General features: G+C 72.2%; 40 protein-coding genes and 1 tRNA gene (1 of these 41 running past the window's edge). 18 read left to right on the plus strand and 23 right to left on the minus strand.

What is annotated here, in order from left to right; translation table 11 throughout:
- Positions 1-1,416, plus strand: a complete 1,416-nt coding sequence (dnaA, locus tag WMF42_RS00005; protein ID WP_061612066.1) for a chromosomal replication initiator protein DnaA — start codon at positions 1-3, stop codon at positions 1,414-1,416.
- Positions 1,417-1,545: 129 nt separating this feature from the next.
- Here dnaA and WMF42_RS00010 read toward each other — a convergent pair whose 3' ends face one another.
- From WMF42_RS00010 to grpE, 3 genes are all read right to left on the minus strand, one after another.
- Entirely contained in the window at positions 1,546-5,466 is a 3,921-nt protein-coding gene (locus WMF42_RS00010) for a serine/threonine-protein kinase (protein WP_437689590.1), read from the minus strand.
- 120 nt (positions 5,467-5,586) lie between these two features.
- Complete coding sequence (dnaK, locus tag WMF42_RS00015; RefSeq protein WP_061612068.1) at positions 5,587-7,449, minus strand: molecular chaperone DnaK; 1,863 nt, start codon at positions 7,447-7,449, stop codon at positions 5,587-5,589.
- Positions 7,450-7,633: 184 nt separating this feature from the next.
- On the minus strand, positions 7,634-8,221 hold the full coding sequence (grpE, locus tag WMF42_RS00020) for a nucleotide exchange factor GrpE (protein WP_061612069.1): 588 nt from the start codon (positions 8,219-8,221) through the stop codon (positions 7,634-7,636).
- Positions 8,222-8,518: 297 nt separating this feature from the next.
- Between grpE and WMF42_RS00025 the strand changes: the two genes are divergently transcribed.
- Positions 8,519-9,781, plus strand: coding sequence for an aspartate aminotransferase family protein (locus WMF42_RS00025; protein WP_437689600.1), 1,263 nt, complete (start codon positions 8,519-8,521; stop codon positions 9,779-9,781).
- A 1-nt stretch (position 9,782) separates the two neighbouring features.
- On the plus strand, positions 9,783-12,224 hold the full coding sequence (locus tag WMF42_RS00030; RefSeq protein WP_437689609.1) for an HAD family hydrolase: 2,442 nt from the start codon (positions 9,783-9,785) through the stop codon (positions 12,222-12,224).
- A 44-nt stretch (positions 12,225-12,268) separates the two neighbouring features.
- On the opposite strand, the gene WMF42_RS00035 is transcribed toward WMF42_RS00030, so the two are convergent.
- From WMF42_RS00035 to WMF42_RS00045, 3 genes are all read right to left on the minus strand, one after another.
- Positions 12,269-12,790 carry a Fur family transcriptional regulator gene (locus WMF42_RS00035; protein ID WP_081426072.1) on the minus strand — a complete coding sequence of 174 codons (522 nt, stop codon included), beginning with the start codon at positions 12,788-12,790 and terminating at the stop codon, positions 12,269-12,271.
- Between the two features lie 112 nt (positions 12,791-12,902).
- Positions 12,903-13,973, minus strand: coding sequence for a hypothetical protein (locus WMF42_RS00040; RefSeq protein WP_233560969.1), 1,071 nt, complete (start codon positions 13,971-13,973; stop codon positions 12,903-12,905).
- 70 nt (positions 13,974-14,043) lie between these two features.
- Positions 14,044-14,835 (minus strand): extensin family protein, encoded by a 792-nt coding sequence (locus tag WMF42_RS00045; RefSeq protein WP_437689611.1) that lies wholly within the window; start codon positions 14,833-14,835, stop codon positions 14,044-14,046.
- A 317-nt stretch (positions 14,836-15,152) separates the two neighbouring features.
- Between WMF42_RS00045 and hrcA the strand changes: the two genes are divergently transcribed.
- Positions 15,153-16,196 carry a heat-inducible transcriptional repressor HrcA gene (gene hrcA / locus WMF42_RS00050; protein WP_061605471.1) on the plus strand — a complete coding sequence of 348 codons (1,044 nt, stop codon included), beginning with the start codon at positions 15,153-15,155 and terminating at the stop codon, positions 16,194-16,196.
- On the opposite strand, the gene WMF42_RS00055 is transcribed toward hrcA, so the two are convergent.
- Positions 16,189-17,250, minus strand: a complete 1,062-nt coding sequence (locus WMF42_RS00055; RefSeq protein WP_437689613.1) for a pseudouridine synthase — start codon at positions 17,248-17,250, stop codon at positions 16,189-16,191. The genes hrcA and WMF42_RS00055 overlap by 8 nt on opposite strands.
- Before the next feature lie 187 nt (positions 17,251-17,437).
- Between WMF42_RS00055 and WMF42_RS00060 the strand changes: the two genes are divergently transcribed.
- Both WMF42_RS00060 and WMF42_RS00065 read left to right on the plus strand, forming a co-directional pair.
- On the plus strand, positions 17,438-18,325 hold the full coding sequence (locus WMF42_RS00060) for a response regulator transcription factor (RefSeq protein WP_437689615.1): 888 nt from the start codon (positions 17,438-17,440) through the stop codon (positions 18,323-18,325).
- Between the two features lie 300 nt (positions 18,326-18,625).
- The gene (locus WMF42_RS00065) at positions 18,626-21,502 is read left to right on the plus strand and encodes an ArnT family glycosyltransferase (protein ID WP_437689617.1); all 2,877 of its coding nucleotides are present in this window, start codon (positions 18,626-18,628) and stop codon (positions 21,500-21,502) included.
- Between the two features lie 331 nt (positions 21,503-21,833).
- On the opposite strand, the gene cobA is transcribed toward WMF42_RS00065, so the two are convergent.
- Positions 21,834-23,447, minus strand: coding sequence for a uroporphyrinogen-III C-methyltransferase (cobA, locus tag WMF42_RS00070; protein WP_437689619.1), 1,614 nt, complete (start codon positions 23,445-23,447; stop codon positions 21,834-21,836).
- Positions 23,448-23,632: 185 nt separating this feature from the next.
- Here cobA and WMF42_RS00075 point away from each other — a divergent pair, with 185 nt between their 5' ends.
- The 3 genes from WMF42_RS00075 (at position 23,633) to WMF42_RS00085 (ending at position 25,758) form a co-directional block, all read left to right on the plus strand.
- Positions 23,633-23,995 (plus strand): DUF4339 domain-containing protein, encoded by a 363-nt coding sequence (locus WMF42_RS00075; protein WP_061609137.1) that lies wholly within the window; start codon positions 23,633-23,635, stop codon positions 23,993-23,995.
- Positions 23,996-24,183: 188 nt separating this feature from the next.
- Positions 24,184-25,185 (plus strand): porphobilinogen synthase, encoded by a 1,002-nt coding sequence (gene hemB, locus WMF42_RS00080; protein WP_437694450.1) that lies wholly within the window; start codon positions 24,184-24,186, stop codon positions 25,183-25,185.
- Positions 25,186-25,248: 63 nt separating this feature from the next.
- Positions 25,249-25,758 (plus strand): hypothetical protein, encoded by a 510-nt coding sequence (locus tag WMF42_RS00085; RefSeq protein ID WP_437689621.1) that lies wholly within the window; start codon positions 25,249-25,251, stop codon positions 25,756-25,758.
- 99 nt (positions 25,759-25,857) lie between these two features.
- Here WMF42_RS00085 and WMF42_RS00090 read toward each other — a convergent pair whose 3' ends face one another.
- Genes WMF42_RS00090 through WMF42_RS00100 form a run of 3 tightly spaced genes read right to left on the minus strand, consistent with a single transcriptional unit; the run spans position 25,858 to position 31,036 of the window.
- Complete coding sequence (locus WMF42_RS00090) at positions 25,858-27,813, minus strand: ABC transporter ATP-binding protein (RefSeq protein WP_437689623.1); 1,956 nt, start codon at positions 27,811-27,813, stop codon at positions 25,858-25,860.
- Positions 27,810-29,603 (minus strand): ABC transporter ATP-binding protein, encoded by a 1,794-nt coding sequence (locus WMF42_RS00095; protein WP_437689625.1) that lies wholly within the window; start codon positions 29,601-29,603, stop codon positions 27,810-27,812. Before WMF42_RS00095 ends, WMF42_RS00090 begins: the two co-directional genes overlap by 4 nt.
- Before the next feature lie 26 nt (positions 29,604-29,629).
- On the minus strand, positions 29,630-31,036 hold the full coding sequence (locus tag WMF42_RS00100; RefSeq protein WP_061609133.1) for a KOW motif-containing protein: 1,407 nt from the start codon (positions 31,034-31,036) through the stop codon (positions 29,630-29,632).
- 393 nt (positions 31,037-31,429) lie between these two features.
- Between WMF42_RS00100 and WMF42_RS00105 the strand changes: the two genes are divergently transcribed.
- Entirely contained in the window at positions 31,430-32,038 is a 609-nt protein-coding gene (locus WMF42_RS00105) for a zinc-ribbon domain containing protein (RefSeq protein ID WP_437689627.1), read from the plus strand.
- Positions 32,039-32,159: 121 nt separating this feature from the next.
- Here WMF42_RS00105 and WMF42_RS00110 read toward each other — a convergent pair whose 3' ends face one another.
- The 3 genes from WMF42_RS00110 to WMF42_RS00120 all read right to left on the minus strand — a co-directional run bounded on the left by WMF42_RS00110 (position 32,160) and on the right by WMF42_RS00120 (position 36,307).
- Positions 32,160-34,052 (minus strand): serine/threonine-protein kinase, encoded by a 1,893-nt coding sequence (locus WMF42_RS00110; RefSeq protein WP_061609131.1) that lies wholly within the window; start codon positions 34,050-34,052, stop codon positions 32,160-32,162.
- A 184-nt stretch (positions 34,053-34,236) separates the two neighbouring features.
- The gene (locus tag WMF42_RS00115) at positions 34,237-35,097 is read right to left on the minus strand and encodes an HAD hydrolase family protein (RefSeq protein WP_437689629.1); all 861 of its coding nucleotides are present in this window, start codon (positions 35,095-35,097) and stop codon (positions 34,237-34,239) included.
- Between the two features lie 10 nt (positions 35,098-35,107).
- Complete coding sequence (locus WMF42_RS00120; RefSeq protein ID WP_199693744.1) at positions 35,108-36,307, minus strand: class I SAM-dependent rRNA methyltransferase; 1,200 nt, start codon at positions 36,305-36,307, stop codon at positions 35,108-35,110.
- Between the two features lie 235 nt (positions 36,308-36,542).
- Between WMF42_RS00120 and WMF42_RS00125 the strand changes: the two genes are divergently transcribed.
- On the plus strand, positions 36,543-37,463 hold the full coding sequence (locus tag WMF42_RS00125) for a hypothetical protein (protein WP_437689632.1): 921 nt from the start codon (positions 36,543-36,545) through the stop codon (positions 37,461-37,463).
- A gap of 114 nt (positions 37,464-37,577) precedes the next feature.
- Complete coding sequence (gene lnt, locus WMF42_RS00130) at positions 37,578-39,350, plus strand: apolipoprotein N-acyltransferase (protein WP_437689633.1); 1,773 nt, start codon at positions 37,578-37,580, stop codon at positions 39,348-39,350.
- Here lnt and WMF42_RS00135 read toward each other — a convergent pair.
- The 5 genes from WMF42_RS00135 to WMF42_RS00155 all read right to left on the minus strand — a co-directional run bounded on the left by WMF42_RS00135 (position 39,337) and on the right by WMF42_RS00155 (position 44,553).
- Positions 39,337-39,645 carry an HU family DNA-binding protein gene (locus WMF42_RS00135; protein ID WP_061609126.1) on the minus strand — a complete coding sequence of 103 codons (309 nt, stop codon included), beginning with the start codon at positions 39,643-39,645 and terminating at the stop codon, positions 39,337-39,339. The two genes, lnt and WMF42_RS00135, sit on opposite strands and share 14 nt — an antisense overlap.
- A 64-nt stretch (positions 39,646-39,709) precedes the next feature.
- Complete coding sequence (gene ybeY / locus WMF42_RS00140; protein ID WP_061609125.1) at positions 39,710-40,318, minus strand: rRNA maturation RNase YbeY; 609 nt, start codon at positions 40,316-40,318, stop codon at positions 39,710-39,712.
- Between the two features lie 7 nt (positions 40,319-40,325).
- Complete coding sequence (fsa, locus tag WMF42_RS00145; RefSeq protein ID WP_061609124.1) at positions 40,326-40,976, minus strand: fructose-6-phosphate aldolase; 651 nt, start codon at positions 40,974-40,976, stop codon at positions 40,326-40,328.
- A gap of 134 nt (positions 40,977-41,110) precedes the next feature.
- Positions 41,111-44,146, minus strand: coding sequence for a preprotein translocase subunit SecA (gene secA / locus WMF42_RS00150; RefSeq protein WP_061609123.1), 3,036 nt, complete (start codon positions 44,144-44,146; stop codon positions 41,111-41,113).
- Between the two features lie 322 nt (positions 44,147-44,468).
- A tRNA-Leu gene (locus WMF42_RS00155) sits at positions 44,469-44,553 on the minus strand.
- Positions 44,554-45,100: 547 nt separating this feature from the next.
- Between WMF42_RS00155 and WMF42_RS00160 the strand changes: the two genes are divergently transcribed.
- Positions 45,101-45,757 (plus strand): response regulator, encoded by a 657-nt coding sequence (locus tag WMF42_RS00160; protein ID WP_437689636.1) that lies wholly within the window; start codon positions 45,101-45,103, stop codon positions 45,755-45,757.
- Here WMF42_RS00160 and WMF42_RS00165 read toward each other — a convergent pair.
- Entirely contained in the window at positions 45,711-46,460 is a 750-nt protein-coding gene (locus WMF42_RS00165; RefSeq protein ID WP_061609121.1) for a Crp/Fnr family transcriptional regulator, read from the minus strand. The genes WMF42_RS00160 and WMF42_RS00165 overlap by 47 nt on opposite strands.
- Positions 46,461-46,807: 347 nt before the next feature.
- On the opposite strand from WMF42_RS00165, the gene rpoN reads away from it, so the two are divergent.
- The 3 genes from rpoN to WMF42_RS00180 all read left to right on the plus strand — a co-directional run bounded on the left by rpoN (position 46,808) and on the right by WMF42_RS00180 (position 50,450).
- A complete protein-coding gene (gene rpoN / locus WMF42_RS00170; RefSeq protein ID WP_061609120.1) occupies positions 46,808-48,328 on the plus strand; it encodes an RNA polymerase factor sigma-54 in 1,521 nt (506 codons plus the stop codon).
- Between the two features lie 34 nt (positions 48,329-48,362).
- Positions 48,363-49,346, plus strand: a complete 984-nt coding sequence (locus WMF42_RS00175) for a hypothetical protein (RefSeq protein WP_437689639.1) — start codon at positions 48,363-48,365, stop codon at positions 49,344-49,346.
- Between the two features lie 111 nt (positions 49,347-49,457).
- Positions 49,458-50,450: a hypothetical protein gene (locus tag WMF42_RS00180; protein ID WP_434044883.1), complete on the plus strand. Its 993-nt coding sequence runs from the start codon at positions 49,458-49,460 to the stop codon at positions 50,448-50,450.
- Positions 50,451-50,496: 46 nt separating this feature from the next.
- On the opposite strand, the gene WMF42_RS00185 is transcribed toward WMF42_RS00180, so the two are convergent.
- Positions 50,497-51,759 carry a bifunctional nucleoside/nucleotide kinase/histidine phosphatase family protein gene (locus tag WMF42_RS00185; protein ID WP_061609117.1) on the minus strand — a complete coding sequence of 421 codons (1,263 nt, stop codon included), beginning with the start codon at positions 51,757-51,759 and terminating at the stop codon, positions 50,497-50,499.
- 9 nt (positions 51,760-51,768) lie between these two features.
- Positions 51,769-52,581, minus strand: coding sequence for a peptidoglycan editing factor PgeF (gene pgeF, locus WMF42_RS00190; RefSeq protein WP_061609116.1), 813 nt, complete (start codon positions 52,579-52,581; stop codon positions 51,769-51,771).
- A gap of 87 nt (positions 52,582-52,668) precedes the next feature.
- On the opposite strand from pgeF, the gene WMF42_RS00195 reads away from it, so the two are divergent.
- The gene (locus WMF42_RS00195; protein ID WP_061609115.1) at positions 52,669-53,865 is read left to right on the plus strand and encodes a serine/threonine protein kinase; all 1,197 of its coding nucleotides are present in this window, start codon (positions 52,669-52,671) and stop codon (positions 53,863-53,865) included.
- Between the two features lie 328 nt (positions 53,866-54,193).
- Positions 54,194-56,839 (plus strand): PBP1A family penicillin-binding protein, encoded by a 2,646-nt coding sequence (locus tag WMF42_RS00200; RefSeq protein WP_437689642.1) that lies wholly within the window; start codon positions 54,194-54,196, stop codon positions 56,837-56,839.
- A 19-nt stretch (positions 56,840-56,858) separates the two neighbouring features.
- On the opposite strand, the gene WMF42_RS00205 is transcribed toward WMF42_RS00200, so the two are convergent.
- On the minus strand, positions 56,859-57,671 hold the 3' portion of the coding sequence (locus WMF42_RS00205; RefSeq protein WP_437689644.1) for an alkaline phosphatase PhoX. Its footprint extends 516 nt past the window's final position; only the last 813 of its 1,329 coding nucleotides appear in the window; its start codon lies off the right edge, out of view — the gene reads right to left on this strand; it ends in the stop codon at positions 56,859-56,861.

The raw sequence follows: 57,671 nt of genomic DNA on the forward strand, positions 1-57,671 counted from the left end.
ATGACGATTCCGAAACACGAGCCGCGCGAAATTTTCGATCGGGCGATCGAGCATACGCGGACGCTTTCTCCCGCAACTTTTGATCAGTGGTTTGGCGGAGTTCAGTTCGATGATCTGACCGACGGCGTGCTCACGCTGCGCGTCCAGAACGAGTTCGTCCTCGAGTGGGTGAGGGACAACTTCCTGCCGGCGCTGACGGACAAGATCCGCGAGCTCACGGGCTGGTCGGTGCAGGTTGCCTGGACGGTCGATCAGCACCTTGACTCGCCGGTCGCCCGGCGCGTGGAGCTCACCCCCGTGCGCCCGCGGGCGCTCGTTGTGCGCCCGACGAGCGCGGCGCCGGCGCCCGCGCCCCGCCCCGAGCCGCAGCTGCGGCGCGTCTCGTCGCTGCCCGACGACCTCAACCCGAAGCACACCTTCGCGAGCTTCGTCGTGGGCCCCTCGAACCAGCTCGCGCACGCGGCCGCGATCGCGGCCGCGGGCGGCGGCGGGCGCCGGTACAACCCGCTCTTCATCTGCGGCGGCACGGGGCTCGGCAAGACCCACCTCATGCACGCGATCGCGCACCGCGTCTTCGAGGGCAGGCCGGACGCGCGGATCATCTACGTCTCGGCCGAGAAGTTCACGAACGACTTCATCACGGCCATCCAGCACCACCGGATGGACGAGTTCCGCGCGCGCTACAGGTCGAACTGCGACGTGCTGCTCGTCGACGACATCCAGTTCCTGGCCGGGCGCGAGCAGACGCAGGAGGAGTTCTTCCACACGTTCAACGCGCTCCACACGCTCGACCGGCAGATCGTGGTGACGAGCGACAAGTACCCCCAGAACCTCGAGCGCATGGAAGAGCGCCTCGTCTCGCGGTTCTCGTGGGGGCTCGTCGCCGACATCCAGGTGCCGGAGCTGGAGACGCGCGTCGCGATCGTCCGGAACAAGGCGGCGCTCGAGGGCATCGCGCTCACGGACGACGTGGCGCTCTACCTCGCGCAGATGGTCCGCTCGAACGTCCGCGAGCTCGAGGGGACGCTGATCCGGCTGGCGGCCAAGAGCTCGCTCACGGGCCGCCCGGTGGACCTGCCGTTCGCGCGCGCCGAGATCACGGCCACCTCGCCGCCGCGGGCGCAGATGATGAGCGTCGAGGACATCCAGCGCGCTGTGTGCCACCACTTCCACCTGCGCTCGATCGACCTCACCTCGAAGGACCGCCACAAGAGCGTGGCCTTCGCGCGCCACGTGGCGATGTACCTCTGCAAGCAGCGGCTGAAGTGCAGCTTCCCGGAGATCGGTCGCGCCTTCGGCAACCGCGATCACACGACCGTGATGAGCGCGGTCCGCAAGATCGAGGCGCAGCGGGACTCCGATCCGCAGGTCCGCGCCCACCTCGAGGCGCTCGAGAAGAAGCTCGCCGACGAGTGAAATCGGCGCGCGCCGCGCGCCGTACCTCCTGCCACGCCTACCGCCGCTCCCCGGCCATCGCGAGGGCGGCCCCTCCGGGGCCCCGCCCGGCGCGCGCCTCGCGTCCGCACGCCGAGCGGCGCCGGGGCGTCAGAGCTCCGAGAGCGCGGCGCGCGCGTCGTCGGCGATGAGCTTGTTGCCGTACGCGGAGGCGAGCTCGAGCACCTCCGAGAGCTCGCAGCGCGCCTCCTCCACGAGGCCCCGATGCTTCAGGAGGGCGCCGAGCAGGTACCGGCCCTCCAGGGCGTCCGTCCGGTACGAGCGCGCGTCGGCGTAGCGCGCGAGCTCGCGCAGCAGATCGACGGCGCCGGCGGCGCCGTTCAGGCCGTCGAGGTAGGCGAGGTGCGCGCGGTTGATCGAGACGAGGCGCTCGTGGCCGCTCTCCTCGGCGAGCTCCCTCGACTTGGTGAGCGCCGCGTAGGCGCGCGGCAGATCGCCGAGCCGCCGGCTCGCGTCGCCGAGGTTGTGCAGCGCGGCGGCGGTTTCGAAGCGCATGCCCGCGGACCGGGCGAGGTCGACGGCGCGGGCGGAGGTCTTCACCGCCGCCTCGAAGTCGCGGAGGAAGACGTGCACGAGGACGCGCTGCTTCTCGCGCTCGCTCGCCGCCGCGAGATCGCCCGGCGCGACGAGCGCCTCGGCCCGATCGAGCGCGCGCAGCGCCGCCTCGATGTCGCCCATCGCCGCGCGCGTATGGGAAATCGCGAGCAGGAGCCTGGCGTCGTCGATCTCGCCCATCGCCTCGAGCTGCTCGACGGCGCCGACCGCGCGGGCGTAGTCGCCCGTCCTGACGCCGATCTCCGTCTCGCACGCGAGCGCCTTGCGGCGGAGGTCTTCGCGGTCGCCGGCGAGGGCGTACGCCTCCTCGAGCTTCGCGTAGGCGTCCGCGAAGAGGTCGACCGCGCCGAGGGCGCGCGCCACGTCGACGCGCGCGCGGAGCTTCTGCTCCAGGGTGCCGTCCTCGTCGATGCGCCGCTGCGCGCGGGCCACGACGTCGCCGAGATCGGGCGCGGAGCGCACGCGCACAACGACGTCCGCGAGCGCGCCGAGCCACGCCGAGAGCTCCGCCGGCGCGCGGCGGGCGTGGTCGCCGAGATCGAGCGCCTGGAAGATGAGCCGGAGCGCCGGGTCGAGCTGGCTCGCGCGGATCTTGTGGAGCGCCGCCCGCGCGTAGAACGTGGCCGCGCGGTCACGGTCGCCGGCCTGGTAGAAGTGCTGCCCGATGCGCTCGGCGTGCTCGGCGCTGTCCTCGCCGACGGCGGCGACGTACGCCGCCGCGGCCGCGGCGTGCAGCTCCCGGCGGAGCTCCGGCGGGATCGCGTCGAGGACGATCTCGCCGTGCATGGGCGACGCGAAGCTCGCCTGCGCGGGGCCCTTGAGCCGCAAGAGATCGCGGGTCGCGAGCCCGGAGATCGCCCGGTTCACGACCGAGAGCTTCTGCTGGAGGAGCGCCGCGAGGACCTCGGTCGGCACCGGATCGCCGAGGATCGCCGCGGCCTGGAGCACGGCGCGGTCGCTCGGGTCGAGCCGCCGCACGCGGGTGGCGATGAGGGTGCGCAGCGAGCGAGGCACCGCCGACGCGCCGTCGAGCCGCGCCTTCACGACGCCGCCCGAGACGCTGAGCGCGCCGGAGTCGCTCAGCTCCTTGATGAGCTCCTCGAGGAAGAGCGGGTGGCCGCCGGCGCGCTCGCGGCAGAAGGCGAGCAGCTCGGGCGGCAGGAGCGTCGCGCCGATGCGCGCCGACATGAGGCGCGCGCCGTCGCTGTCCGAGAGCTCCCCGACCTGGATCCGGTAAAAGTGAGGGTGCGCCTCGAGCAGCGGCGGCGGGTCGCTGCGCGTCGCCAGGATCAGCACGGCGCGGAGCCCGCCGGCGCGGCCGGCGGTGGCGAGGAGGGTCTCGGCGGTGAGCTGGTCCATCGCCTGCGCGTCGTCCCAGGCGAAGCAGTGGAGCCGGTCCTCGCAGAGGCTCTGCACCATGCGCGGGAAGGCGGCGCGCAGGATCGCGCTCGTCCCCTGCGGCGCGCGCTGGTCGGCGAGCGACGCGCCGAGCTGGCCGAGCACGGCCGCGGACTCGTCCTCGCGCAGGCCGAGCGCCCGGAGCCGCGGCAGCACCGCGCGGATGCGCTCCTCGTCGTCGCCCTCCTGGATGCCGCAGAGCACCTGCAGCATCGCGGTGAGGCCGCTCCACGGGACGTCGGCGCCGTTGTGCGGGCACGACGCGACGTAGACGCCGACGTTGTAGTCGCCCTTCGAGAGCCGCCGCTCCATCTCGGCGAGCAGCCGCGTCTTGCCGATGCCGCGCTCGCCCTGGATCACCGCGATCTGCGCGCGCTTCCTCGTGGCGGCGGCGAGGATGTCGCCGAGCTGCTTGAGCTCGTCGCGGCGGCCGACGAAGCGGCCGTAGGCGCCGTCCGGCGGGTGCGCGGAGGTGACCACGCGCCCCCCCTCGGGCGCCGTCCGGCCCGCGCCGGGCAGCTCCTCGGTCGTGAACGCGTTGCGGAGGACGCGCCCGGTGAGGTGTGACACCGCGACCTGGGACTCGGTCGCGCGGGCGAGCGCCTGCGCGGAGGCGATGAGCGAGGTGAGCCGCTCGTCGCGGATCGGGGCGCCGGCGCTGTCGACCAGGATGCGGGACAGGTGGATGCCGGCGGAGACCGCCGCGCCCCCGCCGCGCGAGCGCAGGATCACGAGCGCGGCGCGCACCGCGGCCTCGGTGTCGCGGCCGTCGGCGTCGCCGAGCCCGAAGACGGCGACGAGCTGGGACGCCTCCTCCTCCAGGAGCAGCGCGCCGTAGCGCGCCAGCACCTCGCGGGCCCGCGCGATGCGCCGCGCCGCGTCCTCTCCGGAGCGCGTGAAGATGAGCACGAGCGCCGTGACCTCGCGCCGCTCGCCGAGCCCGCGCGTGGCAGGGCTGCTGTCGGCCTTCTCGAGGAGCTGGAGGAGCCCGGACGCGTTGCGGGCGCGCGTGCTCGTCGTGTGCGGCACCTCGACGGGCGTACGCTCGTTGGCGCCGATCGGCTCCTCCTCGAGCACGGCGCTCGCCTCGAGCTCGGCGCCCCCCTTCTCCTCGTGGAACGGCGCGAGGAACTCGGCGAGATCGTTCGCCCCGGACCGCTCGCCCGTCGCGTAGAAGAAGCCGAGCAGCGCCTCGTGCAGCCGCCCGGCGTCGGGGAAACGGTCCTCGGCGTTCCTCGCGAGCATGGTGCTCACGATGTCGACGAGCGGCCTCGGCACGTCGGGGCGCGCGAGCGCGAGCGGCGGGTACTCGCTCGCCTGCAGCCGCCGCATGACCTCGAACGCTGTCGGCGCCGCGAACGGGTTCGAGCCGGCGAGCATCTCGTAGAGCACCGTCCCGAGCGAGAAGAGGTCGCTCCTGCCGTCGATCGCGCCCGCGCGCGACTGCTCGGGGCTCATGTAGGCGAGCTTCCCGCGGATGCGCCCGGCGCGCTTCTCGCCGACCTCCTCCTCGGTCATCGACTGCGTCGCCTTCGCGATCCCGAAGTCGGTGACCTTCACCTCGCCCTCCCAGGAGAGCAGGATGTTCTGGGGCGAGATGTCGCGGTGGACGATGCCGAGGGGGCGCGACTGCTCGTCGCGCCGCCGGTGGGCGTGGTCGAGCGCCTTCGCGATCTCGGCCGTCATGAAGACGGCCATGCCGAGCGGGATCGGCCGCTTCGATCGGCGGCAGCGGGCGAGCAGCGTCGCCAGGTCGAGCCCGGGGACGTACTCCATCGCGATGAAGTAGCTGGTCGGGTCGCCGTTCGGGTGGTCGACGCGGCCGAGGTCGAACACCTGGACGATGTTCGCGTGCGAGAGGCGCACGGCGAGCTTGGCCTCGTGCACGAACATGTCCACGAAGCGCCCCTGCTCCGCCAGCTTGGGGAGGATGCGCTTGATGACGAGGACCTTCTCGAACCCCTCGACGCCGAAGCTCTTGGCCTTGAAGACCTCGGCCATGCCGCCTTCGCCGAGGCGCTCGAGCAGGCGGTAGCGTCCGAAGGTCTCGTTCAGCATCGCCCCGCCCGCGCCCCGCGCAGCCCTGCGCCTAGAGCGCGCGCGGCGCTCCGGCGGGGACGGCCGGCGGCCATCGCGCGAGCCGGCGCTCGCCCTCCGGCCGCGCCGGCCGGCCGCGCGTCACGTCTCAACGGCCTTGTTCGCGCCGGCGTCATCGTCCCCTCCATACATCGACTCCGCGATCCGGAACGCCGCCCCCTCCAGGCGAGCGTACGCGGCCCGGAGCGCGTCGAGGTCGCCGCCGCCGTCGAGCAGCTTCCGCAGCGCGGCGCAGTCGGCGTGGACCTCGCCGAGGAGCTCGGCGTCGAGCAGATCCCCGTAGCCCTCGAGGGCCTGCTCGGTCGTGTAGACGAGGGTCTCCGCCTGGTTGCGGAGCTCGGCGAGCTCGCGGCGGAGCGCGTCGGTCTCCTTGAACCGCTCGCCCTCCGAGACGAGCCGATCGACCTCGTCGGGGGTGAGGCCGCTCGTCGGGGTCACCCGGACCTCCTGCACCCGACCCGTCCCGAGATCGCGCGCCTCGACGCGGACGATCCCGTTCTCGTCGATGCGGAAGGTGACCTGGATCTTGGGCAGCCCGCGGGGCGCGGGCGGGATGCCGGTGAGCTCGAAGCGGGCGAGGCTCCGGCAGTCGGCGGCCATCTCGCGCTCGCCCTGGAGCACGTGCACGGGGACGAAGCTCTGGTTGTCGACGCTCGTCGTGAAGATCTCGCTCCGCTCGGTCGGGATCGTGGTGTTCCGCGGGATGAGCTTGAACATCACGCCGCCGCCGGTCTCGACGCCGAGCGACAGCGGCGTCACGTCGAGGAGCAGCACCTCGTCCACGTGCCCCGAGAGCGCGGCGCCCTGCAGCGCCGCCCCGACGGCGACGACCTCGTCCGGATTCACGCCCTTGTTCGGCTCCCGGCCGAAGAACTCGCGCACCGCGGCCTGCACGGCGGGCATCCGCGTCATGCCCCCGACGAGGACGACCGTGTTGACGGCGGAGACGGGCAGCTTGGCGTCCGCGAGCGTCGCGCGGCAGACGTCGACGGTGCGCTGGATGAGGCTCTCGCAGAGTATCTCGAGCTCGTTGCGTCGCATCGTCCGCTCGAGGTGGAGCGGCCCGCCGCCCGGGCCGACGGCGATGAAGGGGATGTTGATCTCGGTCTCGAGCGACGACGAGAGCTCGTGCTTCGCCTTCTCCGCCGCCTCCTTGAGCCGCTGCAGCGCCATGCGATCCCGGCGCAGATCGATGCGGTTTTTGCCCTCGAACTCGTCGGCGAGCAGCTCGATGAGCCGCTGGTCGAAATCCTCCCCGCCGAGGTGGGTGTCGCCGCCGGTCGCCTTGACGCTGAAGACCCCGCCCGCGATCTCGAGGATCGAGATGTCGAACGTCCCGCCGCCGAGATCATAGACCGCGATCGTCTCGGCCTTGACCTTGTCGAGCCCGTAGGCGAGCGCCGCGGCGGTCGGCTCGTTGATGATGCGGCGCACGTCGAGCCCGGCGATCCGCCCTGCGTCCTTCGTGGCCTGTCGCTGCGCGTCGTCGAAGTAGGCGGGGACCGTGACCACCGCCTCCGTCACCGGCTCGCCGAGGAACCGCTCGGCGACCTGCTTCATCTGGGCGAGGATCATCGCGGAGATCTCGGGGGGCGAGTAGCTGCGCCCCTTGACCTCGACCCACGCGTCGCTGTTCGGCGCCTCGACGATCTTGTAGGGGGCGAGCGAGATCTGCTTGCTGACCTCGGGCGCGCTGAACTTGCGGCCCATCAGGCGCTTCACCGCGTAGATGGTGTTCTGCGGGTTCGTGACCGCCTGGCGCCGCGCGACCTGCCCGACCAGGCGCTCGCCGCTCGCGGGGAAGCCGACCACCGACGGTGTCGTGCGCGCGCCCTCGGCGTTGGGGATCACCCGCACGTCGTTCGCCGAGCCGACCCCTGCCCCTTCGACGACGGCCACGCACGAGTTCGTCGTCCCCAGATCGATGCCGATCACCTTCCCCATATGCGGCGAAAGATACTACAGGCCTCGATGCTCGCTGGGTGGGGAGACGACCTTGGCGCCCGCGATATTTGGGGAGATCGTGCGGTGAGGTGGCGGGGCACAGCAGATCACGGAGAGGAGCACCGCCATGATGCGCGCGGCGCGGGAGGTGTGCGCCGATGGAGCCGACGCGCGGCGACGCGCCTCAGTGCGCTTCGGTCGTCGACGACGCGCCGGGCGAGCCCTTCGAGACGACGACCATCGCCGCGCGGATCAGGTAATCGCCCAGAATGTACCCCGGCTGGACCTCCGCGATGACGACGCCGGCCGGGTGCTCGGTCGACTCGAGCTGCTGGATGGCCTCGTGCACGCTGGGGTCGAAGGGCTTGCCGACCGCGGCGATGCGCTTGATGCCCATGCGATCGAGCGTGTCCACGAACTGCTTCGCCACGATCCGCACGCCGTCGGCGACCGACTTCACGTCGGGCGCGTTCTCCGCGTGGCTGGCGGCGCGCTCGAGGTTGTCGAAGACCGGGAGCAGATCCTTCAGGATCGACTCGCGGCCGCGGCGCTGCGCCTCTTCGACCTCGCGCCGGGAGCGCTTGCGGAAGTTGTCGAAGTCGGCGGCGGTGCGCAGGAGCTGCTCGCGCATCCGCGCGGCCTCGGCCTGCACCTCGCCGAGCTTGTCTTCGGGCGTGGGGGCTCGCTGCTCTGCGGGCTCTGCGCGCTCCGCCTGCGCCTCCGCCTGCTCCTCGGTGTTCTGGCTCGACCCAATCTGTTCCGAATCGCTCATAGGACGGCGGCACTATAACCAGCCGCGATCCGCTGGCAATCGCCAGGCCCAGGGATTGCCAAGGGACTGCCAAGAGACCGCCAGCGGCCTGGCGGCGACCGGCAGCGAGCGCCGGCGCGCTCGGGCGGCGGCGCCTCCCCGGATCGGCCGGCGACGCCCGCGGGCGCCGGCGCGCGGGCGGCCTGGACGCGCTCCGGACGCGCGTTTCACGCAGTTTTTGCCCGGGTCTCCGCGATCCGTGGCCTGCGTGCATCGACCGTTTGCTCCGACCCCCTACCCGGCGTTAGATCGGGCCCCATGAGCATCGCCACCAGCCCCGCCGGGGAATCGCCTCCGGCGAACGCCTCGACGCCAGCCACCTCGCCGCTCCTCGCGGCGCAGAAGCACCTGCTCGGCAACTACCGCCAGCCTCCGTTCGTCCTCGATCGCGGCAGGGGTTGCGAGCTCTTCGACACGGAGGGGCGCCGGTACCTCGACATGTACGCCGGGGTGGCGGTGGCGTCGCTCGGCCATGCTCATCCGCGGCTCGTGGCGACCATCGCCGAGCAGGCGGGCCGCCTCATGCATGTCTCCAACTACTTCTACAACGCCGAGAACCTCCGCCTGGCCGAGGAGCTCTGCGCGAAGACCGGCTTCGACCGCGCCTTCTTCTGCAACTCGGGGGCGGAGGCGAACGAGGCGATGCTCAAGCTCGCGCGCCGGCACTTCTTCAACCAGGGGCAGGCGGAGCGCTACCGGATCATCGCGTTCGAGAACGCGTTTCACGGCCGCACGCTCGGCGCTGTCGCCCTGACCGGGACGCCGAAGTACCGCGAGGGCTTCGGCCCCTCGCTCGGGGGCGTCACGCACGTGCCTTATGGGGACGTGGCAGCGGTGCGCGCCGCCATGGGCCCGGACGTCGCAGGGATCCTCGTGGAGCCGGTGCAGGGGGAGGGCGGCGTCCTGCCCGCGCCGCCCGGTTTCCTGGCCGAGCTGCGGCGCATCGCGGATGAGCACGGCGCGCTGCTGCTCCTCGACGAGGTGCAGACCGGCATCGGGCGCACGGGGCACTGGCTCGGCGCGACGTACGACGGCGTCCAGGGCGACGCGGCGGCGCTCGCGAAGGGGCTCGGCGGCGGGTTCCCGATCGGCGCGCTGGTGCTGCGGGAGCGGCTCAATGGCGCCTTGCCCCCGGGCTCGCACGGCTCGACCTACGGCGGCAACGCCCTCGCCTCCGCCACGGCGCGCACGGTGCTCGCGGTGATCGAGGAAGAGAAGCTCTGCGAGGCCGCCGTGGAGCGCGGCGATCAGCTCGGCCGCGGCCTCGCCGCCATCGCCGCGAAGCTGCCGCATGTGTGCGTCGGCGAGCGCGGGCGGGGCTTGCTCCGCGGGCTCATCCTCGCGCCGGGCGTCGACACGCGCGTCGCGCTCGGCCGCGCGCGCGACCGGGGCGTGCTGCTCACGGTCGCGGGCACCAACGTGCTCCGGTTCACGCCGCCCCTCGTCGTGAGCGAGGCCCTGATCGACGAGGCCCTGGCCGAGGTCGAGGCCGCGCTCTCCGAGATGCCGGCTGCGGGTTGAGGTGGTCGCCTCGCGCGCAGCCGGGCCCGCCGTCGCGCCCCTCCCGTGCTCGGGCTGCAGCAAGCTGATCGATCCGCTCCGCGCCGGGCACGTCGCGATCTTCGACCAGCGCTTCCACTACTTCTGCAACGCCCGGTGCCGCCACGCCTTCCTCGGGGAGGTGACGCCCGCGCCGGGCGACGGCCGGCCCGCCCCCCTCGCGGGATCGGGCGTGCCCATCCCCGGCGCGCCTGCCCGAGGGCTCCCGCCGGGGGCGCTGCCCGGCGCGGCGGGGCCTCACGCCGCCGCGCCGCGCGCCGAGCCCCCGCGGGCAGGCGCCGACGACGGCGCCTCGCGCATCGCCGATCTCGACGCGCCGATCGTCGACGCCTTCCCGCCCGTGTCGCTCGACGAGCGCCTCCCGGAGCTGCCCGTCCTCGACGACGACCGCGCGCTGCTCGAGCCGATCGGGAACACCATCCTGAGCGACGAGCCGCAGCGCTACGAGGCGATCGAGGCGCGGGACATCGGCGCGCTCCTGCTCGTGCTCGCGATCATCGCGGGGACGCTCGCCGTCGCGCTCACGCTCGCCGGCGACGCCAAGCTCGTCATCGGCGCGCGCATCGTGCTCGCCACGGTGAGCGCGGGGATGCTCCTCGGCCGCGCCGCCACGACGGCGCGCGACGCCACGGATCCGCACCCGGCGCCGATGATCGCCCCCGTCCTCGGGGGCCTCGTGGCCGCCGTCTGGGCCCTCTTCGGCCAGGACCGCGCGCTCGCGGCCGAGGCGGCGTCGCTCGCGGGCGTCATCGCCACCGCCAGCGCGATCAGCGCCTGGCTCATCGAGAGCGCGCGTCACCGCGTGTTCGCGGAGCGGGCCTGGATCGGGTCGGTGCTCTCCACGCCGGCGCGCCGTCCGCCGGGCGCGTGGGCGCAGAGCCCGGCGCCTGCTGACCGGGCGCTTCCCCGTGGCAGCGACGACGCCGCCGCCGAGGGGGCCGGCGACGCGCTCTTCTACGAGCTGCGGCCCGGCGAGAGCGCCCAGGTCGACGCCGGGGACGTCGTCCCCGTGGACCTCGTGGTCACGGGGGGTGACGTCGAGGTGCTCCCCTGGATCGGCGCCGCCACGCCGGCCCGTCGCCGCGACGGCGACCCGGTCATCGCGGGGGCCACCGTGGTCCGGGGCCGCCTCGTCGGCGCCTGCACCTTCTCGGGCGGCGATCGCGCTGTCGCGCGCGTGCTGCTCGACGCCCGCCGGCGCGCGGACGCCCTCGCGCCGATCGCGCAGGCCTCCCGCGCCCTGACCGAGCGCTGGGCGCTCGGCGCCGCGGCGATCGCCGCGCTCTCCGCCTTCGTCGCCGGGCGGGCGCCCGTCGAGATCGCGATGACGGCGACCGCCGTGCTCGCCGCGCTCGCCACGGCGATCACGGCCTCGATCGCCTCGGTCCACGTCGCGCGGGGCATCCTGCTCGGGCTGCGCCGGGGCATCGTGTACAAGAGCGCCGACGCCTGGGACCGCGCTGGTCGGGTCTCCGTCGCCGTGTTCTGCGCCCGCGGCACGCTGCTGCTCGGCGAGCCCGAGCTCGCGGAGCTCGAGGCGACCGGCCAGAAGCTCACGCCAAGCGACGTGCTCGCGCTCGCGGCCGGCGCAGAGCGCACCGAGGAGCACCCCGTCGCGACGGCGATCGTGCGCGCCGCCCGCGCTCGCGGTCTGCGGCCCGACGGCGTGCGCAACCCCAACTTCCACCCCGGCCTCGGCGTGACGGCCGTCACCTCGTCGGGCGAGGAGCTCTGCGTCGGCAACCGCGCGCTCATGCTCGAGCAGCGGATCTCGATCGCCGCGGCCGAGAGCCGCGTCGCCGAGCTCGAGGCGCTGGGGCGCACGGTCGTGCTCGTCGCGGTGGGCGCTCGCCTCGTCGGCGTCATCGGCCTGCAGGACGGGCTCCGCCCCGGGGCGCGGGCCGCCATCCAGCACCTGCTCGACGCGCAGATCGAGCCCGTGCTGATGTCGGGCGACGCGCGCGAGACGTGCGAGGCGATCGGCCGCTCGCTCGACATCGACCACATCCGCCCCGAGATCCTCCCCGCGGATCGCGGCGCCGAGGTGCGCCGCCTGATCGACGCGGGCACGAGCGTCTCTGTGCTCGGCCACGCGGGCGTCGACGACGCCGCGCTCGGCGCCGCGGACGTCTCCGTGGCCCTCGGCGCCGCCGGCTCCGCGCCCGCCGACTTCTCCGTGGTGCTCGCCTCGGACGACGTCCGCGACGCCGCGCTGTCCCTGGCGCTCGCGCACCGCACGCGCCTGGAGGCGCGCGTCGGACTCGCGCTGAGCGTCGCCCCGGCGCTCGTCGGCGCCGCGGTCATCTCCGCGTTCGTGCTCCCGCCGGCTTACGCTCCCATCGCCTCGCTGCTCGGCGGCGTCATGGCCGTCGTCCACGCCCGCGCGCTCGACGCGAAGAGCTGAGCGCCGCGCGCGGGCCCGCCTCCGGGGCCTCGCCGCGCGGCGGGCTACGAGAGGTCCGGGTCCGCGTCGTCCTTGGCGTCGCCCTCGCGGCACTCCAGGCAGACGCCGTACATCTCGTGCTTGTGCCAGGTCACCTCGAAGCCGTACTTCGCGGCGATCTCGTCCTGGAGCGCCTCGATCCGCGGCTCCTCGAACTCGATGATCTTCCCGCAGCTCAAGCAGATCAGGTGGTCGTGGTGCGCGCTGGCGTCGTCGGCCAGCTCGTAACGGCTGAGGCCGTCCCCGAAGCGGCGCTCGGAGGCCACGCCGCACTCCGCGAGCAGCTTGAGCGTCCGGTACACGGTCGCGTACCCGATGCCGCGGTCCCGCGCGCGCACCTCCGTGAGCAGGTCCTCGATGGTCATGTGGGGGGCGCCCGAGAAGAACGTGTCGACGATCAACCGGCGCTGCGCCGTCGATCTCAGCCCCTTCTTGGCCATGTACGCCTGGAGGCGAGCGCGCAGCCGGTCGAGGGCAACTTTGTCGACGTGGGTCACGCTGTCCCCCTCTCTCGCGCTGACGGCCATGGCGAGTTTATCCCGTTCGCGGCGAACGGCGTCAAGGCCGGCGGCCACGCTGCTCGGCGCGCCGTGCCTTCCCTGATTCCCTGACAGCGTCATCCGTTCGCCGGCTCCGGCGTCACTCGCCGACCTGCGCCATGTAGCTGACCTGCGCGGCCGACCCTCCGAGGGGGCTGAGCAGCGTGACGGGGGGCGCGACGAGCCCAGCCGCCGCTGTGTTGTCGATGACGACGTAGTAGAGCCCCGGGCGCAGCGCGTAGCGTCGCGTCTCGATGATCCCGGGCTGGAGGGGGCCACCCGCCTGCACCGGGCCGGGCGGGGGGCCGAGCGGCTTGCCGGTCTGGTAGGCCTCGCGCCACGCGTCGCCCGTCGGTTTGTCGACGATCATGATGTCCACGGCCGCGCCCTGCACGCTCATCTTCATGTAGAGCGCCTGGTCCACGTCGGCGACCTCGAACGGCCCGAGGTAGTCGCGCTGGTGCGCGTGCACCTCGATGACCTCGTTCGCGAACGTGTACCGCTCGTCGTCCTCCACCTCGAACGGGTGGTGCGGCCGCTGGGGCGGCGTCAGGATCCCGAGCGTGAAGTCCTTCCCGGTCTCCTCGTTGTAGACCACGGTGAACCCGCGGGTCATCTCGCCCGCCACGATCTGGTTGCCGAGCAGGTTGGCGAGCCCTCCGAACGGCGGGACGTTCGCCATCACGTCGATGACGGGGTTCTCGACGTAGCCGAGCTGGAAGCTCGGGCCCTGCACGATCCGGTTCAGCCGTCCCCACACGTAGACGTCGTCGCCCGCGATCTGGAAGTCGGGCCTGTACTCGACGGAGGTCGTGAGCGAGAAGCCCACCCGCTTCGCCGGCTGCATGTAGCCGTACCCCGTGCCGGCGATGTGCACGGTGACCGTCTGCGCCGCGTCGTTGACGTCGTACGAGCACTGCATCGGGAAGAACCGCCCGATGGACGACGACCTGTCCTGCAGCCGCAGCGCGACCCCGCTCTTCAGCATCTCGGGGCAGATCTTGCTGGCGCCGAAGTTCGAGAAGAGGAACCACCGCAGGCCTGGGCTCGCGTTCACGGGGCCGCTGAGGCACGGGCAGCCCACGAACGTGAACGACAGCACGATGGCGGCGAGCGCCAGCGCGGCGGACGCGGCAGAGGCGCGGGGGGGCGGGGGTCTTCGTGCGGGCACGCGGGCTAACATAGCGGGTCGACCTCGGAGCGAGAGCGGGTTTGCGTCCGGGAGGGACGCCCCTCCCGGATCAGCGAACGAGCTGCCATTGGACGCCGGGGGTCACCTCGAGATGCAGGTGATTTTTGTGCGCCCGGTCGTAGTTGGGCGTGAGGATTGACGTGAAGATGTGCTGGTCCGCGGCCTCGCACACGATGGATCGCAGCTCGCGCGCCGCCGCGTCCGGTGGCAGGCCGCGCGTCCCCTTGACGGCCGGGCCGCGGCTCGCCGGCTTCCCCGCGCCCTCGCCGCACACCGGCGCGCCGCGCCTGCCGATGAAGTCGCGCTCGACGTCGAGCCACTCCTCCGCGAGCGCGTCGCCGACGCGCCGCTTGATGAACCTGTAGGCGTCGATGGCGAGCCCGCCGGGGTGCCTCGTCGCCAGCTTGCCCTCGGGCCACATCGCCGACGGAGGCCGCCACGCCGAGTACATCAGCACCTCGGTGACGTCGTGCACGCGCAGGATCCGGCTGAAGTCCGAGAGCGCGAGCGCGAGGCGGCAGTCGAAGACGTCGTTCGGGTTGTCCGCGCGCCGGTGGGCCGGCACCGCCGTCCGGTAAAGGACGCCGCCGACCCCCTGCGTCAGCCGCACCGGCGCGAGCACGCCCGGCGCGCGCCGCACCGGCTCGAACGCGATCTTCCGCCGCGCGAGCGCCTCCCGGCACTGCTCCGCGCTCAGCGCGGCGTAGCGCGCCGACGGGTGCCTGGCCCAGTCCTGATGGAACTTCACCTTCGGCTTGCCCTGCGCGGTCGGCAAGGTCGTGAGCGGGCCGAGCGCGAGGGCGAGCGCACAGGCGATGGCGGCGTGGCGTGCGGACGGCATCGTTGCTGGGGTTGGTGTCGCCGCGCGTCGCGCTCCCGGGGAAGCCCAGGTTCACCGGGCGAACCCCGGACGACCAGGGATCACCGGAACCGCGGGAATCGCGGCCTCCGGCGCGTCGGCCGCGCCCATCCTACCGCGCTATTTGACCGGGCCGCGCGATCGCCTCAAAATAGGCGGCATGCGCATTCGTGGGCCCAGCGCCCGCCCGCGCGTCTTGACGTATGGGAGCGATGGCCCGGTCCGCATGGCTTTCCGGTCCGGGCAGCCGCTGGTCCAGGTAGCCGCCGCGGCGCGCGCACGCGCCGCACGCAGTTGACATGGGAGATCTCTCCAATCGCGCTCGAAAGATCCTTTTCGCCGCGGTCACCGAGTTCATCGCGACGGGTGACCCCGTGGGCAGCAGGACGCTCGCGCGCAAGTACGGGCTCGATCTCTCGGCTGCCTCGATCCGCAACGTGCTCGCGGATCTCGAGGAGGCCGGCTACCTCCACCAGCCGCACACCTCCGCGGGGCGCATCCCGACCGATCGCGCGCTCCGGTTGTTCATCGACGCGCTCGTCGAGCTCCGGTCGCTCTCCCCCGAGCAGCAGGCCGAGCTCACCGCCCGGTTCACCGAGATCTACACGGTGGCGAGCGACCCGCTCCGCGAGACGGGGCGCTACCTCTCGGAGCTGTCCGGCGCCGCGGCGGTCGTCGCGGCGCCGCGGGCGGAGATCCGCGCCCTCGCCCAGCTTCGCTTCATCCCGACGAAGCCCGGGCAGCTCCTCGCCGTGCTCGTCTTCGCCGACGGCTCGGTCGAGAACCGCTTCATTTCGGTCGATGGGGCGATCAACGAGGGGGAGCTCACCCGGATCCACAACCTGCTCTCCGACGTCATCGAGGGGCGCACGCTGGGCGAGATCCGGGATCTCTTCGCCCGCCGCCTCGCGGACGAGCGCCTCCAGATCGACGCGCTGAGGCGCCGCGCCTTCGAGCTCGGCAGCAAGGCGACGGCCGACATGACGCGGCGGAGCGAGGTCGTCATCGAGGGGCAGAACCGCCTCATCGACCTGCCGGAGTACGCCGACGTCGACCGGCTCAAGAAGCTGATGAAGGCGCTCGAGGAGCGCGAGGAGCTCGTCGATCTGCTCGAGCGGACCCTCGCCGCCGGCGCGGGCGAGGTCACCGTCTTCGTCGGCAGCGAGGCGGGCGATCTGGGCGGAGGCCAGCTCAGCCTCGTCGCCGCGCCGTACATGGAGAACGGGCGCGTGGCCGGGACCGTGGGCGTGCTCGGCCCGACGCGGATGGACTACGCGAAGGTGATGCCGCTCGTCGACGCCACCGCCGCGGCGATGAGCGAGGCGCGCGGCAAGGTCAAGTAGCGGCCTTCTGCCGTGGCTGGCGGAGCCGCTCGAGCACCTCGTCGAAGTCGGCGGGCGGCGGCGCCTGGAACCGCATCGGCCGGTCGTCGGACGGGTGGCTGAAGCCGAGCTCGGCCGCGTGGAGCATCAACCGCGGGGCGGGGATCTTCGGCCCGCGGTAGTCGCGCACGTAGACCGCCTCGCCGACGAGCGGGTGCCCGGCCTCCGCGAGGTGGATGCGGATCTGGTGCGTGCGCCCCGTCTCGAGGCGGCAGGCGACCAGCGTCACGCCCGCGGCCCCGGCCTCGTCCGTCCCCCGGAGCGTCTCGATCGGCTCCACGTGCGTCACCGCGAGCTGGCCCTCGCGCCGGCCTCCCCTCGCGGAGCCGCGCAGCCCGTCCCCGCGGTCCTCGATGAGGTAGGTGCGGTGGGTGCCGCGCGGGACCGCGCCGTGCGCGAGCGCGAGGTACTGCCGGTGCATCGAGCGGACGCGGAGCTGCTGCGCGAGGTGCTTCTTCGCGGCGAGCGTTCGCGCGAAGACGAGCAGCCCGCTCGTGCCCTTGTCGAGGCGCTGCACAACGCCGAGCGGCGCCCGCCCGCGCAGGCGGTCGCGCCGGGCCAGCACCTCCCGCACCAGCGCGTCGAGCGTCGCGGCCTGCTCCGCGGGGTCCTCGTCGCCGTACGGGATGGTGATCACCCCGGCGGGCTTGTTCACCACGACGACGCTCGCGTCCGCGTAGACCACGAGCTCGCCCTCGAGCCTGCGCCGGCGCACTGTCTCGGGCCGCGGCGCGCTCAGGCGGACCTCGATCCGCTCCCCGCTGAGCACCCGGCGCCGGGCGCTCATCGCCACGGCGTTCCCGACGAGCACCTTGCCGGTCTCGATCAGCCGGCGCGCGTCGGACCACGAGACCGAGGCGAGCGCCCGGATCGCGCCGTCGAGCGGCCGCCTGTCCAGCGCTGCCGGGACCGTCCAGCGGCCGTCCTGTGGGGGTCGAACCGCCGCGGTCGGGTCGGCGGCGGTCGGGTCGGCGTCATCCTGGGGCAGGGGAAGGGCGGGTCGGGGCGGGCGCATGAGAGGCTCGTGAGGGGGCGCCTCGGCCCCGCCACCAGCGTGGGGCCGGGCTCTACCAGCGCGAAAAAACGCTCATCCGCGGGGCCGCGGGGCGAATTACACCGCGAATGTTGACACATCGCGCGACCGGAGCCGAAGATATCCAGAGCCGTCATCGCTTTCTCGCCATCTGAGAGGAGACCCGTTCGTGGCCAGCACCCTTCTCGCCGTAGACGACAGCGTGACCATGCGCAAAGTGCTCGAAATCACCTTTGCGGGTCAGGATTTCCGCGTCGTGACGGCGAGCAGCGCCGACGCTGCGCTGCAGAAGCTCAAGAGCGATAAACCCGACCTGGTGATCGCCGACGTCACGCTCGAGCCGAAGAACGGCTACGAGCTGTGCAAGGCGATCAAGCAGGCATCCCCGGCGACGCCCGTCCTGATCCTGTCGTCCAAGCAGAACCCGTTCGACCCTGCGAAGGGCTCGAGCGCGCAAGCCGACGACCACATGGACAAGCCGTTCGACACGCAGCAGATGATCGACAAGGTCAAGAAGCTGCTGGCGTCGCGCGGCGAGGCGAAGCCGGCCGCGGCTGCTGCTGCGGCTCCCGCTGCTGCTGCGGCGGCGTCCGCGCCCGCGCGCTCTCCCGCTGCCGCCGCGCAGCCTGCGGCCGCCGCGCAGCCCGCTGCGGCGCAGCCCGCCGGCGCCGCCACGAGCCCGCTCCAGCGCGCGAAGACGCTCATCTACACGCCGAACGCGCCGGCCACCACCAGCGCCGCGCCGGCGCAGGCCTCGGTCAAGGCGGCGGCGCCGGGCGGCGCGCCGTCGGGCCTGCCGCAGACGACGATGGCCTTCTCGCCGACGCCTGTCTCCGGCGTGCCGAAGACGGCGTCCGGCGCAGCGGTCGCGGCCTCCGCCTCCGCGCAGGTCAACGGCCAGATGGCGGGCAAGCTCGAGGGCCTCGGCCTCTCCGCCGATCAGGTGGAGGCCGTGATGGCGCTGTCCCGCGAGGTCGTGGAGCGCGTCGTCTGGGAGGTCGTGCCGGTCCTCGCCGAGACGATCATCAAGGAAGAGATCGCGCGCCTGACGAAGTAGCCGCGCGCTGCGGCCGCGCGGCCGCTGTCGTCGGCGAGCCTCCCACGCGCGGGGCGGTCCCCGGCGAGGTGTGCGAGCCGCGCGCGGCGTACCAGCCTGCGCCGCGCGTTGCTTGCTCCCACGAGCCCATCGATCACACGTCGAGCCGCGCGAGCCCCCGCGGAGATCTCGCGCCGGGCATGGCCTCGCCCCACCGGCGCTCGCGGCGGTCTGTCGCGCGCGAGCATGCGGCCGCTGCTTTGCCCGGGGACGTAGAGTTGCTACGCCAGGCCCGCGCCTCGTTCCGCGTCCGGCGCAGCCATGAACGACACGCACGACAAGAGCAGCGGCGCGACCGCGGACGCCCGTGACGACATGACCGCGGGCGACGAGCCGGCCGCAGGCGGCGTGGAGAGCTCCGGCGCCGCCGAGCCGCGCGTCGCAGCTCCGCCGCGCGCTCCTTCTCCGGAGGGCGAGGCGGCGGAGGACGACGGCGGAGCCGGCACGGACGACGTCGATCCCGACGCCGGCGAGGAGCGCCTCGTTCCCCTGGGCAACCCGCTCCGCTGGCGCGGCGCTGCCGCGCTCGCCGCGGGCTCCCTCGTCGCGTTCGTCGTGATGGCGCTCGCGCCCCGGTTTCGCTGGGGGGTCCCGCTCGGCGCGCTCGGGGTCGGCGTCGCGACGCTCGGCCTGCTCGATCTGCTCGGCACGTTCGACGATCCGCCCGAGCGCGTCGCCGCGCGCGTCGGGATCCGCGATCTCCTCGGCCCGCTCGCGCTGCTCGGGGGCGGGCTCGCCGCGTTCCTCGCGCTGATCACGCTCAGCGTGGCGGGCTACTTCTCGCCGCTCTCCCTCTCGCGGGACGGCGCGCCCGCGCTGATCTCGCTGGCGGTCCCCGCGGTCGCGATCCCTGCCGCGTTCCTCACGGCGGTGGCCGGCGCCTTCCGGATCGGCGAGCGCCTCGGCCCCGGTCGCCTCGATGAGGCGGGCGCGCCGCGCCCCCTGCTCCGGCGGCATGGCTTCTGGCTCGTCGCCCTCGTCACGCTGCTCTACCTGCCCATGCTCGGGAGCCACTCGCTCATCGATCCGTGGGAGACGCACTACGGCGAGGTCGCGCGCGAGATCCTCGCGCGGAACGACTGGATCTCGCTCTGGTGGGCGCAGGACGGCTGGTTCTGGTCGAAGCCGGTGCTCGACTTCTGGATGCAGGCGCTCGCCATGGCGGCCTTCGGCGTCCGCTACCGATCGGGGGAGATGCTCTCGGCGGTCGCCGAGGGGCGCGTGCCGTGGCCCGAGTGGGCGGTCAGGCTGCCCGTCTTCGCGCTGACGCTCATCGCCATTTACCTCCTCTACAAGGCCATCGCGACGATCTTCAGCCGCCGCGCGGGGCTGCTCGCGGGGGTCGTCCTCGCGACGATGCCGCAGTGGTTCCTGGTCTCGCACCAGACCATGACGGACATGCCCTTCGTCGCGACGATGGCCGCGGCGATGGCGCTCCTCCTGCTCGGCATCCACACCGACGAGGCGCGCGAGGCGCGCGTCTACGAGGTCGACCTCGGCGTGCTCAAGGTAGGCCTCTCCGGCTACCACCTCGTGCTCGGCGCGATCATCGCCTGCGCGCTGCCGCAGATCCTCTACCTGCTCTCGCGGCACGTCGAGATCCAGCCGGCGCCGTTCGGCGTGCGCCTCCACGGCGACGTCTTCAGCTCGGGCTCCCCTGGCAACTGCGGGCTCCCCGGCAACGAGGCCTGCCGGTCGGTGCTGCCCGTGCTCCCCGGCCTGCAGCCCGCGCTCCAGGCGCTCATCTGGGCGCAGACGCTCGGCATCGTCCTGTACGCGAGCTGGGGCGAGCGGCGCGTCCAGCGGCTCCTCTTCCTGTCGGCGTGGTTCTTCGCCGCCCTGTCCACGATGGCCAAGGGGCCGGCGGGCTTCGGCCTCCCGGTGCTCTGCGCGCTCGGCTACGTCGTCGTCTCGCGGCGGTATCGCGACCTGCTCAAGATGGAGATCCCCGTCGGGCTGCTCGTGCTCGCGTGCGTGGCGTTGCCCTGGTTCGTCGCGATGTACGCGCGGCACGGGCAGCCGTTCACCGACAGGCTGCTGTTCCACGACATGTTCAAGCGCGCGTTCACGCACGTGCACGACACCAACGAGGGCGACGACGTGAGCTTCCGCTACTACGTGTGGCAGCTCGGCTACGCGACGTTCCCGTGGACGGGGCTCGTGCCCGCCTCGCTCGTGTGGTGGCTCAGGCGGCGCGAGGGGGCAGCGGCAGGGGACGGGGGAGCCTCCGGCGGGCCGGGCTCGGCCGACGTCCGCCAGAGCGACGCCTCGGTGTTCCTGGCGATGTGGTTCATCTTCGGCTTCGCGCTCTTCTCGCTGATGCTGACGAAGTTCCACCACTACATCCTGCCGGCCGTGCCGCCGGCGGCGATGCTCACCGGGATCCTGCTCGACGACATGCTGCGCCTTGAGGGCGGCGCGCGCCGGCTCGCGCGTGGCTGGAGCGACGCCTCGTCGACGCCGCCGTCGGCGCGCTCCAGCGCGGTGGTCGTCTACGAGCGCGCGATGCTCGGCGCGGTCGCGATCGGCGCTGCGATCCTGGTCTTCTTCGTCGGGCGTGACCTCGCGATGGCCCGCGAGGGGCAGCCGAGCCAGGCCAGGCTGCTGCACCTGTTCACGTACAACTACAAGCGTCCCTGGCCGCAGTCGCTCGACTTCTCCGCGACCCTGTGGGCGTTCACCGTCGCCGCGGCGGTCCTGTGTCTGCTGCTGATGGTCGCGCGCTTTCGCCGTCACGTCCTCTATGCGCTGCTCTCGCTCGCCGTCGTGTTCACGGCGTGGGGGCTCGACGTCTACTTCGTGCGGACGTCGCCGCACTGGGGGCAGCGCGAGACCTTGCTCGCCTACATGCGCGCGCGCCAGGAGATCCCTGGGCCGCTCGTCGCCTACCAGATGAACTGGAAGGGCGAGAACTTCTATGCCGGCAACCATCTGCCGGTCTTCGTGTCGAGCGGAAAGAAGTTCCAGGACTACATCAATGAACAGAAGAAGAAGGGTGTGAAGACCTTCTACTTCGTCACCGAGCACGGGCGCACCAGCTCGCTCTCGAACGAGCTCGGGAATCCTCGCTTCTTCGAGAAGCTCACTTCTCTCGAGCTCAACAACAAGTTTCTCGTCGTTCGCGCAACGTTCGAGTGACAGAGCGGCTCCTGAAGGAGCTCGGCCCACAGGCGCTGTCCGGCTGTGGCCCTGTACGTCTGCTCGGGCCCGGGGAGCGCTGTTGTGCGCGCAATGTCGTATCGCTGCGTAAGGAAATTCCTAGCATGACTGTCGCCATGAACGCGCAGGAGCGAAAGGAATCTCCTGTTGATGCCCCTTAAGTAACTGGATTTACTAGGGGAAGGCGCAGGCACGCCTCGTGCTCAAGGGAGCCCGAGCGTCGCGGCGGAGACCTTCCCCCCCCAGGTCCGCTGCGACGCTCTTTTCTTTTCTGCCGTGGGCGCTGGCCGCACATCGCGCGACCAGCACGTCACCGGCCGGCGCTTGCAGGGGCAGCCTGGAGCCCAGCGAAGTATCGATCCAGCGCGTCCAGGAGACCCGCCGTGGTGCTCACTTCGGCGGTCACGCCGATGCGGAGCCCCCGTTTCTCGGCTGTCGCGGTGGTGATCGGCCCGATGCTCGCAAGGAGCACCCGGTCGAGCTGCGCCGCGGCGCCCTCGCCGAGGAGCTCGCAGAGGCTGTCGACGGTGCTGCTCGAGGTCAGCATCACGACGTCGATCGCGCCCGCCGAGAGCGCTCGGATCAGCTCCTCGCGGCGCCCGGCCGACGCGGGGCGGGTCTCGTAGACGGGCACGACGTCGACCTCGCAGCCCGCGGCGCGGAGCCGCTCGGGGAGCACTTCACGGGCGACGAGCGCGCGGGGAATGAGGACCCGGACGCGGGGCGCAGGGCGCGCCGACAGGCGCTCGGCCAGCGCCGGGTCGGAGAGGAGGGCCTGCGCGAGCTCCTCGCCGCGAAATTCCCCCGGGACGATGTCGGGGCGGACGCCGCGCGAGGCGAGCGCGGCGGCCGTCCCGGCGCCGATCGCGGCGAGGCGCGCCGCGCCGAAGGCGCGCGCGTCCAGGCCGAGCCGCTCCACCTCCCGGAAGAAGCAGGCCACGCCGTTCTCGCTCGTGAAGACGACGACGTCGTAGCCGGAGAGCCCGCGGACGGCCTCGGTGACGCGCGCAGGGTCGGGCGGCGGGCGGATCTCGATGGTCGCGAGCTCCACCGCCTCGCCGCCGCGGAGGCGGATGAGCCGGGACGTCGAGCGCGCCTGGTGGCGCGGCCGGGTGACGAGCACCCGCTTGCCGAACAGCGGCTTCCGGTCGAACCAGCGCAGCGCGTCGCGCAGGCCGGTGACGGCGCCGACGACGATGACAGCGGGGCTCTGGAGCCCTGCCTCGCTGGCGCGCCGGGGCAGCTCGTCGAGGCGGCAGGAGACAACGCGCTGGTCTGCGCGCGTGCCCCACTGGATCGCGGCCGCCGGCGTCGCGGGATCGCGGCGCCCCGGCCCCGTCAGCCCCGCGACAACGGCGTCGAGGGCCTGCATGCCCATCAGGACGCAGATGGTCCCGCGGACCGAGGCGAGCTCGCTCCAGTCGAAGGACCTGCCCGCCCGCGTCACGCCGCTGACGATCATCACGCTGGAGGCGATGTTCCGGTGGGTCAGCGAGATGCCGGCGTAGGCCGTCGCGCCGAGCGGAGAGCAGACGCCCGGCACCACCTCGAACGGCACCCCGGCCCGCGCGAGCGCCTCCGCCTCCTCGGAGCCGCGCCCGAAGAGGAACGGATCGCCGCCCTTCAGCCGGACGACGCTGCGGCCCGCGCGCCCGAGCGCGACGAGCTCCGCGTCGATCTCCGCCTGCTTCGCGTCCTTCAGCACCCGGTCGCCGCCGCGCTTGCCGACCGAGCGCACCTCGGCGTCCTCCCGCACGCCGTCCAGCAGCGCGGGGTGGACGAGCTCGTCGTGCAGCACGACGTCGGCCGTGGCGAGGAGCTCGGCGCCGCGCAGCGTGAAGAGCCCCGGATCGCCCGGGCCGGCGCCGACGAGGTACACGACGCCCGGCCTGGCCGCGCCCGGCCCCCCGCGCGCGGCCCCCACGCCCTGACCCTCCTCGGAGGCTCCGTGACGCCCGGAGAGCGCCGTCAAACTCTCATCGTTCTGTCGCTCATTCATGGCAGACGTTGATTGTCCTATCGATTCTGCAGTGATGTTGACTCGGTGCGTTAAAGGTATAGAATCGCACCCGTTCGATTCAACGTCCGGCGGTTTCTGGAGTCCATTCGATGAGATCTGTGAAACTGTTCGAGGAGCTGCGGAGCTCAGAGCGCGGCTTTACGGACCGATGGTACGTCAGCAACGGGGAGCAATCGGTCGGGCCGGTCAGCCTCGACCAGCTCGCGCGGGGCATCGAGAACGGCGTGGTCCCGCTCGATAGCTTCGTCCGCAATGAGGCGTGGACCGTGTGGCGCCCGCTGTCCGACATCGCAATGGTCACGGTCGCCGACGCGGCGACGCCCGCGGTGCAGCCGGACGACGAGTTTGCGGCGGACGACGACGACACCGTCCCGCTGTCGGGAGAGAGGACCTCGCCGCGGACCGGGACAGCGACGCGCCCGGTCGCGCGCCCTGGAGCGGCGCACCGCTGAGCGATGTGCGCGCCCGTCCGGCGCCGGGAGCGCGGGCCGCGCGCGGCAGGGCGAGCGCGGCCGGACGAAGGGGGGTGGGGGGCCTGTCTCATGCGGGCGGTTTCGGGCGAACACTAGCCGATTCGCCCGGCTTCCGCGATCCGCGGATCGCGCGTGCCGCGACCGGAGCGGTCCTCGCGGGTGAAGGGCTGCTATGCTCCGCCGCCGTGTTCCCCACGAAGAGACCGCGCCGGCTCCGTCGCTCTCCCGCCCTCCGCGCCCTGGTGCGGGAGACGTCCCTCAACCCGGGAGATTTCATCCTCCCGCTCTTCTTCAACGAGGTGCTCGACGCGCCTCGCCCGGTGGGGACGATGCCCGGCGTCTCGCAGCTCCCGGTGAGCGCCGCGGCCGCGCAGGCGCGGCTCTGCAAGGAGCTCGGCGTCGGCGGGACGATCCTGTTCGGGCTCCCGCGCATCAAAGACGCGTCGGGCACGAGCGCCTACGACGAGGACGGCCCGGTCCCGCGCGCGATCAAGGCGATGAAGGACGCGGTGCCGGAGCTGCTCGTGATGACCGACGTGTGCGTGGACGAGTACACCGACCACGGACACTGCGGGCTGCTGCGGCAGGACGCGTCCGGAGCGGTCGACGTCGACAACGACGCGACGCTCGAGGTGCTCGCGCGGGCGGCGGTGGTCCACGCCAAGGCGGGGGCCGACGTGGTCGCGCCGAGCGACATGATGGACGGCCGCGTCGCCGCGATCCGGCGCGCGCTCGACGCCGAGTCGCTGACGGGGACGGCGATCCTCTCCTACGCCGTGAAGTATGCGTCCAGCTTCTACGGGCCGTTCCGCGAGGCGGCCGACTGCGCGCCCAAGTTCGGGGACAGGGCGGGCTACCAGATGGACCCCGGCAACGCGCGCGAGGGGCTGCGCGAGGCGGCGCTCGACGAGGAGGAGGGGGCCGACATGCTCATGGTGAAGCCCGCGCTCGCGTACCTCGACGTCATCGCCCGCGTGCGCGAGGTGACGACGCTGCCGCTCGGCGCCTACAACGTCAGCGGCGAGTACGCGATGATCAAGGCGGCCGCGGAGCGCGGGATGATCGACGAGAAGCGGGCGGTGCTCGAGCTGCTCACGTCGATCCGGCGCGCCGGGGCGGACTTCATCCTCACCTACCACGCGCTCGATGCCGCGCGCTGGCTCGGCTGAGCCATGCAGCGCCGGGGCGCGGACGGGGGTGCTGCGCGGCGTTCGAGGTGGGCCGCCGCGTGTGTGGTGGGGGCGTCGGCCGCGCTCGCGGCGGGGTGCTCACCGGGCAGGTGCGATCGCTCCGAGAGCGAGAACCCGCCGATCGAGTTCACCGAAGCCGTGCCCGAGGGGGGCGTCTACGAGACCTCGGCGCCGGACGGCGAGCTCCTCCATTTCCCGGGCGGCATGCGGTATGCGCTCAAGCATCACCTCGGGCAGCGGCCGCGGTGGTGGCAGGTGTACCTGTCGTTCGAGCGCGACGGCACGAGGAGCGGCGGGACGCTGGCGCACGCGGCGGGCAACCAGGCCGAGGTCATCTGCGTCGACGATCAGCACCTGGTCGTCATGAACGGTAGCTGCTCCGAGTACTGGCTCCGGGTGGTCGCTGGCGGCGCAGAGGGCGCGGACGGCGAGAGCAGCGCCGATGACGGCGCCACCGGGACCGCCGGGGGCGCGGAGGGCGCCGACGACGGCGCGATGGGCGCGGGCGGAGGCGCTGCTGGCGTGCGGTGCTACGCCGGCGATCCCGGCTGAGGGAGCGCACGACTCCAGGGTCGGAGAGAGAGCGCGCGGCGCGCGTCAGCGCCCGCGGCGTTCATCCAGCGAGCCCTGGCCGCGCCTGCTGCGGCGAGCCTAGGCGTGCGCCGCCTCCTGACGAGCGAACTGAAGCCGGTACAGCTTGCTGTAGACGCCGCCGGTGGCGAGCAGGTCCTCGTGCGTGCCCTGCTCGACGACGCTGCCCTTGTGGAACACGACGATCCGGTCGACGGCGCGGATCGTCGAGAGGCGGTGCGCGATGATCAGCGCGGTGCGCCCCTCCATCGCTCCCTCGAGCGCGCGCTGGAGGCGCGCCTCGGTGTCGCTGTCGACGTTGGCCGTGGCCTCGTCCAGGATGAGGATCGGCGGGTCGCGGTAGAGGGCGCGGGCGAAGGCGATGAGCTGCCGCTCGCCGGCGCTGAAGTTGCTGCCGCGCTCGAGCACGGGGCCGTCGAGGCCGCCCTCGCGGCGCTCGAACAGATCGAGGGCGCCGATGCGGTTCAGCGCGTTCACCACCTTCGCGCGATCCGGGATCGCGTCGCCTGCCGCGATGTTGGTGAGCACCGTGCCGGGGAACAGGAACACGTCCTGGGGGACGACGGCGAACTTGCGGCGCAGCTCGTCGCGAGGGTACGCGCTGACGTCGCGGCCGAAGACCCGCACGGCGCCGTCCTCGACGTCGTAGAGGCGGAGCAGCAGCGAGGCGACCGTGCTCTTGCCGGCGCCTGTCGCGCCGACCAGCGCGAGCTTCTCGCCGCTCCTCGCCGCGATCGAGACCTGCCGCAGCACGGGCACGCCCGGCTTGTAGCCGAAGAAGACGTTGTCGAGCTCGAACGCGACGCGCTCGTCCGCGGCCGCTGCCGCGCCGGTACAGCTCGCCGCCGTCGCCGTCGCGTCCTCGTCCTTGTTGTCTAGCAGCTCGAAGATGCGCTCCGCGCCGGACATCGCCGACTGCAGCAGCGTGTACCGGGCCGAGAGATCGCGGATCGGGACGAAGAACATGTCGATGTACGCGACGAAGGCGAACAGCGTCCCGAACGAGACCTGCTCCTTCAGGCTCTTCACGCCGGCGTACCAGAGCACCGCGGCGATGCAGACGCTCGAGACCATCTCGATGGCGGCGTCGAGCGTGGCGTCGAGCACGATCGATCGGTTGTTGGCGCTGCGGTAAGCCGCGTTGATCTCGTCGAACTCCTCGGCCGAGCGCTCTTCGCGGGCGTAGGCCTGCACGACGGCCATCCCGGACACCTGCTCGTTGAGGTACGCGTTCATCCTGGCGGTCTTCGAGCGCACCTCGCGGAAGGCGTCGCGGATCCGCCGCCGCGTCCAGTTGACGCCGAGGGCGACGGGCGGCACCGCCGCGAAGGCGAGCAACGACATGCGCCAGTCGAGCGACAGCATCACGACGATGATGACGGCGAGCCGGATCAGATCGCCGAACGCGTTGAGCGCGCCGGACGCGAAGATCTCGCCGATCGCGTCCACGTCGTTCGTCACGCGGGTGACGAGCCGGCCGACCGGCGTGCGATCGAAGAACCCGAGGCGGCGCGTGTGAAGGAAGCCGAAGACGCGTATGCGCAGGTCAGCCATCGCGCGCGCGCCGGCGAGCTGCATCAGGTAGAGCTGCGGGAACGCGAGCGACTGCTCCACGAGCATGATGCCCGTGAGCAGGATGCCGGCGCGCGTGAGGTGATCGAGCCCGCCGGGCGCGTCGAAGGCGTCGAGCGCGTCGCGCATGATGAGCGGGCGCAGCAGCGCCAGCGAGGCGGTGACGATGAGCAGCGCCAGCGAGAGCGCGAGGTGCTTGCCCTGCGGGCGCACGAACGGCCATAGCCGCAGCAGCATGCGCGCGTCGTACGCCTCGCCGAGCTGCGTCTCCTCGTGGAAGCGGCTCAGCACGTCCTCGGTGCGGCTCGCCTTCTTCGCCCCGCGGGCCCTGTTTGCGGCCGCCTGCGCCGGCGGCCGCGGGCGCGCGCCGGCCTCTCCCGCGGCCGAGCCGCCGCTCGATCTGGCCCGTATCGTCGCGCCCTCTTCCGGTCCCGGCTGTGTCATGAGAGCCCCACCGGCTGCGAGGCCGGCGCCTCGAAGGTCGCGAGATCTTCCTCGAGCTGCTGCTCCTCCGCGAACGACGCGTACAGCCCGCCCGCGCGGACGAGCTCGTCGTGCGTGCCCCGCTCGATGACCTGGCCCTGCTCCAGCACCACGATCGCGTCGCACCGCCGCGCGGCCGCGACCCTGTGCGTGATCAGGATGACGGTCCGCCGCGCGGCCTGCCGCTCGATCGCCGCGAGGATGGCCTGCTCGGTCTTCGCGTCCACGGCGGAGAGCGGATCGTCGAGCACGAGGACGTTCGGCTCACGCACGAGCGCGCGCGCGAGCGCGACGCGCTGGCGCTGCCCGCCGGAGAGCTGCACGCCCCGCTCCCCGACCACCGTGTCGAAGCCGTCCGGCAGCGAGAGCACCTCGTTCAGCACCTCGGCCTCGGCCGCGGCCGCGCGGATGACCTCGAACGAGGCGGGCGAGTCCGGATCGTCGAGCGAGTAGCCGATGTTGCGCGCCACGGTGGTCGAGAAGAGGAAGGCGTCCTGCTGCGCGTAGCCGACGCTCGCGCGCACGGTCTCCAGGGGCAGATCGCAGATGTCGATGCCGTCCAGGAGCACCGTGCCGCGCGGCGTGGGCATGAGCCGGGCGAGCAGCGTGGCGATGGTGCTCTTGCCCGAGCCGGTGCGGCCCACGATGGCCAGCGACTTGCCCGCCTCGATCTCGAAGCTCACCCCGTCGACGACCTTCCTGGCGCCATGGGAGAACGTCAGATCCTTGACGGCGATGGCGCCGCGGACGGCTTCCGGGGCGGGCGTCGGGCCGCTCACGACCTCGGGGACGGCCTCGAAGATGGCCTTGAGCCGCGCGTAACCGGCGCGGCCGCGCTGGACGATCGCCGCGACGAAGCCGAGGGCGAGCACCGGCCACGTGAGCCGCAGCAGCGCCAACCAGAAGGAGACGAAGTCACCCCTCGTTATCTGCCCGTCGAGCACGAGCTGCCCGCCGTACCAGAAGACGATGAGCACGCCGACCGAGCTGATGGCCCCCATGAGCGGCCCCATCGACCCGCGCAGCTTGGCGAGCGAGAGGCTCTTCTCGAGGTAGGCCTGGTTCGTGTTGGAGAACGCGGCCATCTCGGAGGCCTCGAGCGCGAACGAGCGGACCACCCTCACGCCCGCGAGGCTCGCGAGGACGCGGTCGCTCATGGCGCCGATCGCCTCCTGGTTGTCGCGGGTGCGGGTGAAGAGCCTCGTCGAGAACGAGCGGGTGACGAGCATCAGCGCGGGCATCGTCACGAGCGCCGCCAGCGTGAGCTTCTTCGAGATGTTGAGCATCACGTACAGGGCGCTCGCGAAGGCGAAGATCGAGCCCACGACGTTCAGCAGGCCGAAGCCGAGGAGCAGCCGCACCTGCGTCAGATCGTTCGTCGCCCGGCTCATGATCTCGCCGGTCGGCATCTTGCGGAAGAAGGCCGGCCCGAGCTTGTGCAGGCGCGCGAGCAGGACGGCCCGGAGCTCGTACTCGACGTTGCGGCCCGCCGTGAAGACGGTGACCCGCGAGAACACGCGCATGATCGCGGCGCCCACGCTCACGCCGAGCATGATGAGCGCCGCCCGCGAGGCCTCGGTCGACTGGAGCTTCACGGCCGCGTCGACGGCGTCCTTGACCAGGAAGTCCCGCTTGGCCATGAGGAGCTGCTGCGTCGCGAGCAGCGCTGCGCCGGCCAGGTAGAGCGGGAGCTTGTCGCGGAACTGGGCGCCGAGCCCGACGGGGTAGGTTGAAGGATCGCGCTTGATCATTTCGGGGAGAGCCGCGCGGGCGACGCTCAGCGCGCCTTGCGCGGCGTCGGGGCGAGCGGCTTGCGGTGCGACGTCGAGAGGGCGGGGCGCTCTCTGCCCTCCACGACGAGCTCGAGGTCGTCGATCTCGAGCCTCGTCGAGAGCAGCCCGAGCAGGACGCGCGCCCCTCCGCGCCCGTCGAGCTCGCTCACCACGCCGATCTTGTCGGCGAAGGGCCCGCGCCGCACGCGGACCCGGCTGCCCTTCTCGAGCACGCCGGCCTTCGCGGGCTCCGGCGTGATCCTCGCGGCGGCGTCCGGCTCGACGGACGCCGCGCGCTGCGCTCGCGGCGCGTGCTCGGCCGACGGCCTCTGGGGAGCTTCGGCCTTCGCCTGATGCTCCGTCTCGGCGTGCTGCGCTCGCCGGGCCGGAGCGGCGCCCTCTCCGCCGTGCTTCGGCGCGGGGCGCGGCTCGCCGCGACCGGCGCCGCTCGTCGACTTGAACAGCGTCGCCAGGGTCGGCCGGCGGGCGGGGAGGGCGGCCTCCACGCGCTCGTCGCCGCGCGCCCGCGCCTGCTCCATCGATCGCTCGCGCGCGCGGGCCTGCTCGGAGCGCCACCGCTCGTTCTCGGCCTCGAGCTCGGCGTGGGCCCGCGCCCGCTCCTGCTCGATGCCCTCGAGCTTGTGGTCGAGCGCGATGCGGTCGTTCTCGCGCGACCACGCGACCAGCCGGTAGATGGGGGCGAGCGCGACGAGCGCGTCCTCGAGCTGCTCGTCGAGGATGTCGGCGTGCTCCACCGCCGTCTCCCGCGGGACGGCCCAGCCGATCCAGAGCGGCACCTGCCCGTCAGCGGCGCGGCGGAGCATCTCCGCGATCGCGTCGGGCGTGGCCGCGCTGCAGGCGACGCGCTCGCCCCCGCCGGCGCCGAACGAGAACTGCTCCGGGAGCGCGTGCAGCGCGCTCGTGAGCTCGGCGGCGAGCGGCGACGTCGGCTCGCCGGTCGCGTCCTCGGTCGCCGAGACGCGGGCCCGGAGGTTGTCGACATCGACCTTCGCGTCCGGGTGGACCGCGAAGCACACCTGCACCTCGCCCTCCGAGATGCGCAGCGCGAGGAACGCGTGCCGCGTGTAAGGGCTCGGATCGTCGATCGCCTCGGACATCGAGCGGCCGCGATCGAGCAGGCGATCGAGCTCGTCCCGCGCGGCCTGGTCGCGCCAGAAGAAGACCCACTGGCAGTCGGCCCGGTGCCTGTTGCGGATCGAGGGGTGCTCGTCCGAGCCGTGGACGTCGACGGAGATGCCGAGCTCGGCCAGGCGGGCGACCACGCCGCGCGCCCAGGCGAGCGCGCGCTGCTTCACCTCGAGGCGAGGGCGCGAGTAGGCCTTCGAGGTCGCCTTTTCGGCGGCGTACGCGTCGAAGTCACGAGCGGTGAGGTGCAGGGAAGGATGGCTCATTGCTTCGACTGGCTGCGAGGCGCTGCGTGGGCGGGTGATGCCCGTGGTCCGTCACGGGAGGAGGAGTACGGGAGGAGCTGCGCTCCCCGGTGAAAGTCGCGCGGATGGTATCGTGAGGAGCTTCGAAATCAAAGCCTCCACGCCGCGCGATCGATCCCGGCGATGCGTGGAGGCGGCACGCTTGACCGCCCTGACAAGCATGTCACCGTAGGCACTCCCGTGCCCCATCAAGAGGGCGATCCCACCAGTATCATCGAGATCCCCCGCGTAAAGTGCGCTTCTCCAGCGCAGCGGGGCAGCTCCCGGGCGCTCCAGTCACGCGAGTCACGCGTGCCACCCGAGCACCCGAGCCCGTGAGCCTGCGAGGCCCGTCGGCCTGACGAAAGAGGAATCATGGAACAGCATCGAGACGAGCACATTGTCTGCGCGAGCTGCGGCACGTCGTTCCTATTCTCGGCTGCGGAAGCGGCCGTCTACGCCGAACGGAAGCTCGCGGCCCCGCCCAAGCGGTGCCGGACCTGCCGCCGCGCGCGCAAGGACAATCGAGGGGAGCACGAGAGCGCGTCGACGACGCGCGCAGCGCAGCACCAGCGCCCTGGAGCGGCCCGGAGCGCCGGAGGGTACCGCGGCGCTCCGCGCGGCGGCGGGCAGCCTCGGACGCCTCGCTACACGGGCGATGTCAACGAGTACCGGAGCCCGATGCAGGATGCGTACTCGGGGCTGACGCCCGCCTGGACGGCGCCGAGCCACTACCAGCAGCGCCCGCGCGGCGGCGCGCCTGCCCGCGACGACGGCAACTACCGCGCCCCGTCGTTCGCCGGCGAGCGCCGCGCGGGGCCTCCGACCCGCAGCGCGGCGCAGCAGCCCCGCGCGCCGCGCAACCGTCCGACCTTCTCGATCACGTGCAAGTCGTGCGGCGCCGAGGGCGAGGTCCCGTTCAAGCCGGTCGAGGGGCGCGACGTGTTCTGCCAGGCGTGTTACCGCGCCCGCAAGCCTTCCTGAAGACCCCGGAGAAAAGCCCGGCGCCGCGCGCGTCCCGCCGAGGGTCGGCGGGCAGACCCCGCAGGGTCGCTGGCGCGCGGCGCGACCGGCGAGCGGCGAGCGGCGCGACCGACGCGCTGAGCTACAGGCTGATCTCGCAGGCGAGCTCGGAGGTGAAGCCGAGCTCGCCGAGCGTGATCGTGACCTTCACGCCGCCGCCGGACGCGCGCCTCGCCGTCTCCTCGACCATCCCCACGACCCACAGCCGGAGCGGCAGCGAGGCCGGGTCGAAGTCGCCGATGTGCAGCGTGACCCGACCGGTCGGGCCGGTCGCCACGCGCCACGAGCCGAACGTGAAGAGCCGCGACCAGATCGACGTCCCGCGGCGCATGAGCGACGCGATGTCGGTCAGCGGGCGCGCGAACAGCGTGCGCACGAGGCTGTGCAGCTCGCCGCCGACGCCGAGCCTGCCGATGTCGCGCCAGCGCTCGAGATCGCGCAGCACGAGCGACGTCGCGAGCTCCATGTACGCGTCGAGCGCCTCGAGGTCGTACCCGACGAGCGCGTTGATCGAGTCGTGCCGGAAGTCGTCGGCGTAGCGGAGCGGCATCTGCGCGACGACCTCGTCGCGCGCGCTCCTGCCGTACTCGTCCACGATGGTGCGATCGACGCTCCGCAGCACGGGGCCGCGCACGTGGTACTGGCCCGCGAAGCGCGCCGGCAGCGGTCGGACCGGGGTCACGTTGGGCCGCCGCGTGTCGCGCTGCCGGTTGATCAGGTTGCCGAAGTCGGCGCTGCGCACGGTCGGCTCGGCGCGGAGGCCAAGATCGGCGCTGCGCACCGTGGGCAACGACTCGCCGCGCTGCGAGAGCAGGGTGGGCTCTGAGCCCCGGTTCCGCAGCGCGTTCGAGAGCGTCGCGCCGGGCGCTGGCTTCGCCGGCTCGGACGACGGCCGCATGCCCGGCGGCGCCTCGGTGACGCGGCTGCCGGACACGAGCGGCGGCGAGATGCGCATCGGCGGCGCGGGGCTCACGTCGAACGGCGTGCCCACGCGCGAGCGGTCGCGCGAGGAGGAGAGGCGATCGCGCTCGTTCTCCGTGGCGTTCCCCAGGCTCAGGGCCATCCGTCGCTGCACGTTGATCAGCCTGCCGAGCGCCGCCGTCCGCCGGGAGGCGTCCGCCGCGACGCGCTCGAGCTCGCGGACGACGTCGCCGGCCGTCTGGAAGCGCTTCGCGGGATCCTTCTGCAGGAGCCGCTGCACGATCGCCTCGAGCCGCGGGTCGACGGTCACGCCCGCCGAGGCGAGCGTCGGCACCTCCGCGTGCACGACGCGGAATGCGGTCGCCACCGCGGTCGGCGCGCGGAACGGCCGCGTGCCCGTGAGCACCTCGTAGAGCAGGACGCCGACCGAGAAGAGATCGCTCCGCCCGTCGAGCGGCGAATCCCCGGTGGCCTGCTCCGGCGACAGGTAGTCCGGCGTGCCGAACACCACGCCCGTGCGCGTCCGCGGCGACGGCCCGTCGGAGTCGAGCACCTTGGCGATGCCGAAGTCGAGCAGCCGGACGACGGCCGAGCCGCGGCTCGGATCGAAGGCGATGAAGATGTTCTCGGGCTTGAGATCGCGGTGGATGATCCCCGCGCGGTGCGCGGCGTCGAGCGCCTCCAGCACCGGGATCGCGACCCCGACGGCGGCCTCCATGTCGAGTCGGCCGAAGCGCGCGAGCGCCATGCCGAGCGACTCGCCGTCGAGGTGCTCCATCACGATGTACGGACCGAGGTCGCCGACGCCCGCGTCGATCACGTCGACGATGTTCGGGTGGCGGATCCGGTTGACCGCCTGCGCTTCCTGGAAGAACCGGTGGGAGAGCTCGGAGTTGTCCGCCAGCTCCGGGTGAAGGAATTTGATCGCAACGGCGCGACCTGCGAGCACGTGCTCCGCCCGGAACACGTCGCCCATGCCGCCCCCGCCGATGCGCTCCGCGAGGCGGTACTTGTTGTCGACGAGGAGGCCGGGGGTCGGGGGTCGAAACGCCATCTGCTGCCGCTGGCGGGCGAGGGACCAAGGTCATGGTCCCCGAGAACACGCGCCCCTGTAAAGGGTTGGGAGGCATGCTCCTCCCGAAAGCTCGATCCTATTCCTTCGGTGCGCGTCGCGGCTAGGGTACGTGCTCCATGTGTGGGGCGGATCGCAGCGCGAGGCACATTCGCGCGCGCGGCGATCACGGCGCGGGTGCATTCTTCCGCAGTTCGGTGATCCGGTGTGCGATTTCTGCGAACCCGCGCCCCATGGGAAGCGAGGCCACGAACCGCGGCGGCACCGACAGCTTGCCGAGGTGGGCTCGGACGTTGGCGACCCCGAAGGTCAACGCAAATGCGGCAAAAGCGACGCCATCGTTGCCGCTGTCGCCCACGAAGGCGTAACGGTACCGCGCCCGGGTGGGATCCTCGCCGAACCGCGTCGAGAGCAGCCGCACGACCCCCGTGGCCTTGTCGGACGGGTCAAGGGTGAGGTGGAGGTGGACGCTGGAGAGCAGCGTCCTCACCCCCCGCTCGCGCAGCTCCGCGCGCATCGTCTGCACGTCCTCGTGCGGGACCTGCCGGTGCTCTCCGATGTCGATGGTAACGTCGGTCACCCTCTGATCGTTGTCGTCCGCGAGCGCCGCCGCAGGAAAACGACGCACCAGGTCGTCGGCGAGCGCGACGAGCTCGGCCCGTCGCGCTCGCCTGGCCTCCCGGTCCATCCCGTCGAGCAGGGCGACCCGGCCGCCGCCGGCGCTCCGGGCGAGCGCTCCCTGGTAGCCGGCGCCGGCGGCGGGACCGGCCTGCCCGCGCACCACCGCGACGGCCCCGTTCTCGGCGATGGTCGCGTCGATCGGCCATTGCCGCTGGATCACCTCGCCCCATCCGGCGGGCCTGCCGGTGCAGGCGATCAGCGCGAGGCCCGCCTCGCGAAGGCGAAAGAGCGATCCGTATGCGGGCTCGGTGAGGGCGCCGTGGTCCAGCACGGTGTCGTCGAGGTCGAAGATCACCCCCGCGAGGGCGCGGGCGGCGTCGGGGGTCAGCCGGGAGAGGGGTTCCATCGGGCGATCGTCAGAGCGCGTCGACGCGCGCGATGAGGCTCTTCAGGTAGAGGCCTTCGGGGAAGGCCGACGGGACGGGGTGGTCCCCGCCCTGGAAGTGCCGGTCGAACACAGCGGCCTGCATGCGCGCGTCGCGCGCCCCGAGCGCGAGCACCCGGGTCAGGTCGTCGAGGCTCACGGCGCTGGAGCAGGAGCACAGGACGAGGACGCCCCCCGGCCGCGTGGCGCGGCACGCCCCGGCCGCGAGGCGCCGGTACGCGGTGAGCGCGGCGTCCTTCGACGCGCGCGTGCCCGCCAGCTTCGGAGGGTCGCAGATGACGAGGTCGAAGCCCCCCAGCCTCGACGCGTTCTGCAGCGCCTTGCGGGCGTCGTCGCGCGTGAAGGTGATCCGGTCGAGCAGCCCGTTCTCCCGCGCGCACTCCGCCCCGACCTCGAGCGCCGTCGCGCTCTCGTCGATCGCGAGCACCTCGCTCGCCCCGCCGCGGGCCGCCGCCATGGCGAACGTGCCGACGAAGCAGAAGGCGTCGAGCACGCGCCGGTTGTGGGCGAGCTGCTCGACGCGGGTCCGCAGCGTCCGCTGGTCCAGGTAGAAGCCGGTCTTGTGGCCGAGCGCGAGCGGGATCGTGTAGCGCAGCCCTCGCTCGACGAACCGGAGCTGGTCGACGCCGGGATCGCCGCGCACGACGCCGGCGTCGGCGGTGAACCCCTCGAGCTTCGCGAGCGATTCCGGGGTCCTGTCCACGATCGCGCGGGGCGAGAGCGCCGCCTGGAGGGCGTCGAAGATCACCCCTTCGCGGCGCTTGACCCCGATGGTGCCGAGCTGCACGACGGCCACGTCGCCGAACAGGTCGACGATCAGCCCCGGCAGGCCGTCCCCCTCCGCGTGGACCAGCCGGAAAGCGTCGGTCTCGTGGCCGGGCGCCCGCGCGGGCAGGCCGAGCTCGCGGCGGTGGGCGATGGCGCGCTCGATCCGGTGCCGGAACAGGGCCGCGTCGATCGGCCTGTCCTCGCGCGTGTACATGCGCACCGGGATGGCCGAGCGCGGCGTGTAGAGCCCGCGGCCGAGCACGCTGCCGTAGGGGTCGGTGACCACGACCTCGTCGCCGGCCACGGCGCCGCCCTCGATGCGCGCGATCGCCTGAGCGAACACCCAGGGATGCCCCGACCACACGGGTCGAACATGACCCTGCTTCAACGTAACCGTAGGCATGATGAATCCGATTGCTCTCGATGTTGGCAGGGCTGCCGACGGGGGCGGCCGCGCCGTGACGTTTGCCGTTCGAGCTAGTACCCTGCGGGACGGCGCGCGTGTGAACCTTCCGCCACAGCGCGCCGTGGCGGCCGATGCACGCCGGCGTGCTTCGCGGCCATGGTGACGACAGTCCAGCGAGATGGTCGATGGCATCCCGGTTGCTAACTTCCCTGCACCGAAGAGGAGTCGCCCGATGCGCCGTTGCTTGACCCATGCCCTTGTTGCGGTGGCGATGACCGCGCCGATGAGCGCGCTCGCGCAGGAGAACAACAACTGTCCTCCTGGCGCCTGGTTCTGCGAGGAAGTGGAGCCGCCCCCCGATGCCTCCGCGGAGCCGCCGCCCGCCGACGAGCCCCCGCCCGCCGAGGCGTTGCCCCCACCGCCGCCCGTCCCGCCCCCGGGCAGGCGCGCGACCCGCCCGGCCCCGCCGCCTGTCGTCGTCTACCAGACCTCGCCCTCGGGCCAGCCCCCGCAGGTCATCGTGGTGGCGCCCGGGACCGCTCCTCCGCCCCGGGTGATCGTGCGCCGCACGACCCCGCCAGCGCCGCCTCCGCCGCCGAAGAAGCGCTGGCGGCGCCAGTGGGGCGTCAACTTCCGCATGGAGGGCCTGATGATGGGCCGCGAGCACGGCGGGGCCGACGAAGCCGGGATGGGCGGCGTCGGGATCAGCCTGCGTTACCGGCCCGTCCCCGCGTTCGCGCTCGATCTCGGCGCCGACTTCCTCGCGGGCATCGACTACAACGGCAACCCGCGGAGCGAGATGCCGCTCTCGCTGAGCGGCATGCTGTTCGTCAACCCGCGCAGCCGCACGCAGTTCTACTTCACGGGCGGCCTCAACATCGCGCACGCCGAGGTCGAGCAGCGCTCCGGCCAGGCGGCCGGCGGCGAGGCGTTCGCCCCGAACACGGAGTACGACTACTTCGGCGCGCACGGCGGCATCGGCCTCGAGTTCCGGCTCTCCCCCCGTCTCGCCCTGAACATCGATGCGCTCGGCTTCGTGCGCGGCCGCACGGACGACGGGCGCATTCCCGAGTTCAGGGATCCCGACACAGGCCGCACGACCGATACGTCGGGCGGGGGTCTCTTCCGTGGTGGGCTCAGCGTTTACTGGTGAGCGGCGCGTCGTAGCCTCCTCCCCGCCTTGACCTGGCGGGGCTCGCTTCGGTTTCGCTCTCGTCCCTCCCGCCTTCGCGGTCCGGGCTCCCTCCACGCGGTATAACGCCGCCTCGTGCCCAAGGCCCCGACCCCACGCGCGCCTCGCGGCCGCGCCCCGCTGCTCCTTTCCGTCGTTGGCGGCGCGACGTTCGCCCTCACCGCCCCGCCCACGGATCTCTATCCCGCGGTCATCGCTGGCCTCGCCTTGCTGGCGGCCGCCGTCCACGACGCGCCGACGTTCTGGCGCGCCTTCGGCCGCGGCGCCGCCTGGGGAACGGCCGCGGGGATCGTGGGCCTGCGCTTCGTGCCCGAGGTCATCCAGCGCTTCACGCCGCTCGGCTCGGCCGCCTCGTACCTCGCGCTTGTGCTGCTCGCGGCCGCCCAGTCGCTGGTCTGGGCCGTCTGCGGCGGCATCACGAGCGTCCTCCTCCGGCGGCTGCGCGCCCCCCTCGAGCTCGCCTTCGCGATCGGCGTGTTCGTCGCCGTGGCGCTCCCGACCGTGTTCGGCTGGACGCCGGCCGGCCTCATGAGCCCCTGGCCGGCGCTCGTTCAGCTCGCGGACCTCATCGGCGAGCGGGGCGTCTCCGTGCTGTTCGCCGTGGGGGCGGCCCTGCTCACCCGCGCGGGGCTCGCGGCCTTCGGGAAAGCGCCGGGCGGGCGCCCGCTCGCCGGCGTGTCGGCGCAGGGGCCGCGGTCCGCCCGCCCCCGGCTGTCCCGCGCGGTCGTCTACCCGGCGCTCGCGGGCGCCGGGCTGTTCGGCCTGCTCGCGGTCCACGGCGCGCTGCGGATGGCCGCGGTGGACCGCGCGAGCGTCGGCCTGCCGACGACGCGGGTCGCGCTCGTCAACCAGGCCGTAGGGCCCCACGAGCGCTGGCAGCCGAAGAACCACCCCCGGATCTTGCGCACGCTGCACGAGCTCACCCGGGAGGCCCAGGCCGCCGGCGCCGAGCTCACCCTCTGGCCCGAGGCCGCGTATCCCTACCCCCTCCCGCACAGCGCCCAGCAGGCGCCGCGCGGCGGCCGCGCGATCCTGGGGCCGGGCGTCCGCGGCCCGGTCCTCGCCGGGCTCATCACGCAGGCGGCCCCCGTGAAGGCCGCCGACGGCGTGGTGGAGCGGAACAGCTACAACTCCGCGACCCTCGTGCTCCCGGACGGGAGCATGCAGCCGACGCAGGACAAGCTGCAGCTCCTCTGGTTCGGCGAGACGGTCCCGGGCGGCGCTTACCTGCCCTGGCTGCGGCGCATCTTCCAGAAGAGCGGCGGGCTCATCCCGGGCGCGGAGCCGCGCGCCCTCACGCTCCCTCGAGAGCCGGGCCCCTCGCTCCGGATCGGCGTGCTCAACTGCTACGAGGATACGCTCACCGGGGTGGGGCGGCGGATCACCGCGACGCTCACCCCGAACCTCCTCGTCAACATCACGAACGACGCCTGGTTCACCGGGAGCGCCGAGCCCGAGCTGCACGCGAGGCTCGCGGTGATGCGCGCGATCGAGCTGCGCCGCGATCTCGTGCGCGCCGTGAATCTGGGCGTCACGTCCTGGATCGACGCGAGCGGCGTGGTGCGCAGCCGCAGCGAGGGCGCTGCGCCGGAGATCACGTTCGCGAGCCCGACGATCAGGGACGCGCCGCTGACGCCCTACACCCGCCTGGGCGACGCCCCGCTCGCGTCGCTGCTCGTCCTCGCGGCCGTCGCGTGCGCGCTCAGGGCGCGACGCTCCCCGGCGAAAGCCTCGCCCGATGCTCGGGACATCGCCTCGGCTGCGCGCCCGACCGAAGGGGCGCCGGAGCTCGCGTCGCCGGATGCGGCCACGCAAGCTGCAGCCGACGCGCCGCTCAGCCGTCCTTGAGCGCCTTGACGGGCGCCGCGCGGAGCTTGCGGCTCGCGGGCTTACCCTTGATGGTCATCGGCTGCTTCGTGAACGGATTGATGCCCTCCCGGTCCTGCGTTGCCGGGGTCTCCTTCGCCTTGATCTTCACGAGGCCCGGAACCGTGACCTCGCCAGGCCCTTCCGGACCAAGCTCCTTCTTCACCAGCTCGCCGAGCGCATCGAGCACGCTGGCCACGGACTTCTTGTCGAGGTTGGTGGCCTCGGCAAGACCAACGATCATCTGGGCCTTGGTCAGCTTGTTCGAACCGGGCATGTTTCCTCCAAGTCGAAAGGGGGCGTCCGTTTAACAAGCGAGGTTTCGCATCGCAAGGGATAAGTCATTGAGCCCCTGTCTTATTCGGTCTCGCGACGCCGGTGCGAGGCCGGATTCCAGTAGGACTGCTGCCCCGTGACGCCGCGGCAGCCTCGAGCTCCTGGGTCAAGGCCGTCATCTCCCGCTCCTCCGCGTCGGTCTTGTGGTCGTAGCCGACCAGGTGGAGCAGGCCGTGCCCGAGCAGCATCGTGATCTCATCGAGCAACGGACGGCCGCGTTCAGCGGCCTGCCGCGCGGCGGTATCGACCGAGACGATGACGTCGCCGAGCAGCCCGCTCCACGCTGACGGATCGAGGGGACCGCGCCGGCCGCGCCGGCGGGAAGCGGCGCCGTTCTGCTCGAGCATGGGGAAGGCGAGCACGTCGGTCGGCTTGTCCTTGTGCCGGTACGTGCGATTCAGCTCGTGGATGGCCTCGTCGTTCACGAGGGCAACCGAGAGCTCCACGCCCTGCAGCGCAAGGTGGTCGAGCATCTTGCTCGCTCGCCGGCGCACGACCGCCGTCGACACCCCCTTGAACGGTCCGCCCTGCGTCGTGATCGACACGACCGCGGGGGCCGCCGGGCGGCTCCCGCCTCGCTTCGTCACGGAGCTCTCCTTGCGCTTCTCGGCCACGGGATCGCTATACCAGCTCCGGTATCTTCTTCGCATCCGCCAGGAACTGCGCGAGCCCGATGTCGGTCAGCGGGTGCTTCGTGAGCTGCTTGATGACCTTGATCGGCATCGTCGCGGCGTGCGAGCCGATCATGGCGGCCTGCACGAAGTGGACGGGGTGCCGTACGCTCGCGGTGAGCACCTGCGTCGGGAAGCCGTAGTTCCGGTAGATGGTCACGACCTGCATGACGAGGTCCATGCCGTCGCCCGCCGTGTCATCGACGCGCCCGACGAACGGCGAGATGTACGTGGCCCCCGCCTTGGCCGCGAGGAGCGCCTGCGCAGCCGAGAAGCAGAGGGTGACGTTCGTCTTGATGCCCTCGGCGGCGAGGATCCGGACGGCCTTGAGCCCCTCGTCGATGAGCGGGACCTTGACCACCACGTTCCGGTGGATCTTCGCGAGCTCGCGCCCCTCCCGGACGATCGCGTCCTTCTCGACAGCCACCACCTCGGCCGAGATGGGGCCGTCGACCACCTCGCAGATCTCGGCGATCACCTGCCTCGTCGGCCTGCCCCCCTTGGCGAGGAGCGACGGGTTGGTGGTCACGCCGTCGATGACCCCCATCGACTGCGCTTCCTTGATTTCCGCGATGTCCCCAGAATCAATGAAGATCTTCATGGCCCTGCCTCCCCGGGCCGGTGAACCGGCCCTCCGCCCGTGTTCATGCGGGGGTCGGACGCAGGAGCAAGGGCCTGGCGAAGGCCCTTGCAGCCAGATCGCGCCCTGTCAGGCGGGCGGGCAGGAGGCCCGGCTCAGACCGTCGCCTCGTCCTCGGCGCCGTGGCACTTGTTGAAGGGCTTGCCGCTGCCGCAGGGGCACTCCTGCTCCTGCGTGACCGCGGGCGGCGCCAGCGCCGGCGCGGGGTTCGCGCCCATCGGGAGGGACTCCTCATGCTGCGCGATCGCGTCGAGCAACGCGGCCTCGTGCCGCTGCCGATCGGCCGCCTCGATCTGCGCCTCTTCCTGCTCGGCGCGCCTGACGTTCACGCTGAAGAGCTTCGTGACCACGTTCGAGGAGACGCGGGCCACCATGTTGACGAACATGTTGTAGCCCTCCTTCTTGTACTCCTGCTTCGGATCCTTCTGCCCGTAGCCGCGCAGGCCGATGCCGTCGCGGAGGTGGTCCATGTCGGTCAGGTGATCGACCCAGGACTTGTCGAGCTCCTCCAGGTAAAGGTGCCGGAAGATGCGCAGCGACAGCTCGACCCCGATCTCCTCCTCGCGCTTCTCGTAGGCCTTCTCGGCGCGCTCGTAGAGCTCCCGCGCCAGCGTCTCCTGGTCGCCGATGTGCGAGACGTCGTCCGGCAGATCGACGCCGAAATGCTCGCGGAAGCCCTGGAAGATGCCGCCCCAGTCCCAGTCCTCCGGCGGCTTGCGGGGCGGGCACGACTCCTCGACCATGGCGCCGATGAGTCGGTCCATCAGATCGAGCAGCCGCTCCCGCTGCTCCGTGAGCGCCTGCGGCACGAGCTCGACGCACTCGTCGAAGATCTCGAGGACCTTGTCGGCGCGCGGCTCGAGCTCGACCTTCACGCCCCAGCGCGTGTAGATCTCGCGCTGCAGGTTCTCGAGCTCGACGAACCGCTCCGTCCCTTCGAAGTCCTTCCGCACGATCTCGCGGCGGTTGCCGTCCGCGTCGAGCGGCATCACCGGATCGTTCGTGAACATCCCGAGCAGGTAGCCGACGTCCGGCCGGACCAGCTCGGTGATGGACGCGAGCGGCTTGACGGCGCGCTTCTCGCCCGTCGGCTTGCCCTCCTCGTCGAGGATCTCGGGAGAGTAGCGGCCGACGAGCAGCGACTGGCGCATGTCGTAGATCGTCTTGCGCTGCGCGCTCATCACGTCGTCGTACTCGAGCAGGTTCTTGCGGATGTCGAAGTTGCGCTCCTCGACCTTCTTCTGCGCGTTCTCGACGCTCTTCGTCACCCACGGGTGCTCGATGGGCTCGTCGTCCGGCATGCCCATCCGCTCCATCAGGTTCTTCACCCGATCGCCGGCGAAGATGCGCATGAGGTCGTCCTCGAGGGACAGGTAGAACTTCGACGTCCCGGGGTCGCCCTGGCGGCCGGCGCGGCCGCGGAGCTGGTTGTCGATGCGGCGCGACTCGTGCCGCTCGGTGCCGAGGATGTACAGGCCGCCGAGCTCGCGGATCTCGTTGCCCTCGGCGGTGCACTCCTTCTTGATCTCCTCGACCAGGGCCTCGAACGCCTCCGGCTCCGCCTCGGGCTGGCGGTTCTGCTCCTTGAACTTGAGCTTCGCGAGCATCTCCGGGTTGCCGCCCAGGATGATGTCCGTCCCGCGACCGGCCATGTTGGTCGACACCGTGATGGCGCCCTTGCGGCCCGCCTGCGCGACCACGTAGGCCTCGTTCTCGTGGTGCTTGGCGTTCAGCACGTTGTGCTTCACGCCCCGCTTCGTGAGGATCCGGCTGATCGCGGTGCTCTTCTCGACGCTCGTCGTGCCCACCAGGATCGGCTGGCCGAGCTCGTGCTTCTCGAGGATCTCGTTGATGACCGCCGTGAACTTCTCCTTCTCGGTCTTGTAGACGAGATCCTCGTAGTCGACGCGGACCACCGGCTTGTTCGTGGGGATGATGACGACGTCGAGCTTGTACGTGCTGTGGAACTCCGAGGCTTCCGTGTCCGCGGTCCCCGTCATCCCGGAGAGCTTCTTGTAGAGCCGGAAGAGGTTCTGGAAGGTGATCGTCGCCATCGTCCGGCTCTCCTCCTGGATCCGGACGTTCTCCTTCGCCTCGACCGCCTGGTGCAGGCCGTCCGACCACCGGCGGCCCGCGAGGACGCGGCCGGTGAACTCGTCGATGATGAGCACCTTGCCCTCGCGCACCATGTAGTTGACGTCGCGCTTGTAGAGCGTGTGCGCGCGCAGGCACTGATTCAGGATGTGCAGCGTCTCGAGGTTCACCGGATCATAGAGGTTCGTGCCCTTGAGCACCTTGAGCGCCGAGAGCAGCCGCTCCGCGGTCTCCACCCCTTCGTCGGTCAGCGTCACCGAGTGCGCCTTCTCGTCGACGGCGTAATGCTCCTCGTTCCGGAGCTGGGGGATGACCTCGTTGATCGTGCGGTACTTGTCGCTCGAGCGCTCCCCCTGGCCGCTGATGATGAGCGGAGTCCGCGCCTCGTCGATGAGGATGGAGTCGACCTCGTCGACGATCGCGTAATGGAGCGGGCGCTGCGCGTACTCGAGCGCCGAGAACTTCATGTTGTCGCGCAGGTAGTCGAAGCCGAACTCGTTGTTCTGGCCGTACGTGATGTCGCAGCGGTAGGCCTGGCGCTTCTCCGCGTCGCCCTGCTGGTTGACGACCACGCCCGTCGACAGGCCGAGGAAGCCGTAGAGCTTGCCCATCCACTCGGCGTCGCGCCGCGCCAGGTAATCGTTCACCGTGACGACGTGCACGCCCTTGCCCTCGAGGGCGTTGAGATAGCAGGGGAGCGTCGCGACCAGCGTCTTGCCCTCTCCGGTGCGCATCTCGGCGATGCTGCCGTTGTGGAGCACCATGCCGCCGATGAGCTGCACGTCGTAATGGCGCATCTTGAGCGCGCGCCTCGACGCCTCGCGGCAGACAGCGAACGCCGGGACCAGGATGTCGTCCAGCGTCGCCCCGTTGGAGAGCTTCTCCTTGAACTCCGCGGTCTTCCCCCGAAGCTCGGCGTCCGAGAGCTTCTGCAGCTCCGGCTCCATCCTCCCGATCGCCTCGACCCGGGGTCGCAAGCGGCGGATGGCACGCTCGTGCGAGGTGCCGAAAATCTTCTTCATCGCCCAAGTGAACATCTTTAGGTGCCTTGGCTCCGCGGCGGTCAGGTGGGAGGAAAGGGTCCGGCCGAGGAACGCGAACGTAGTCGCGCCGCGGGCGCCGCGCAATTCCTGGACCGCGCGCTCCGTCGACAACGCCGCCGCGACGATCCGACGGCGCTCCACCGCCCGGGCGCCGCCGATCGCCGGGATGTCAGGGGCGCGCGGGTCGCGTGGACGCGGACCCGCTTCCACACGCCCAGCCGGTCCCACGCGCGGACCGGACCGTCCCGGGGGCCCGCCCCCTGCTGAAAGGAAGAGCTACGGCGCGCCGCGTCCCGAGGCGGTCGAGTTCATGCCGTGGTGCACGAGGGGGGACTCGAACCCCCAAGCCTCGCGGCGCCGGAACCTAAACCCGGTGCGTATACCGATTCCGCCACTCGTGCGCGCGCACGCTTGTGGCACCCTACGCCAGCCTCATCAAGCCGGAAAATGAGATTGACGCGGTGCTCCGTTCGCGTCGAGGCGGGGATGTTGTGTCAGTTAGGGCGTAAAATTCGCGCCCGGCTTTAACCTGGAGCATCCGGCGGATCGGTGGACGGCGCCGCCCTGGAGGGGCCGCAAACCTGGGCTGGCCCGTGCGCACGAACCGCGCACCGGCCAGGAGGCGCGCGGTGGGCGAGCCGACAGCATGGGGTCGCGGTCGTCGCCGGGGCGGAGGGGCGCCGCGGGAGGAGCGCGAAACGGGCACAGCGACGGTCGAGGGGGCCGCGGGGCAGCCCCACCCGCAGCGCCGCGCGAAGGGCCGCGTTTGAGGCGGAGATCCGGGGCCGACGAGGGGCCGGGCGGCGGCGGCGACCCGCCGTCGGCACGTGCGTTGCGAAGAGGGGGCACCGTCCGCGGACGCGGATGCTGCCGCTGAACGACGGGGAGCGCGCTGGTGGCCGTCCTCGTCGATGCGGCGCAATTCGACTGCAAGCCGCAGGGATACCGATGACGTACCAACCGAACGTTCTCCTCCTCGATCAGGACCACGTCCTCCGGAGGGCCACGGCGCTCCTCCTCTGCAACCGCGGCGCCCTCGTCAGCCCGGCCGCGACCCTGGACGACGCGATCTCTCTCTCGCGCGAGCGCGTCTACGACGTCGCGCTGATCGATCTCGCCCCCGGGACGAAGAGCGCCCGCGAGATCCTGGGCCGCCTGCGGCGCGAGGGCACGATGCCGCGGCGGGTCGTCTTCTGCGCCGACGAGCCGGTCTCGTGCGACGGCGCGGACGACGTCAGCGAGGTCTTGCTCAAGCCGTACGCCTTCGGCCGGCTCCTCAGCACGATCTTCGTCGACCTCGGCGCCCCGCCCTCCACGAAATCCGGGGTCTTCCCCCGCCTCCGGCTGGTCCGCGGCGACCTCGGCAAGGCGGAGCGGAGCGGGCCGGGCGAGCGAGGCGTGCGCGCCGCCGGCGGGGTCGCCCTCGAGGCGGCGGTCCGTCCGGTCGCAACGCGTGCGGCCTCCGTCGAGGCGCGCGCCGACGCGTCCGTCGAGACGCGCGGCGGCGCCGTGGTCCGGCTCCAGCGCAGGACGCGCAGCGGCCCGTCCGGGCGGACGATCAGGTCGACCCGGCGCGCGCCGCGAGGTGCTCGCCATCCCGGATGACGATCCGCCGCCTGTCGAACGAGATCAGACCGGCGCGCTTCAGCTTGCCGAGCAGCAGGGTGACCGTCTCGCGGGTGGAGCCGATGAGCAGCGCGATGTCGGCGTGCGTGAACGGCGCCGACACCAGCTCGCCGGCGGCGTGAGGCTGCCCCCACCGCCGGGCGGCGGCGCGGAGGAACTCGAGCAGGCGCGCCTCGACCGTGCAGAGGAGCAGCGAGCCGAGCCGCGCCTCGGTCTCGAGCTGGCGCGCCACGAGCGCCGCCGCGAGCGCGGCGCGGATCGCCGGGTCGGCCGCGACGAGCCGGTCGAGCCCGGCGAGCGGCACGAGGAGCGCGTCCCCCTCGTCGAGCACCGTCGCGCTCTCGCACGCGACCGTCGCGCCCGCGAGCGCGCCCTCGCCGACGAGGTCGCCGGGCCCGCGGTGCCCGAGCGGAAATACCCGACCGTCGGCGACGCGCTCGACCTTCACGCGCCCCGCCCCGAGCAGGATCAGGTGCCGCGCCGGCGCGCCCTGCTGGACGACGCTCTGCCTGCGCGCGAGCCGCTCGAACCTGCCGATCTCGAGCAGCGCATGCCGGCTCGGCGACGTCAGGCGGGCGAACGGTGAGCGCGACAGGATCCGCTCCTTGTCGGCGCCCAGCGAGGCCTCGCCGCGCACCCCCTCGACCCCCAGCGTAGGTCCGCGCACCTTCGGCCGTTCCATCGCGCCTTCGCCCAACCTTTCGGGATTTCAAGCCTCCCGATCGGCGGGCGATAGTGCAACGATCCGTCGACGGGGGCCAATCCAAACAGGTTGCGAGCGAGCTCCCAGGCAGGATGAAAAAATCCTGCCGTGGTCCAGAGGCTGACACTGTGTTCAGCCGTGCAGGACCGAGGCCCCGCGCTTTTTTTTGGTGCAGACGTGAAAGCAAGACCCGGGCCGCTGCCCCGTTCGATGCTACGTTGGGGGTGAGGCCACCAATGAAACACTCGATGGCACGAACCTCGCGCAATGCCCCGGCCCCCCTTCGGCGGGTGGCGCCGGCGGCGAACTGAGAGAAGGAGCTCCTCATGGGCATGGAGATGAAGCTCCAGTTCAAGCTGTCCCAGCAGCTTGTGATGACCCCGCAGCTGGTGCAGGCCATCCGGCTGCTGCAGCTCTCGCGGCTCGAGCTGGTCGACGAGATCAGGAAGGAGCTGGACGGCAACCCGGTCCTCGCGGACGACATGACCGACCCGAAGGCGCGGGACGGGGAGAAGGGGGATCAGAGGGGGAGGAACGCCGACCTGCCGACGGAGCAGCGGCTAGAGAACGGCGAGCGGTTCGACCGCGACACCGACATCGCGGCGCGCGAGACGGAAAAGCGGGTCAAGGAGGTGGACTGGGAGCAATTCCTGGAAAATCGCCAGCTCCAGCAGGCAATGCCAGCGCACCGGGGCGGCTTCGAGGAGCTGCCGCCGATCGACCAGAACCTGACGAAGCCGTCGAACCTGCGCGACCACCTGCTCTGGCAGCTCCAGATGAGCGATTTCGTCGAGAACGAGCGGCAGTTCGCGCTGCTCGTCATCGGCAACCTCGACGAGAAGGGGTACCTGGACCTCAAGGGGGGCGAACGTCCGGACGGGACGAAGGGGCCCGACCTCTGCCTCGCGGACCTGGCGCGGGAGGCGGAGCTGCACCCGGAGGACGCGGAGGAGGTGCTGGCGATGATCCAGCGCTTCGACCCGGTCGGGGTCGCCGCGCGCGATCTGTCGGAGTGCCTGCGGGTCCAGGCGGAGGTGCTCGGCTTCGACGCGATCGAGATGGCGATCATCAAGGACCACCTCCACAACGTGGAGCGGCGCAACTTCCCCGCGATCGCGAAGGCGCTGAAGATCCCGCTGGAGGACGTCTACGACGCCGTCCAGGAGATCCAGAAGCTGGAGAGCGTGCCGGCGCGCAACTTCGCCGAGGTCGACGAGAAGACGATCGCCATCACCCCCGACGTGTACGTCATCAAGGACGGCGATCAGTTCGTCGTCACCGACAACGACAAGGGGCTCCAGCGGCTCTACATCAACGAGAACCTCGCCCAGCGGATGCTCAAGGACCCGAAGGCGAAGGAGTTCATCAGCGAGAAGCTCCGGAGCGCGCAGTGGCTGATCCGGGCCATCGAGCAGCGGCGGCGCACGATCATCAAGGTGACCGAGTGCATCGTCGAGAAGCAGCGCGAGTTCCTGGAGCGCGGGGTGGGCTACCTGAAGCCCATGATCCTCAGGGACGTCGCCGAGTCGGTGGGCATGCACGAGTCGACCATCTCCCGCGTGACGTCGAACAAGTACGTGCACACGCCCCAGGGGCTCTTCGAGCTCAAGTACTTCTTCAACTCATCCATCCACCGGGTGGCGGACGAGGACATCGCCTCGGAGAGCGTCAAGCAGGCGATCAAGAAGATCATCGTGGCCGAGGACAAGTCGAACCCGTACAGCGACCAGGCGATCGTCAAGATCCTCGAGGAGACGGACGGCATCAAGATCGCCCGCCGCACCGTGGCCAAGTACCGCGAGATGCTCGGCATCCTGAGCTCGTCGAAGCGCAAGAAGATGTTCTGAGCCGCGCCGGGCCGCCCGCCCGGCCACCCCATCCATGCCCGCCGATCCGATCACGGCCGCACAGCTCTTCGAGCGCTTCTTCGCGCCGCACTACCCGCCCGACGCGCTCGCCGACCTGGCGAGCGCGCGCTCGACCGACGCGAACCCGGCCGGAAACCCGTCGATCCTGGCCCAGATCGAGCACGCCGCGGAGGTGTTCGCCCGGCTCGCGCCCGGGGCGTTCGGCGCGCCCGACCTCGGGCTCGATTTCTCCGACGCCTCGGTCCACCGCCTGGGCGCGGCGCTGACGCGCGAGCGGCGCGACGCCTGGCTCGCGCCGGCAGAGGGCGCGCGGGACGCTGACGGCGCGCCGACGAGGAGCGGGGCGGGGGAGCCGCCCATGATCGTCACCCTCGTGACGCACGGGGCGCTCTACGTCGGGGCGTGCGTCGCCAGGAACCACGGCGGAACATGGCTGGTCCGGAGGCCGCTGTGGGAGTCGCTGGTCCGGCTCGAGTCGAGGGCGGGGACGGGCGATCTCGCGATCTTTCAGTGGTGGCTCAAGGCGCTCAGCGACGAGGAGATCGGCCGCGGGAGGCTCGTGGATCGCTACCGCACCCACGTGGAGGTGCCGACCTTCGACGCCGAGCAGCTCCCGATCCTCGCCGCGGGCGACCGGCGGATCCCGAGGCTCGCGAAGGTGCGGTACGACACGCTTTACAAGCACCTGCGCGCGCACCTGCCGGAGCTCAGGTCGGTCGGCGAGGATTTCCCGTCCCCCGAGCGCTTCGAGGAGATGGGGTTCAAGAGCATGGAGTTCGCGCTGCTCGGCGGCGGGCGGATGCTCCTCATGCACGGGGCGACAGCGGAGGGGGTGCACCTGTTCTGGCTCGACGCGAGCGGCTTCGTGAAGTCCGTGTACTACCCGGCCGACAGCTTCCCCGCGCACGTGGTCCAGGTCGAGGGCCAGAAGGTGCGGGTGATCGTGCCCGTCCGCGGCGAGACCCAGGCGCACGAGATGCTCTGGTGGGGGGCGTAGCCCGCCGCGCCAACGCGCCGGGATGACGGCGCGCGCAGCGGCTGGCGCTCGCGCGCTGCGCGCCCGGGCCTGACGCTCGCGCACGGCCCTCCCTGGCGGTAGGCTCGCCCCGTGCTGTCGTCCGACGTCCGCTTCGAGGGGTTCACCGCGACCGACTGGGTCCGCGTGCTGTCGTTGTTCAGGCCGCGGCGCGCGGATGCGCCCGAGGCCGGCCGGCCGCGCGGCGGCGTCGTCGCGGTCCACGCGGGCGGCCGGCTCAGGAAGCTCATGCACACCGACGCTGGCCGGCTCCGGATCGACGACGCGCAGCGCGCAGCGCCGCGCACAGCGGAGGAGCTCGCCGCGCGCCACCACGCGAGCTGGGCCGCCGTGATCGAGGCGGGCGCCCTCGAGGCGATCGTGGAGCGGTTCGGGGCGCGCATGCGGCGCGGCGACGACTTCATCGCGCAGTCGCTCCTCCTGCTGCAGCTCGCGCGCGAAGAGGTCCTCGCCGGGAAGATCGACGTCTGGCCGGCGCGGCTGCGCGGCGTGCCGATGCCGTCGCCGGGCGTCGTGCGGGGCACGCTGGAGTCGCTCGCCGGGGTCGGCAAGACGATGGTGATCGGCCTGTTCGAGGGCGGGGAGCTGTGGACGAGCGTCGCGATGCGCCGCGACGCGCGGGGGATCAACCTGATCCTCGGGCCCGACGAGGTGCGGAAGGACATGGGCCTGCTCGCCGGCGACTGGCGCCGCGACTACCGGCACCTCTCGCGCGCCATCGAGGAGCGGGCGGGGGAGCTGTCGCTCGGCTGCTTCGCGGAGGCGGAGACGATCCGGAAGCTCGAGGTCGACCCGAGCCCGGGCGCCTGGGCCCGGGCGGTGGCCGTGCGCGACGTGATCCTCGCGCCGGTGCCCGCGGCCCTCGCCATCCCGCTCGGGATCGACGCGGGGCGCGCGGCGCTCAGCGCCCTCCGCGCGATCGCGGAGCGGATCGACCCGATGGGGATCGTGGGGCCCGCGATGCGGGCGATGCTCGAGCGCGCCGGCACCGACAGCGAGATGGCCGCGATGCTGCCGTTCCACCCGCTGGAGCTCCTCCGCAAGCTGATCAGCCGGGAGCGCTGATCCGGCGCGAGCGCGCGCCGGGCCGCGGCGCGGCCGCGCCGCCGCGTCAGGGGTGCGCGGTGCTCGAGTCGCCGCCCTGGACCGCGGGCGCGAGCTGGAAGCGGCGCTCCTCGCAGGCGTACGCGGTCGGGGTCAGCTCGATGACGGTGTGCAGCGGGATCGGCAGCGTCGGGCACGAGGGCGCCGGGCGATCCACGAGGTAGGCGTACAGCGCGCGCAGCACCGCCTGGTGGCCGATCACGAGCACGGGCGAGCGCTGGCGCTCGAGCTGGATGATCAGCGGGTCGAGGCGCTGGATGACGTCCTCGTACGACTCGCCGCGCGGGTAGCGGTAGCGGAACTTGTCGGCCGCGCGCGCGTTGAAGACCTCGGGCATCTGCTGCCGGATCTCCTCGTAGGTCATGCCCTCGCAGACGCCCGCGTCGATCTCGTCGAGGGCGCGCCAGGCGACGTGGTTCTGCGTGATCGGGCGCGCGGTCTGGATGGTCCGGCGCAGGGTGCTCGTCCAGACGTTGACGTACTCGTCGCCGGCCCGCTCGCGGATGAAGACGGAGAGGTTCTTCGCGTACTCGTCGCCGCGCGCGCTGAGATCCGAGTCGCCGCCGAGCAGGCCCTTCTCGTTGAACACGCTCTCGCCGTGGCGGGTGAGCCAGATCGGGTGCGGCGTGAGGTGCATGTTCATCAAGAGCGGGACGAGCCGCGCCGGCAGGTAGCCGTGGATGCGGTTCAGCACGACCTGGCGGCCGACGTCGATGATCTTGATGTAGCTCTTCTCGGGCTCGCCCAGCGGCTCGTACGCGCGGGCGTAGTGCGCGATGCGCGCGCGGAAATCGCGCAGCGCCGCCTCGGGATCGACGCCCTGGTAGTCCGGGGAGCGGAGCTTCGTCTCGCGGACGTTGGTCTCGATGATCGACTCGTCGTTGCAGATCGACTCGATGAAGACGACCGGGAAGCCGTGCGCCTGGCAGCGCTCGGTGACGAGGTTCCGGCGAGCGCGGGTGCTGTTCGTGGCGTCGTAGATCGCCACCTCGCCGCCGGAGCTGAGCCAGCCGATGAGGTCGTCGAGCGCCGTCATCGCCATGCCGAGCAGCGCCTGGCGGCCCGAGGTGTTGTCGGGGTCGAAGAACTGGTGCGGCTGCGCGGTGCCGAGGTGCGCGCGGCGGTAGTTGCCGACGTTGAAGAGCCGCGTGGGGTGGCCGAGCCACGAGAGGTACCGCGCGATCTTGCGGGCGATGGATGTCTTCCCCCGGGCGGGCAGGCCCACCATGGCGAGGACGATCGGCGACGAGTCGCGCGCGAGCGAGACCATGGAACCGTTCTAGCCGATGACGGTACGGCCGGCGATGATCGCGGAGAGCAGCCGGCCGCTCCGCTGTCCGTCGCGCCGGTAGGAGAAGAAGCGGGCGGGGTCACACGCCGTGCACCCGCGGACGTCATCGACCCGCGCCGCGTCGAGCCCGACCTCGGCGAGCTGGGCCTTGAGGATGCTCCGGACGTCGACGTGGGGGCGCGCTCGGGAGGCGCCGCGGACGACGACGGATCCGCCGGCGGCGGAGCAGGCGGCGAGCTCGGCGGCGACGTCGTCGCCGACCTCGAAGCAGCACGCCTCGATGTGCGGGCCGATCGCGGCGACGAGATCCGCGTCGGGGCCGGCGAGCGATCTCAGCGCGCGGGCGGCCTCCACGACGACGCGGAGCGCGGTGCCGCGCCAGCCGCTGTGGACCGCGGCGACGGCGCCGCTCCGGCGATCGGCCAGGAGGATCGGCGCGCAGTCGGCGCTGCGGACGCCGCAGCCGACCCCGGCCGCGCGCGAGAGGGTGACGTCGCCCACCTCGCGGACGACGTCGTCGCGGTCCTCGTCGCCGGTGAGCACGCGCGCCGCGACGCCGTGGACCTGGCTGAGGTAGTAGAGCCGCGCGGCGGGGATCCCGAGGCGCCGCGCGGCGCGCTCCAGGTTCTCGCGCACGGCGGCGGGATCGTCGCCCAGCGCGACGGCGAAGCTCAGGGTGTCCCACGGGGGGGCGCTGACGCCGCCGCGCCGGGTGAAGAAGGCGTGCGAGAAGCCGGCGGCGGCGAGGAGAGGGCTCTGGAGCGCCTCGGCCGCCCCGGGGGCGTCCAGTTTTGCGGTCATTTGTCCTGTCACGACGCGATCGGACGCGTCGGCTGCTTCGGTCATAGACGATACGGGTGGGTTGCGTGGTATTTTCCCGCTCCACGCATGGCCGCCGGTCCGGACCCGAACATCGGTCGAGATCTGCTCGGGGGGCAGTTCCAGATTCTTCAGAAGATCGGCTCCGGCGGCATGGGGTCGGTCTACAAGGCCGCACAACCGGCGATGAACCGGATGGTGGCGGTGAAGATCCTCCACCCGAAGCTCGCGAACCGAAAAGATCTCGTCTCTCGCTTCCGCCGCGAGGCGCGGGCGATGAGTCATCTCACGCACCCGAACACAGTGAAGGTGCTGCTCTACGGCGAGCTCGAGGACGGCTCGCTGTACATCGTCATGGAGTACCTGGAGGGCAAGAACCTGAACCAGGTGGTCCGGAAGGAAGGGCCGCTGCCCGTCGAGCGCGCGATCCCGATCCTCATCCAGGTCTGCGGCGCCCTGCAGGAAGCGCACATCCAGGGGATCGTGCACCGCGACCTGAAGCCCGAGAACATCTTCCTGTCGACCAACGGCGGGCTGAAGGACTACCCGAAGGTGCTCGACTTCGGGCTCGCGAAGGTGACGGAGCGCGAGCTCAGGCCGGGGTCGGTGATGCTCACGCAGGAGGGGATGGTCTTCGGGACGCCGGAGTTCATGTCGCCCGAGCAGGCGCAGGGCAAGGTGCTCGACGCGCGCAGCGACATCTACTCGCTGGCGACCATCCTCTACGAGGTGCTCACGGGCAAGCTGCCGTTCGAGGCGCGCACGCCGATGGAGTACATCCAGCACCACGTGACAAAGAACCCGATCCCGCTCGACGAGCGCGTCCCCGGGAAGCAGTTCCCGCACGGGCTCGCGGCGGTGCTCGGCAAGGCGCTCGAGAAGCGGCCCGAGGACCGGTTCGAGTCGGCCGCCGAGTTCGCGGACGCGCTCAAGCCGTTCGCGGGCGGCGCGGGCAAGGGCTACACGGCGATGATGCCGAAGAACGCGAACGCGGTGCTCGAGCAGGCGGCGAAGCAGCACGCCGCCGCGCTCCAGGCGAGCAAGGCGCCTGCGCCGACGTTCAAGTCGCCGGCGAAGACGGTGAAGATGATGCAGCAGCCGCCGGCGCCGGCCGCCAAGCCGGCGCCCCTGGCCAAGACGCCGACCAAGGCCGATACGCCGGCCAGGGCCGAGGCGAAGCCGCTGCTGCTCGTCGGCATCGCGGCGGGGTGCCTGATCGCCGGCATCCTGATCACCATCGTGGCCATGCGGCTGTTCCAGGGCTGATCCTCGGCCGCTGCGCCCCAGGATCGAGGCGATCCCACGCGGGCGTGCTAGCGTCGCCGCGCAGGTGCGCCGGGCGCTCTGGATGCGCATCGCATGCGCCAGCGTTCACGGGGACGACGTCATGGCCTCGGAGCAATCAGGGAACCCTGGGGGAAACGGGAACGATCCAAACGGCAAGGCCGATCCGCCGCGGCGCGCGTCGGAGCCGCCGCGGAGGACATCGGAGCCGCCGCGGCGCGCGTCGGAGCCGGCGTGGCGGGCGTCGGAGCCGCCGCGGCGGGCGTCGGAGCCGCCGCGGCATGCGTCGGAGCCGCCGGCGCGGAGGTCCGTGCCGCCGGGGCGAGGGAGCGAGCCGCCGCAGCGGAACAGCGCGGGGGCGCGGCCGATCAGCGCGCCGCACCTCGAGGGCGCGCCGCTCCCGCCGGACGGGGCGGCCGCGCAGGACAGGAACGCCAGGCTCGCGACCTGGGCGAAGCGCATCGGGATCGCGCTCGCGGCGCTGCTCGTCCTCGCCGGCGTCGCGGTCGTGCTCGTCGTCCAGCACTACGAGGCGGACCTGCCCTCGACGCGCGAGCTCAAGGACTACCGGCCCCCGCAGGTGACGCGCATCCTCGCGCGCGACGGGACGCGCCTCGGCGAGCTCTTCACCGAGCGACGCACCGTGGTGCGCATCGGCGAGATCCCGAACCAGGTGAAGCTCGCCGCGCTCGCCGCCGAGGACGCGGGCTTCTACGAGCACGCAGGGCTGAACTACCTCGGCATGCTCCGCGCGCTCGCGGTGAACCTCCGCTCGACCCAGACGAGGCAGGGCGCGAGCACGATCACCCAGCAGGTCGTCAAGAACGTCCTGCTCACGCCGGACCGGACCTACGGCCGCAAGGCGCGCGAGATCATCCTGGCCCGCAGGATCGAGCAGGAGCTCACGAAGGACGAGATCCTGGAGCTCTACCTCAACAAGATCTACTTCGGCCACGGCCGCTACGGGGTCGAGGAGGCGAGCCGGTACTACTTCGGCAAGGGCGTGCGCGACGTGACGCTCGCCGAGGCCGCGCTGCTCGTCGCCGTCGTGAAGGGGCCGTCGGTGTACTCGCCCCGCGTGAACCTCGAGCGCGCCGCGGGGCGGCGCGACTTCGTGCTCGATCAGATGCAGCGCAAGGGCTTCGCGGACGAGATCCTTGTCGAGCAGGCGAAGCGTGAGCCGGTGGTGCTCGCCATCGAGACCGAGTCGCTCGCGGAGCTCGCGCCCGAGGTGGTCTCCGAGGCGCAGCGCGTGCTGCGCGAGGTCGCGGGGCCCGCCGCGCAGCAGGGCGGCTACACGATCACGACCACGATCGATCCGGCGATGCAGGCGGCGGCGCGCGCGGCGGTCCGCAAGAACCTCGACGCGTACGCGAAGCGGCACAAGCTGTTCGGCCCGCTCGCGCGGGCCAAGAAGGAGCCGCCGCCGTTCGACGGGACGCCCTCCGGCCACAAGGTCTTCCGCGGGATCGTCACGGGCGCCGACGACGCTCGAGGGACGCTCTCGGTGCGGGTAGGCACGGTCGAGGGCACGGTCTCGCTCCGCGGCGCGCAGCGGTACAACCCGAACGGGCTCGTGCCGAGCAAGTTCGCCGAGGTCGACAAGGTGCTGCGCGTCAGCCTGATCGGCCCGGCGCCGGAGCCGGTCGTCGCGGCCATCGCGCCGGCCGAGGGGGACGACGAGGACGCGGCCGCCGGGGAAACGAAGCGCGCCGCGGCCACGGGCAGCGCGGCGAAGCCCGCGGCGCCGGTGCCGATGCGGCTCGAGCTCGGGCCCGAGGGGGCGCTCGTCGCGATCGACGTGCGGACGCGCGAGATCGTCGCGCTCGTCGGCAGCTACGAGGCGGTGCGCGGCGGGCTCGACCGCGCGACGTTCGCGCGGCGGCAGCCAGGGTCGACGTTCAAGGCGTTCGTGTACGGCTACGGGATCCACGCGCGGACGCTGACGCCGGCGACGATCCTGGAGACCAACCCGTCGGCCGTCTCCGGGTACAACCCGCAGAACCACGATGAGAGCGAGGGGAAGTCGCCCGCGCGGCTGCGCGAGGCGCTCGCGCACAGCGTGAACGTGGCCGCTGTGTCGGCGATGTCGCGCGTCGGCGCCTCGAACGTGGCCGCGTTCGCGGGCGCGCTCGGCGTCCAGTCGAAGCTCGGCGCGGACCTGTCGCTCGCGCTCGGCGCGTACGAGGTGACGCCGCGCGAGATGGCGGCAGCGTACGCGAGCATCGCCGCGGGCGGCGTCCACGAGCAGCCGGTCCTCATCACGAAGATCGTCGGGCCCGGAGGCGTGGAGATCCCGCTGCCGCCGCGCCCGCCGGCGCACCGCGTGATGGACGAGGCCGAGGCGTACGTGCTCACGAGCCTGCTGACGTCGGTCGTGCAGAGCGGGACCGCGAGGCAGGCGCGATCGCTCGGGCGGCCGATCGCCGGCAAGACGGGGACGACGAACCAGTCGAAGGACACATGGTTCGTCGGCTACTCGACCGACATCGCCTGCGCTGTGTGGACCGGCTACGACGACGCGGCGCCGCTCGGCAAGGGCGAGGCGGGCGCCACGTCGGCGCTGCCGGCGTTCGTCGATTTCATGAAGCAGGCGCACGCGAAGCGCCCGGCGGCCGACTTCCCGGTGCCGAGCGGCGTGGTGCGCGTGAAGATCGATCCGGCGACGGGGCTGCTCGCGCGCGAAGGGCAGGAAGACGCGATCGAGGAGGTGTTCGTCGCCGGCACGGAGCCGGTCGAGGAGGCGCCGGTCCCCGAGGCGGACGCGGGCGCGGAGGCCGCGGACGGCGGCGCCCCGGAAGAGCTGCAGGGCGTCGTGCCGGCGCCGGGCGAGGGGCCACAGCCGGCTCCGGCATCGCCGGGAGCGGCGACAGCGCCGCCGACGCCCGCCGAGGCGGAGCACGCGCCGGAGCCTGGCCCGCTGCCGGCGGGCGACCCGGCGCCGCCGCCGTTCTGAGCGGCGCCGCCCTGACGCGCTAGCCGGCGCCCGGCGCGGGCGCCGACGTGGGCGGGCCGCCGGGACCGGCGGCGACCCCGGGGAACGGGCCCGTCACGGCCAGGGTGAGCCCGTCTTCCTGCATGTTCAGGAACAGCGCCCTGCCGTCGGGCGAGAAGCAGACGCCGGCGAGCTCGCCGAGGCTCCGCGCGTTGTGCGCGAAGTCGAAGACCTGCCCGTCCACGGTCAGGCCTCGAACGAAGTTCCCGAGCGGGCCGTCCTCCACGAGGAAGAGCTCGCCCCAGGGAGCGATGGTGATGTTGTCGGGCATGTCCAGCGCATCCCTGTCGGTCGCGTGCGCGAGGAGCTCGATCGTGCCGCCGTCTCCCTCGGGGACCACCTGGAAGATCTGCCCGGCGCCCGCCGGGCCGCCGGTCGTCGCGCTGAAGCACACGGCGCCTTGCGAGAGGCAGATGCCCTCGCCGCGCCGGAAGACAGCGGCCCCCTTGGCCCGGCCCTGCTTCCGGACCGTGTCGTCCTTCGGATCGGGATCGTCGATGTCCACCCACGCGATCTCGCGCGGGTGCCCCGGAGCCCAGCCCGATGTGTCGACGCCGCGCTCCCCGACGACGCCGAGCGCCTGGAGCTTGCCCTGGAACGGCGCCGCGGGGTCCGCAGGCTTGAAGCGGTAGAAGCAGCCGTCCGTGCGATCCTCGGTCAGGTACGCGACGCGCGTCGCTGGATCGACGACCGCCGCCTCGTGGTAGAAGCGGCCGTAGCCCGTCAGGCGCTGCGGCGGCGCCACCCGCGACGCTGTCGCCGGGCACACGAAGACGTAGCCGTGGCGCGCGTC

The sequence above is a fragment of the Sorangium sp. So ce176 genome, assembly GCF_051519835.1.
Taxonomy (GTDB): Bacteria; Myxococcota_A; Polyangia; order Polyangiales; family Polyangiaceae; genus Sorangium; species Sorangium cellulosum_G.

Bases quoted from the DNA above. Each gene is read 5' to 3' on its own strand.
- WMF42_RS00010 (WP_437689590.1), bottom strand. From the start codon at position 5,466: ATGCTGAACGAGACCTTCGGACGCTACCGCCTGCTCGAGCGCCTCGGC.
- WMF42_RS00195 (WP_061609115.1), top strand. From the start codon at position 52,669: ATGGCCGCCGGTCCGGACCCGAACATCGGTCGAGATCTGCTCGGGGGG.
- hrcA (WP_061605471.1), top strand. From the start codon at position 15,153: ATGGGAGATCTCTCCAATCGCGCTCGAAAGATCCTTTTCGCCGCGGTC.
- fsa (WP_061609124.1), bottom strand. From the start codon at position 40,976: ATGAAGATCTTCATTGATTCTGGGGACATCGCGGAAATCAAGGAAGCG.
- pgeF (WP_061609116.1), bottom strand. From the start codon at position 52,581: ATGACCGCAAAACTGGACGCCCCCGGGGCGGCCGAGGCGCTCCAGAGC.
- rpoN (WP_061609120.1), top strand. From the start codon at position 46,808: ATGGGCATGGAGATGAAGCTCCAGTTCAAGCTGTCCCAGCAGCTTGTG.
- WMF42_RS00105 (WP_437689627.1), top strand. From the start codon at position 31,430: ATGGAACAGCATCGAGACGAGCACATTGTCTGCGCGAGCTGCGGCACG.
- WMF42_RS00160 (WP_437689636.1), top strand. From the start codon at position 45,101: ATGACGTACCAACCGAACGTTCTCCTCCTCGATCAGGACCACGTCCTC.
- WMF42_RS00115 (WP_437689629.1), bottom strand. From the start codon at position 35,097: ATGGAACCCCTCTCCCGGCTGACCCCCGACGCCGCCCGCGCCCTCGCG.
- WMF42_RS00035 (WP_081426072.1), bottom strand. From the start codon at position 12,790: ATGGCCGTCAGCGCGAGAGAGGGGGACAGCGTGACCCACGTCGACAAA.
- WMF42_RS00120 (WP_199693744.1), bottom strand. From the start codon at position 36,307: ATGCCTACGGTTACGTTGAAGCAGGGTCATGTTCGACCCGTGTGGTCG.
- WMF42_RS00045 (WP_437689611.1), bottom strand. From the start codon at position 14,835: ATGCCGTCCGCACGCCACGCCGCCATCGCCTGTGCGCTCGCCCTCGCG.
- WMF42_RS00110 (WP_061609131.1), bottom strand. From the start codon at position 34,052: ATGGCGTTTCGACCCCCGACCCCCGGCCTCCTCGTCGACAACAAGTAC.
- WMF42_RS00065 (WP_437689617.1), top strand. From the start codon at position 18,626: ATGAACGACACGCACGACAAGAGCAGCGGCGCGACCGCGGACGCCCGT.
- grpE (WP_061612069.1), bottom strand. From the start codon at position 8,221: ATGAGCGATTCGGAACAGATTGGGTCGAGCCAGAACACCGAGGAGCAG.
- WMF42_RS00125 (WP_437689632.1), top strand. From the start codon at position 36,543: ATGCGCCGTTGCTTGACCCATGCCCTTGTTGCGGTGGCGATGACCGCG.
- WMF42_RS00075 (WP_061609137.1), top strand. From the start codon at position 23,633: ATGAGATCTGTGAAACTGTTCGAGGAGCTGCGGAGCTCAGAGCGCGGC.
- dnaA (WP_061612066.1), top strand. From the start codon at position 1: ATGACGATTCCGAAACACGAGCCGCGCGAAATTTTCGATCGGGCGATC.
- WMF42_RS00135 (WP_061609126.1), bottom strand. From the start codon at position 39,645: ATGCCCGGTTCGAACAAGCTGACCAAGGCCCAGATGATCGTTGGTCTT.
- WMF42_RS00095 (WP_437689625.1), bottom strand. From the start codon at position 29,603: ATGATCAAGCGCGATCCTTCAACCTACCCCGTCGGGCTCGGCGCCCAG.
- WMF42_RS00090 (WP_437689623.1), bottom strand. From the start codon at position 27,813: ATGACACAGCCGGGACCGGAAGAGGGCGCGACGATACGGGCCAGATCG.
- WMF42_RS00175 (WP_437689639.1), top strand. From the start codon at position 48,363: ATGCCCGCCGATCCGATCACGGCCGCACAGCTCTTCGAGCGCTTCTTC.
- dnaK (WP_061612068.1), bottom strand. From the start codon at position 7,449: ATGGGGAAGGTGATCGGCATCGATCTGGGGACGACGAACTCGTGCGTG.
- WMF42_RS00185 (WP_061609117.1), bottom strand. From the start codon at position 51,759: ATGGTCTCGCTCGCGCGCGACTCGTCGCCGATCGTCCTCGCCATGGTG.
- secA (WP_061609123.1), bottom strand. From the start codon at position 44,146: ATGTTCACTTGGGCGATGAAGAAGATTTTCGGCACCTCGCACGAGCGT.
- WMF42_RS00025 (WP_437689600.1), top strand. From the start codon at position 8,519: ATGAGCATCGCCACCAGCCCCGCCGGGGAATCGCCTCCGGCGAACGCC.
- WMF42_RS00055 (WP_437689613.1), bottom strand. From the start codon at position 17,250: ATGCGCCCGCCCCGACCCGCCCTTCCCCTGCCCCAGGATGACGCCGAC.
- WMF42_RS00165 (WP_061609121.1), bottom strand. From the start codon at position 46,460: ATGGAACGGCCGAAGGTGCGCGGACCTACGCTGGGGGTCGAGGGGGTG.
- WMF42_RS00100 (WP_061609133.1), bottom strand. From the start codon at position 31,036: ATGAGCCATCCTTCCCTGCACCTCACCGCTCGTGACTTCGACGCGTAC.